Annotated in this window: 48 protein-coding genes (1 of these 48 running past the window's edge); 19 read left to right on the top strand and 29 right to left on the bottom strand. The window is 54.6% G+C overall.

The features are described 5' to 3' along the window. The 5 genes from ACR0NA_RS18795 to ACR0NA_RS18775 all read right to left on the bottom strand — a co-directional run. Positions 1-640: the 5' portion of an ABC-type transport auxiliary lipoprotein family protein gene (locus ACR0NA_RS18795; protein WP_480731592.1), read on the bottom strand. It extends 23 nt beyond the left edge of the window; only the first 640 of its 663 coding nucleotides appear in the window; it begins with the start codon at positions 638-640; the stop codon falls past the left edge of the window. After that, positions 637-1953 carry an MlaD family protein gene (locus ACR0NA_RS18790; protein ID WP_480731590.1) on the bottom strand — a complete coding sequence of 439 codons (1317 nt, stop codon included), beginning with the start codon at positions 1951-1953 and terminating at the stop codon, positions 637-639. The genes ACR0NA_RS18795 and ACR0NA_RS18790 overlap by 4 nt, the downstream gene beginning before the upstream one ends. Positions 1954-1961: 8 nt before the next feature. Then, positions 1962-2777: an ABC transporter ATP-binding protein gene (locus tag ACR0NA_RS18785; protein WP_480731588.1), complete on the bottom strand. Its 816-nt coding sequence runs from the start codon at positions 2775-2777 to the stop codon at positions 1962-1964. 1 nt (position 2778) lies between these two features. Further along, positions 2779-3903: an ABC transporter permease gene (locus tag ACR0NA_RS18780; protein WP_480731585.1), complete on the bottom strand. Its 1125-nt coding sequence runs from the start codon at positions 3901-3903 to the stop codon at positions 2779-2781. Positions 3904-4024: 121 nt separating this feature from the next. Next, on the bottom strand, positions 4025-5794 hold the full coding sequence (locus tag ACR0NA_RS18775) for a hypothetical protein (RefSeq protein WP_480731582.1): 1770 nt from the start codon (positions 5792-5794) through the stop codon (positions 4025-4027). A gap of 134 nt (positions 5795-5928) precedes the next feature. Here ACR0NA_RS18775 and ACR0NA_RS18770 point away from each other — a divergent pair, with 134 nt between their 5' ends. Both ACR0NA_RS18770 and gntH read left to right on the top strand, forming a co-directional pair. Next, a complete protein-coding gene (locus ACR0NA_RS18770; protein ID WP_480731580.1) occupies positions 5929-7233 on the top strand; it encodes a HupE/UreJ family protein in 1305 nt (434 codons plus the stop codon). A 298-nt stretch (positions 7234-7531) separates the two neighbouring features. Next, on the top strand, positions 7532-8701 hold the full coding sequence (gene gntH, locus ACR0NA_RS18765) for a guanitoxin biosynthesis MBL fold metallo-hydrolase GntH (protein WP_480731578.1): 1170 nt from the start codon (positions 7532-7534) through the stop codon (positions 8699-8701). Between the two features lie 11 nt (positions 8702-8712). On the opposite strand, the gene ACR0NA_RS18760 is transcribed toward gntH, so the two are convergent. Genes ACR0NA_RS18760 through ubiT form a run of 4 tightly spaced genes read right to left on the bottom strand, consistent with a single transcriptional unit; the run spans position 8713 to position 12402 of the window. Next, complete coding sequence (locus ACR0NA_RS18760) at positions 8713-9924, bottom strand: NnrS family protein (protein ID WP_480731576.1); 1212 nt, start codon at positions 9922-9924, stop codon at positions 8713-8715. 18 nt (positions 9925-9942) lie between these two features. Next, positions 9943-10848 (bottom strand): ubiquinone anaerobic biosynthesis protein UbiV, encoded by a 906-nt coding sequence (ubiV, locus tag ACR0NA_RS18755; RefSeq protein WP_480731574.1) that lies wholly within the window; start codon positions 10846-10848, stop codon positions 9943-9945. Between the two features lie 4 nt (positions 10849-10852). Next, a complete protein-coding gene (gene ubiU, locus ACR0NA_RS18750; protein WP_480731761.1) occupies positions 10853-11830 on the bottom strand; it encodes a ubiquinone anaerobic biosynthesis protein UbiU in 978 nt (325 codons plus the stop codon). After that, a complete protein-coding gene (ubiT, locus tag ACR0NA_RS18745) occupies positions 11830-12402 on the bottom strand; it encodes a ubiquinone anaerobic biosynthesis accessory factor UbiT (protein WP_480731572.1) in 573 nt (190 codons plus the stop codon). Before ubiT ends, ubiU begins: the two co-directional genes overlap by 1 nt. 129 nt (positions 12403-12531) lie before the next feature. Here ubiT and ACR0NA_RS18740 point away from each other — a divergent pair, with 129 nt between their 5' ends. Both ACR0NA_RS18740 and ACR0NA_RS18735 read left to right on the top strand, forming a co-directional pair. Next, positions 12532-14040 carry a UbiD family decarboxylase gene (locus ACR0NA_RS18740; RefSeq protein WP_480731759.1) on the top strand — a complete coding sequence of 503 codons (1509 nt, stop codon included), beginning with the start codon at positions 12532-12534 and terminating at the stop codon, positions 14038-14040. Further along, a complete protein-coding gene (locus ACR0NA_RS18735; protein WP_480731569.1) occupies positions 14037-14603 on the top strand; it encodes a UbiX family flavin prenyltransferase in 567 nt (188 codons plus the stop codon). Before ACR0NA_RS18740 ends, ACR0NA_RS18735 begins: the two co-directional genes overlap by 4 nt. A gap of 6 nt (positions 14604-14609) precedes the next feature. Here the strand turns inward: ACR0NA_RS18735 and ACR0NA_RS18730 are convergent, their stop codons facing one another. Then, positions 14610-15914 carry a UDP-glucose dehydrogenase family protein gene (locus ACR0NA_RS18730; protein ID WP_480731567.1) on the bottom strand — a complete coding sequence of 435 codons (1305 nt, stop codon included), beginning with the start codon at positions 15912-15914 and terminating at the stop codon, positions 14610-14612. A 158-nt stretch (positions 15915-16072) separates the two neighbouring features. On the opposite strand from ACR0NA_RS18730, the gene gmd reads away from it, so the two are divergent. Together gmd and fcl are read left to right on the top strand one after the other, a co-directional pair. Next, positions 16073-17197 (top strand): GDP-mannose 4,6-dehydratase, encoded by a 1125-nt coding sequence (gene gmd, locus ACR0NA_RS18725; RefSeq protein ID WP_480731565.1) that lies wholly within the window; start codon positions 16073-16075, stop codon positions 17195-17197. A gap of 11 nt (positions 17198-17208) precedes the next feature. Then, complete coding sequence (gene fcl, locus ACR0NA_RS18720; RefSeq protein WP_480731563.1) at positions 17209-18183, top strand: GDP-L-fucose synthase; 975 nt, start codon at positions 17209-17211, stop codon at positions 18181-18183. A 33-nt stretch (positions 18184-18216) separates the two neighbouring features. On the opposite strand, the gene ACR0NA_RS18715 is transcribed toward fcl, so the two are convergent. Continuing rightward, positions 18217-19296, bottom strand: coding sequence for a DUF2793 domain-containing protein (locus ACR0NA_RS18715; protein WP_480731561.1), 1080 nt, complete (start codon positions 19294-19296; stop codon positions 18217-18219). A gap of 224 nt (positions 19297-19520) precedes the next feature. Between ACR0NA_RS18715 and ACR0NA_RS18710 the strand changes: the two genes are divergently transcribed. Continuing rightward, on the top strand, positions 19521-22634 hold the full coding sequence (locus ACR0NA_RS18710; protein ID WP_480731559.1) for a M10 family metallopeptidase C-terminal domain-containing protein: 3114 nt from the start codon (positions 19521-19523) through the stop codon (positions 22632-22634). 87 nt (positions 22635-22721) lie between these two features. Here the strand turns inward: ACR0NA_RS18710 and ACR0NA_RS18705 are convergent, their stop codons facing one another. The 10 genes from ACR0NA_RS18705 to ACR0NA_RS18660 all read right to left on the bottom strand — a co-directional run bounded on the left by ACR0NA_RS18705 (position 22722) and on the right by ACR0NA_RS18660 (position 34826). Continuing rightward, a complete protein-coding gene (locus ACR0NA_RS18705) occupies positions 22722-24158 on the bottom strand; it encodes a mannose-1-phosphate guanylyltransferase/mannose-6-phosphate isomerase (protein WP_480731557.1) in 1437 nt (478 codons plus the stop codon). A 72-nt stretch (positions 24159-24230) separates the two neighbouring features. Continuing rightward, positions 24231-25124, bottom strand: a complete 894-nt coding sequence (gene galU / locus ACR0NA_RS18700) for a UTP--glucose-1-phosphate uridylyltransferase GalU (RefSeq protein WP_480450429.1) — start codon at positions 25122-25124, stop codon at positions 24231-24233. A gap of 408 nt (positions 25125-25532) precedes the next feature. Next, entirely contained in the window at positions 25533-26753 is a 1221-nt protein-coding gene (locus ACR0NA_RS18695) for an aminopeptidase P family protein (RefSeq protein WP_480731555.1), read from the bottom strand. Between the two features lie 162 nt (positions 26754-26915). Continuing rightward, positions 26916-28145, bottom strand: coding sequence for an ABC transporter permease (locus ACR0NA_RS18690; protein ID WP_170652825.1), 1230 nt, complete (start codon positions 28143-28145; stop codon positions 26916-26918). A 6-nt stretch (positions 28146-28151) separates the two neighbouring features. Continuing rightward, on the bottom strand, positions 28152-29423 hold the full coding sequence (locus ACR0NA_RS18685) for an ABC transporter permease (protein WP_480731552.1): 1272 nt from the start codon (positions 29421-29423) through the stop codon (positions 28152-28154). A gap of 98 nt (positions 29424-29521) precedes the next feature. Next, on the bottom strand, positions 29522-30613 hold the full coding sequence (locus tag ACR0NA_RS18680) for an extracellular solute-binding protein (protein ID WP_480731550.1): 1092 nt from the start codon (positions 30611-30613) through the stop codon (positions 29522-29524). 91 nt (positions 30614-30704) lie between these two features. Beyond that, positions 30705-31805, bottom strand: a complete 1101-nt coding sequence (locus ACR0NA_RS18675) for an ABC transporter ATP-binding protein (RefSeq protein WP_480731547.1) — start codon at positions 31803-31805, stop codon at positions 30705-30707. Between the two features lie 110 nt (positions 31806-31915). Beyond that, positions 31916-32602, bottom strand: a complete 687-nt coding sequence (locus ACR0NA_RS18670) for a maleate cis-trans isomerase family protein (RefSeq protein WP_480731545.1) — start codon at positions 32600-32602, stop codon at positions 31916-31918. A gap of 35 nt (positions 32603-32637) precedes the next feature. Next, on the bottom strand, positions 32638-33783 hold the full coding sequence (locus tag ACR0NA_RS18665) for a M24 family metallopeptidase (RefSeq protein WP_480731543.1): 1146 nt from the start codon (positions 33781-33783) through the stop codon (positions 32638-32640). After that, a complete protein-coding gene (locus tag ACR0NA_RS18660) occupies positions 33780-34826 on the bottom strand; it encodes a pyridoxal-phosphate dependent enzyme (protein WP_480731541.1) in 1047 nt (348 codons plus the stop codon). Before ACR0NA_RS18660 ends, ACR0NA_RS18665 begins: the two co-directional genes overlap by 4 nt. A 635-nt stretch (positions 34827-35461) precedes the next feature. Here ACR0NA_RS18660 and ACR0NA_RS18655 point away from each other — a divergent pair. After that, entirely contained in the window at positions 35462-36358 is an 897-nt protein-coding gene (locus tag ACR0NA_RS18655) for a sulfotransferase domain-containing protein (protein ID WP_480731539.1), read from the top strand. A 276-nt stretch (positions 36359-36634) separates the two neighbouring features. On the opposite strand, the gene ACR0NA_RS18650 is transcribed toward ACR0NA_RS18655, so the two are convergent. Next, positions 36635-38317 carry a tetratricopeptide repeat protein gene (locus ACR0NA_RS18650; protein WP_480731537.1) on the bottom strand — a complete coding sequence of 561 codons (1683 nt, stop codon included), beginning with the start codon at positions 38315-38317 and terminating at the stop codon, positions 36635-36637. Between the two features lie 278 nt (positions 38318-38595). Then, complete coding sequence (locus ACR0NA_RS18645) at positions 38596-38853, bottom strand: hypothetical protein (RefSeq protein WP_480731535.1); 258 nt, start codon at positions 38851-38853, stop codon at positions 38596-38598. 29 nt (positions 38854-38882) lie between these two features. On the opposite strand from ACR0NA_RS18645, the gene ACR0NA_RS18640 reads away from it, so the two are divergent. The 3 genes from ACR0NA_RS18640 (at position 38883) to ACR0NA_RS18630 (ending at position 41760) form a co-directional block, all read left to right on the top strand. After that, positions 38883-39950: a patatin-like phospholipase family protein gene (locus ACR0NA_RS18640; RefSeq protein WP_480731533.1), complete on the top strand. Its 1068-nt coding sequence runs from the start codon at positions 38883-38885 to the stop codon at positions 39948-39950. After that, entirely contained in the window at positions 39947-41401 is a 1455-nt protein-coding gene (locus ACR0NA_RS18635; protein ID WP_480731530.1) for a GntP family permease, read from the top strand. Before ACR0NA_RS18640 ends, ACR0NA_RS18635 begins: the two co-directional genes overlap by 4 nt. 140 nt (positions 41402-41541) lie before the next feature. Continuing rightward, positions 41542-41760 (top strand): DUF1622 domain-containing protein, encoded by a 219-nt coding sequence (locus ACR0NA_RS18630; RefSeq protein ID WP_480731757.1) that lies wholly within the window; start codon positions 41542-41544, stop codon positions 41758-41760. 193 nt (positions 41761-41953) lie between these two features. Here the strand turns inward: ACR0NA_RS18630 and ACR0NA_RS18625 are convergent, their stop codons facing one another. Together ACR0NA_RS18625 and ACR0NA_RS18620 are read right to left on the bottom strand one after the other, a co-directional pair. Beyond that, positions 41954-42595, bottom strand: a complete 642-nt coding sequence (locus ACR0NA_RS18625; protein ID WP_480731528.1) for an alpha/beta hydrolase family protein — start codon at positions 42593-42595, stop codon at positions 41954-41956. Positions 42596-42631: 36 nt separating this feature from the next. Beyond that, positions 42632-44191 (bottom strand): acetolactate synthase large subunit, encoded by a 1560-nt coding sequence (locus ACR0NA_RS18620; protein WP_480731526.1) that lies wholly within the window; start codon positions 44189-44191, stop codon positions 42632-42634. 371 nt (positions 44192-44562) lie between these two features. Between ACR0NA_RS18620 and ACR0NA_RS18615 the strand changes: the two genes are divergently transcribed. From ACR0NA_RS18615 to ACR0NA_RS18600, 4 genes are all read left to right on the top strand, one after another. Beyond that, positions 44563-45255 carry a hypothetical protein gene (locus ACR0NA_RS18615; protein WP_480731524.1) on the top strand — a complete coding sequence of 231 codons (693 nt, stop codon included), beginning with the start codon at positions 44563-44565 and terminating at the stop codon, positions 45253-45255. Positions 45256-45797: 542 nt separating this feature from the next. Further along, entirely contained in the window at positions 45798-47720 is a 1923-nt protein-coding gene (locus tag ACR0NA_RS18610) for a DUF3604 domain-containing protein (RefSeq protein WP_480731521.1), read from the top strand. A gap of 160 nt (positions 47721-47880) precedes the next feature. Then, positions 47881-48711 carry a peptidyl-prolyl cis-trans isomerase gene (locus ACR0NA_RS18605; RefSeq protein WP_480731519.1) on the top strand — a complete coding sequence of 277 codons (831 nt, stop codon included), beginning with the start codon at positions 47881-47883 and terminating at the stop codon, positions 48709-48711. Then, complete coding sequence (locus ACR0NA_RS18600; protein WP_480731517.1) at positions 48708-49697, top strand: HupE/UreJ family protein; 990 nt, start codon at positions 48708-48710, stop codon at positions 49695-49697. Before ACR0NA_RS18605 ends, ACR0NA_RS18600 begins: the two co-directional genes overlap by 4 nt. A 341-nt stretch (positions 49698-50038) precedes the next feature. Here ACR0NA_RS18600 and ACR0NA_RS18595 read toward each other — a convergent pair whose 3' ends face one another. Further along, positions 50039-50911 carry a DMT family transporter gene (locus ACR0NA_RS18595; protein ID WP_480731515.1) on the bottom strand — a complete coding sequence of 291 codons (873 nt, stop codon included), beginning with the start codon at positions 50909-50911 and terminating at the stop codon, positions 50039-50041. A 91-nt stretch (positions 50912-51002) separates the two neighbouring features. Here ACR0NA_RS18595 and ACR0NA_RS18590 point away from each other — a divergent pair, with 91 nt between their 5' ends. Further along, on the top strand, positions 51003-51884 hold the full coding sequence (locus ACR0NA_RS18590; RefSeq protein WP_480731513.1) for a LysR family transcriptional regulator: 882 nt from the start codon (positions 51003-51005) through the stop codon (positions 51882-51884). Positions 51885-52001: 117 nt separating this feature from the next. Here the strand turns inward: ACR0NA_RS18590 and ACR0NA_RS18585 are convergent, their stop codons facing one another. The 3 genes from ACR0NA_RS18585 to ACR0NA_RS18575 all read right to left on the bottom strand — a co-directional run bounded on the left by ACR0NA_RS18585 (position 52002) and on the right by ACR0NA_RS18575 (position 55136). Next, the gene (locus ACR0NA_RS18585) at positions 52002-52862 is read right to left on the bottom strand and encodes an ankyrin repeat domain-containing protein (protein ID WP_480731511.1); all 861 of its coding nucleotides are present in this window, start codon (positions 52860-52862) and stop codon (positions 52002-52004) included. Between the two features lie 404 nt (positions 52863-53266). After that, positions 53267-54733: a SpoIIE family protein phosphatase gene (locus tag ACR0NA_RS18580; RefSeq protein WP_480731509.1), complete on the bottom strand. Its 1467-nt coding sequence runs from the start codon at positions 54731-54733 to the stop codon at positions 53267-53269. A 25-nt stretch (positions 54734-54758) separates the two neighbouring features. Further along, positions 54759-55136, bottom strand: a complete 378-nt coding sequence (locus tag ACR0NA_RS18575) for a hypothetical protein (protein WP_480731507.1) — start codon at positions 55134-55136, stop codon at positions 54759-54761. A gap of 120 nt (positions 55137-55256) precedes the next feature. Here ACR0NA_RS18575 and ACR0NA_RS18570 point away from each other — a divergent pair, with 120 nt between their 5' ends. Genes ACR0NA_RS18570 through ACR0NA_RS18560 form a run of 3 tightly spaced genes read left to right on the top strand, consistent with a single transcriptional unit; the run spans position 55257 to position 57266 of the window. Continuing rightward, on the top strand, positions 55257-55811 hold the full coding sequence (locus ACR0NA_RS18570) for a SiaB family protein kinase (RefSeq protein WP_480731505.1): 555 nt from the start codon (positions 55257-55259) through the stop codon (positions 55809-55811). Positions 55812-55821: 10 nt separating this feature from the next. Next, the gene (locus tag ACR0NA_RS18565) at positions 55822-56211 is read left to right on the top strand and encodes a DUF1987 domain-containing protein (protein WP_480731502.1); all 390 of its coding nucleotides are present in this window, start codon (positions 55822-55824) and stop codon (positions 56209-56211) included. Next, positions 56208-57266: an adenylate/guanylate cyclase domain-containing protein gene (locus ACR0NA_RS18560; RefSeq protein WP_480731500.1), complete on the top strand. Its 1059-nt coding sequence runs from the start codon at positions 56208-56210 to the stop codon at positions 57264-57266. The genes ACR0NA_RS18565 and ACR0NA_RS18560 overlap by 4 nt, the downstream gene beginning before the upstream one ends. Positions 57267-57671 lie beyond the last annotated feature (405 nt).

Below are 57671 nucleotides of genomic sequence, written 5' to 3'. Positions count from 1 at the left end.
TGTTGGCGGCGTGGGCACTGATCTTGCGGATGCTCCATTCCACCGAGTCGCGCATGGCATCGCCCAAGGCTTCATCGAACGCCTTGACCAGATCCGGCGTCTGATCGCTGACCGATACCACTTTTTCCTCGAACGAACTGGACGCGATGATTTTATCTTCGAATTCGTCAATGATCTTTATGTTCAATCGCACCTTGATCTGAACTGTTTTCGAGTTTTCGGTTTCTCCGATCACGTGACCCTGAAATTCGCGCAGATCCGGAACGACCAGGTAATCTGCACGCAGCCCGACTGTGGAGCGCCCGACCGCAGCCACTTTTCTGGTATTTTCAAAGCTTTCGACCAGCAGAGACTGAACGAACAGGGGTGCCCGGTCCACCCACCTTGCGCGCGGCAGATATTGTACCTGCAACGGGGTCGGTTGAATGGCGATCTGATCGGTGTTCACAGCCGCAGTGGCTGTAGGCTCTTCGACAACGATCTGTTGTGCGAGACGCGGAAGAGAAGATGAAAAGGTGCTTTTGGGTGTCAGCGTATACAAATCGTTGGGCTTGGCCGCCTGCTTCAAAGTGCCTAACCCCGCGCAACCGCCAAGGATTGCTGCGACGACCAGTGCGAAGAATAAATTAAGCCGGTTCATTGACGAAACTCCGAAGCCTGGGTTCCCAGCAGAAAGCGGGCGGGGTCACGTTCCACCCTGTCCACAAGACGATCAACATTGACGACCAGCCGTTGGGCCTCTTCGATGAAGCGCACGAACTGAGGCAACCCTACGCGCAGAAAATCCGAGACCTGACGCTGGTTCGCCTGCACGATTTCATCGACCGTTCCCAGCAACTCGGATGCAGAGTTCGAGGCGCTCAGGATGTTGTCCGAAACCTTGTCGAGGCTGCCGGCAACCTTCGACGCGGTCGTCGCCACCTTTTCGGCCGCATTGCGGATATCGGCCACGACGGCAGAGATATCTGTGTCCAGGACCCTGTTGGCCGAGTCAAATGCCTGTTCGGCGGAAGAAAGTGCGCTCTTTGCGGTTTCCATCGCAGAGGTAATCGAAACCAGAGTTTCATTCGCGTTTTCCACCGTTCCGGTAATGGTGCCAAGGGTTACACTGCCCTGTTCGCTGAGAACAATAAGATGGTCGGCCAGTTCAGAGCCGCGTTCGATAAACGGCTTCACATCGTCTTTGATGATGGTTTCCGCCGTTTCAAGCGTCTGTTTGGCCGTATCAAGCGCCGATTTCGCGGAATCGCTGGCATCTTTGACGCTGTTCAGAGTGTCTGTCCCGGTTTTGAGCGTGGTTTCGGCTGTATCGGATAGCTCATCCAGCCGTTTTGTGAAGGCGCCGATATCGCGGGCCGCGCTGCCCAGATCGCCCGAAAGTGACTCGAAATCAGACAGGGTCTTATCCAGACGCCCCGAGGCCGAGGCAAGGTTGTCCAAAATCCGGGTGACTGCTTGTCGATTTTCCTCATCCACGACTGTGTTGAGGTTTTCCAGCAGTTCGATGGCCTTGTTCAAAAGCTCTGGCGCGCCCTCGAAAAGCGACTGTATCGCGCTGCGTTTGCTTTTGATGACACTGTTTTCAGGCAAGCGTTCTGCCGTAGGCGATCCGCCCGAAAGTTCAACATAGCTGACCCCAGTGACACCCAGAGATTGCAGTTGAGCAATTGTGTCGGTTTTGACCGGGATGTCGGCATTCACCTCAATCCGGACGCGCACCTTGGCGGGGTCGTCCTCGTCCAGATTCAGTGCGATGACCTGTCCCACCGGCAGGCCGTTAAAGCTGACACCGCCGGCTGTTGCCAGACCCGACACGTTGTCGAACAACACGTCATAATAGGCGTATTGGCGGTTGACCTCGAACTTGGCAAGCCAGAGGAAAAAGCCAAAGGTGCCCAGAATACCCGCCAGGGTAAATGCACCGATCAGAAGATAATTCGCTCGGGTCTCCATGGCTGCCTCTAACTGTTATACCCCTTATCTTGCGCTGCGCGCGCCCTGGGGCCGTTGAAATACTCCTTTACCCAAGGATGATTGACCTTGGCCATTTCTTCAATCGGACCTTCCACCAGTACACGTTTTTCGGCAAGTACGGCGATCCGGTCACAGATTGCATAAAGGCTGTCGAGGTCATGGGTTACCATGAATACCGTCAGCCCCAACGCCTGTTGCAGTTCCTGAATCAGTTCGTCGTATGCCGCCGCCCCGATTGGGTCCAGGCCGGCGGTCGGCTCATCCAGAAAGACGATCTCGGGGTCCATTGCCAAGGCACGGGCCAGCGCGGCGCGTTTGCGCATGCCGCCCGACAATTCCGAAGGGAACTTGTCGCAACTCAATTGTGGTAGGCCCACAAGGCTGATCTTGAGCGCGCCAAGCGAACGCATCAGGCTTTCGCTGATATTCACATGCTCGCGCAGCGGGGCCATCACGTTTTGCAATACCGTCAGCGACGAAAACAGCGCCCCGTCCTGAAACGCCACACCCCAGCGTCTTTCGATGCGGCGGCGTTCTTCTTCGGGTGCGTTCAGAACATCAACACCCAGAACTTCGATGCTGCCCGATGCAGGCGTGTTGAGGCCCACGATGGTACGGAGCAGCACCGATTTGCCCGTGCCGGAACCGCCGACAACGCCCAGAACCTCACCCCGCCAGACATCCAGGTTAAGGTTGTCATGGACAACCTGAGGCCCGAACCGATTGGTCAGGTTGCGGACGCGGATGACCGCCTCGCGCTGTGCGCCGGTTTTTGTGGCCTGCTGTACGGTTGAGCCGTCCATGTCAGACCCCCACTTCCGAAAAGAAGATCGAAAACAGAGCGTCGATGGCAATGACCATAAAGATGGACTGCACGACCGAAGCGGTTGTGCGCTGCCCGACACTCTCTGATGACCCCTTGACCTGCATGGCCTGCCAGCAGGCGATCACGCCAATAACCAATGCAAAGAAGGGGGCCTTGATCAACCCAACGGCAAGTTGCCAGACATCGGTGTTTTCCTTGAGGCGCGTCAGGAACATACCCGGGCTGACACCCAAGTCGATCCAGCTCATCAATGCGCCACCAAACAGGCCGGCGATGTCAGCGACAAAACCCAGGATTGGCAGGACGATGATCAATGCCAGAACACGCGGGACGACCAGAACCTCAATCGGGTCAAGACCCAGCGTGCGCATCGCATCGATCTCCTCCTGCACCTTCATCGATCCGATGGACGCGGTAAAGGCCGACCCGGATCGGCCAGCAACAATGATGGCGGTCAGTAGGATGCCCAGTTCGCGAAGGATCGAAATCGAAATCAGCTCGACCACAAAGATTTCTGCGCCAAATTGTTTCAACTGCGTTGCGCCCTGAAATGCCAGCACAACACCGATCAGAAACCCCATCAGGATAACGATGGGCATGGCCTTGAAACCTGTTTCGTCCATATGCGTGACAAGTGATGCCTTGCGCAGCCGCCAGGGCATCAGCAGACATCGGACAAGGCGATGCAGAGTCAGGCCGAGAAATTCCAGAATTGACATGGAATCCTTGAACGTACCGGCGGTTTTTTCACCTAGCCGTTCCAGCCACGGAACAAAGCCATGTGGTGGGGCTTCGGGACCGGTCTCGTCGGGCATGTTTTCGGAAACGGTTTCGATAAGCGCGGCATGGGCCGGCTTGGCCCCCGTAACCTGCGCATCGCAGCCTTCAGCCTCTAACCGGCGTTTCAGGTTGGCGATCAGCCACGCGCCACCGGTATCCAGCGCTTCGACCCCGGACAGGTCAAGCACAGCCTTGGAATTACTGCCTGTTACATCTTCAAATGGACGTTCAACCACGTTCAGCGACTGAGTCAGCATTCTACCTGCAACGCGAACAAGCAATCCGTCAGCCGTTTGTTCTGAAGAAAGCGAAGGCTGGGTCATGTTTGGAATGAGTAGCCGATAACCCCCCGACTGCAATGGAAATCTTTTGGTTGGGGTGATTTTGCCGGGCATGTTTGCCAAGAGGTTACAGTCTGGTCAGTGACCGGGGGATGTGGATTTGTTATTCGAGCTGCCTTGCGGACAGTATCGTCAGACCGGCGAGCTTCCATTCGCTCGCGGCGTTTTCAAGCTCAACCACAGCCTGATAGGCGACGTTGCGGCGATGATTATGCCCCCAATGGCCCGCGCCTGCACGTGCGGTCCAGGTAGCGACGGCCGAAAAGCCCGGCCCGTTTTGGCGTGGTCGGATTTCGGTGAGCGTCACATCGTCAATCCCGTCGGACCTGGCGTATCCACCGCCGACAACAGGAATGGCCAGGCCGCGTTCAATCTCGGCCAGAACCTCTTTTTTTGTTTGCTCGGCCAGCACCGGCTCCAGCATCGCGGCCTTCCTGTCCGCAAGAACCTCATAGCCCGCAATGTTTATGTTGTTCAGCATGGTTGCAAAGATCGCTGTCGCGGTTTCGGTATCCGGTGTTTTTTGAAGTGGGTTTGCAAAAGCCAGCTCGCCGCGCCCATAAAACAACCCGGCCAACATCAGACACGCAATGGAAAGGCCTGACAAAATCAGTCTGGTTCTTCCATTCTTTCGCATTGCAAAAACCAGAACGATTAAAGCCACAACCGCGAAGGCCAGAGTCAGAACAGGCAAGCGAATGCTATCTGCCCCGCTTGTGGTCAAGTGGGACATCACCGGCTCTTCATATGTCAAAAGATGATTGGTCCATTTGATCTCAGGTGCATCGGGGGTCGCACCGCTGAGAAAAGGACCTGCAGGATCAGTGAGCGTCGCGGGAACTTTCAAAATTCGATCATTGAACAGGTTCCAGGTTATGACCGCTTCTTGCGGAATGATATCAACCGGAAAGGACAGTATGACACCGAGCATGGTGGTGGATGGATCAACGAGTTCCGGATTATCCAGTACCTCCAGACCATTGGTCGTGATTTTCAGAAACTCTGCACGGCCGGAATGGGCCGATACCTGTTTCCCGTCCAATGTCAGCGTGTTGTCACTTGACAGAAAGTCGATTGCGGCGGTTTTGAATTTTTGCTGGTCGTCTTGGTTTAAGTCTTGGCTGTAATAAGATGTTTCACCAATAAAATCTGCCAGATCGCGTACTCTGATCAGACTTTCATGCCGGACTTCCCTCGGTTCCACATAAAGAAACGTCATTGCTGCAGATTCATGGTGTCTTCTGAGGTTCCTGTTGGCGAATTGCGAATACCATGGATCGTCCCAATTGATATTCAACCGGGCTGGACCTGACAGAAACTTAAAGCTTGTGACCGGCACATCCCGATCGAACAAAACCATCCCGATCGAGACATCGGGCTTTCCGTTGCCGCCCATGGGCGGGGTTAGCGTTATCGCATCCGGTTTTGACCCCTCAAAATCATAAAGCAGATCGGCATACAGAACGCGTTTATCTTCCGGTGGTTCCGGAAACCGCCGTCCCGAATACGGATCGACTTTACCGGACAACGGGGTAGTGCGATCAACCCGCATACGCGGCTCAACGGTCTTTACCTGAATAGGCAGCGGTGTCCCGTCATCCCGTTTCAGGCTCAGACCGCTCTGCGCAAATTTCTTAATCCGATCCTGAAAAACCGGGGCCTGACGTTCAGAGTCTGTAAGCCAATCATCCGGGATCAGCGCCGCGAACTCTGGAATATCGCCGTTATAGACCTCCAGCCGAAGATGCACGCCGTTTTCATCAATGTGAAACTCTGCGACGTTCGGCGCAACCTCTGCACCGCCAAACGGCATGTAATCCGCCCGTGCGGCGGTAGCCGCCAGAAGAAAGAAAAAGCAGAATAACTTTACCATTACACGCGCTGTTTCGGCCCAACATCGACGAAATGTTGAATTCTCTTCGCTGTTCATATTCAAAATTTCATATTGAGCCTGTGAAATCAAAAGGTTTCATGATTTTCTGTTCCGGATCGCACAGAGGTTCAGACATGATCACAATTATTGGTCAATCGAACTCAACCACCGGCAAGTCGCGCAAATTGGCAAGGGCGATTGCCTGTCTGGTATTGCTCGCAAGCCTTTGCGGCACCGCTGCGCTGGCGCATTTCAAGCTCAACCAGAATGTGCGGATACATCATGTGGTCCATAACGATGAAGGGGCTGATCTGTACCTGCGTCTTCCCTTGGCCTACCTTTTGGCGGGTCTTTTGGGCCCGGTACAGGATGACGGTTTACCTGAACCTGCTCCGTTTACCGTCAACCGGCTGGAAGATGGCACCGTTATGCACATCGTTGATCATCGGGCGTTGGCTGCCGATCCCATGGGTCTCGGCAGAATCGCGACAAGTGATATTCAGGTGCAAAGTGACGAAGGTGAGTTGCAGCTGGAGGTCGTGGCCGTAAGGGTGCATCCAATTGGAACAGAGCCCGGATTCGCGACACGGCACGAAGCAAAGGCCGCATTCGAAAGCGAAGCGGTTTTTCCCCCCGACGCGCCAGAGACATATGTCGGGGATGCTGTGGTCGACGTTCACCTGCGGTACGGTGGTGGGCCGATCCGATCTTATGCGATGTCGCATTCTTTTGATCCGGGACTGCCGGAACAGGAAAAGACAGCGAACCTGATATTGGACTATCGCGGGGACACCACTAGGACCTTCCGCGCCACCGGACTGATGGGCGAACCCATTCAGATTATGCAGTCGTCTGCCGCTGCCGTGTCCACCTTTGTTGTCGAGGGGATACGCCACATCCTTGAAGGTCCAGACCACGTTCTGTTTGTGCTTTGCATGATTATCGGCGCCAGTGGTCTTTGGTCGCTTGTGGAGAGGGTAACGGGATTTACCATCGGCCACACGGTTACATTGATCCTTGGCTTTTTTGGCATAGCACCCAGTGGCGCCTGGTTTATCCCGACAGTTGAGCTGGCGATTGCGCTGTCGATCATTTACGCGGCCTGGATGGCTGTGTCTAAGGACGACACAGCACCCGGTGGTAATCTGCGTGCATTTGCGGTGACTTCCGGCATCGGATTGCTGCACGGGTTCGGATTTTCGTTCATGCTGCACCAGATCCTGAAAGTTGATGCCCCGAATGTCTGGCAAAGCCTTCTGGCGTTCAACGTCGGCGTTGAAATCGGCCAGCTTGCCATCGTTGTGCTTGTCTGGCCGATCGTTGTCGTGTTGCGCAGAATTCCCGGGCGCGTTTGGTTGTTGTCGCGCGGAGTTGTTGCTGGCTGTGCGTCGATCATCGCAATGTTTTGGGTAGTCGAAAGAGCCGCATATTTTCTGTGAGCAGATCGTCACGCAAGCATTCATCATCGGGAAAAACACGTTTGAGTTTGCGCATGCAAAGACCAGCTAGATGCGAGTGCTTAACTCCAACTCCAAACACTGTGCCTATTGATTGGTCACAGCAGACAACGGTCAGAAAATATGCAAAAATTATTGACAGATAAGAATAATAGGGGACATCCGAAAAATTAGTGCCCTGTCCGAAGCTTCATCAAGAAAGGGGAGAGTTTTGATGACCGCAAAGGGAAAAACCCGAAATGTTGGGAAGATTTTGAGCGCTAGTTTTCTGGCGTTCAGCATGTCACTCATTCTTTCGCATGCAATATTCGCTGCTGGCGGAACTGTTTCAGACCCGAATGGCACTGCCCCTGATCGATACATCTATTATCCCGGCACCGAAGAGCTTGCGGATGACGAAATTCGCCTCATTGCGTGTGGAACTGGCATGCCGGCAGCGCGGCACAAACAGGCGGCGACCTGTTTTCTGGCCGAATTGGGTAATGGCGATAAGTTCTTTTTTGATATTGGCACGGGGTCGATGGCCAATGTCGCAGCATACATGATCCCCTATGACATGCTGGACAAGGTGTTCATCACACACCTGCACACCGATCACTGGGGTGATCTCGCCACTTTGTGGGCGGGTGGCTGGACCGCAGGCCGCACTGGTCCGTTGCGCATCTGGGGGCCATCCGGCGCAACCGATGACATGGGTACAAAATACGCGGTCGAACATTTTTTGAAGGCTTACAACTGGGATGCGCAAACGCGCAATTTTGCCCTCAGCCCAGAGCCCGGGAAAATTGAAGTGACCGAGTTTGATTTTCGTGGGGAAAACGAGGTCGTGTATGACGAAAACGGCGTTGTGATCCGGTCATGGCCAGCGATTCATTCGGGTGACGGCCCGGTCAGCTTTTCGCTGGAATGGAATGATCTGAAGATTGTGATTGGCGGCGATACCTATCCAAACAAGTGGTACATCGACTATGCCAAGGACGCGGATCTGGCGATTCATGAGACCTTTCTGACACCGGATCAGCTGGTCCAGTGGTACGGTCAGTCGCCCGAACAGGCCCTTGGCGTGGGCACTCAGGTCCACACGGCTCCGGCCGCCTTTGGTAAAGTGATGGCCGAGATCAAGCCGCGCCACGCTGTCGGGTACCACTTTTTCAACGAAGAAGGTACGCGGTTCGATATCTACGAACAGGTTCGAACGGTCTATGACGGGCCATTGTCATTGGCCACGGACAACATGGTTTGGAACATTACCAAAGACGCCATTTCAGAACGTATGGCGGTCATCACCGAAGAAGCCTGGTCGGTGCCCGGAGCGAAACCTCCGCCAAAACCCGATACGACCGGTCTGACGGATCCTCTGAGTGACGAGATGAAAGCAGGAGCCTGGGATGTGAGTGACGTGCTGACGGATCTGGTCAGTGAATTCAAAAAAGAGCACGGCATGCAGTGATCGCACCTGCCTCAATAGTCGCTGAGATTGTTGACCCGGTTCCCGCTTAATACGGGCCGGTTCGGCGGTCCGATCAATGCGGGTATGAATGTGATAGTGAAGGCAAGCCATCCCAGGCACCACATCAGGGCCGAGGCAGAAATTACTGGGCTATAGTGATCTGGGAGTAACGGCGCCGCCAGCCGACAGACCGAGGCCAGCCAGATCAAGGTTGCGCACAGCGCAAAGCCATGGCGGGCCTGCAGGACACCCTTTTCCCGCTTGGCTGCGGCGCGGGCGGTGATCGCCATGATCAGACAACCCATCGCGCCAACCGTGATGGCGTGCAGCGCAGTTGTGGTCGAATAGGAACTTGGGGCCATCACGGCAACTGCAACCAGCGACAACCCGAATGGCAGCCAAAGAAACGCAGCATTCAGCGCAGTCAAAAGCGGGTTCGACAGTATTTCCCACTGGAGCCATGTTTGCATCCTTCGAACCAAAATGCCGGCGGCCAACAAAATAGCCATTCCGCCGAGCATCCTCGCATTCACGAGATAAGAAACGGTCCCTATGGCGATACAAAATACTGCAACCCACGGAGTTGACTGTGTGCCATCCCCCTTTTGGTTATACACAGCCAGCATCCAGTTGCGACTAAAAGCCGGGATCGCCTTGGCGCCAATCACCGCTATCAACATCGAAAATATAAATATCGTGGTTCCGGCCACCTGACTGGCCTGAGCGTATGCACCGCTGACAGACGAAATAAGAAGCAGCGCATCACAGAAACCCAACGCCAGAACGACGGCAACAAACCCGGTCTTTCGACCCTCTTTCGCTGAAATGATCGCCCGTGCCAGAATTGCAGCGAGAAACAGAAAGTAGCCGAGGCCCGGCAACAGAACCGCCCAGATTGGCAGGTGGCCACCGTTGGCACAGACCAATCGGGACAGGCACCAGATGAGCATAAGCAGCTGCAGTGGCCTGCCCTGTAGCGGGCGGCTTCCGGTCCATGAGGGCAGTGCAGTCAGCATGTAACCACCCACGGCGGCCCCGCCAAAACCGAACAGCAGTTCGTGTGCGTGCCACAGCGCCGGTGTGCCAAGTGATGGGGCGTTCCAGCCGAATTCCGCCCCCAACGGCCAGATCAGGACGACAGTGGCGGCGCAGAGAAAGGCCGCAGGAAAAAGCGGCCTGTAGGGCATCGCCCAGAAAGACCTGAACCCACAGGCGAATTGCATCGCTATTTCCGCAGCAAATTACGCAGGTGCAGACCGGTCAGACCATTCAACGCCGCTGGTACCTAATAGAAAACCGTTGCTCAGCCGGACGCCGGGGGTTTGATCCTGAACAGCTTGGGACACTGCGCCAGGACCCACGGCCCCATTGACACGCTGACGGTAAACCTCGCAGAGGCTTCCAAACCCCGAGGATTGCGGTGACAAACGCAGTGCGGATACCCCTGCATCGCACAGTGCTTCAATCTGATAATCGACGCAGGCATAGCTGTCTGACAGGGTTTGCACCCCGTTCATCGAAAGAAATGGCTGGTCATCCATCGTGCGGACGTCGAGGCCATCGGGGTCCTCTTCGCAGGCAAACTGGCAGTTATCCTTGGTCCGCCCGTGCCTGCGTGCGTGATAGCACCGCCCGGAGATAGCCAATGGCACACGCCCGTGTCCCCAAACCTCGATTGCGACACCGTGTTCTTGCCCTGCACGCGCTAGGACACACACCGACGCAAGGGGAAGCTCTGGCGGCAGGCAGATACGGGTCGCGCCGCGCCCAGCAAGCCAACGCAGAGTGCTTTCATTATAAACATTGACCAAGGGGCCAACCGAAAAGGCGGTGCCTTCGGGCAGATAGGCGAGTGCCGTCAGGTCGTTAACCTCGATCTCCGCCCCCATTTCGGACAGTTCCGCAGTAATCTTGCGCTCACGTTTCAACGTAATTAGCGCAAGGCTGGTCAGGGCAACCTGTTTCCCGGCCGACAGCAGGGTCGAAATCGCGCCGGGAATACGGTCCTGAAAAAAAGGCAGGCGTTTTGAACACACCAATTCGCCCAGAACCACGCGATCGACGGGGGCTGTGGCAAGATCGTCGTAAAATCCTGCCCATTGGTCGGCTTTCCAGAAATACTGAACGGGGCCTGCGGTCAGTTCCATGCCGTCACCTCCAGGTTTTTCGATAAGCGCCCGTGGTTGTCGCCTGACCTTCGGACAGCGACGCCAGCAACCCCTCGGGCACGGGCTGGCCCTTGTCGAGCGCGTCCACGGCCGCGCGAAAATTGCGCACGACCTGCGCGACATAAGCTTTGGATCTTTGCCGCCCCTCGATCTTGAGTGCCGTGACACCTGCCTTTGACAACTGCGGGATCAGCCGTTCAGCATTCAGGCTCACTGGGTCCTCGAACAGGTGTCCAGTCTTGCCACCGGCGCTGAAACAGCCTTTGCAAAGGGTCGGGTAGGGAACCGGCTCGTCCTGCCCGACACGATGGATCGTAAAGCCGTTCAGCCGGGCATCCAGTTTTCCGGCGCTTTCGCGGTATTCCACATGGCTGGCCGGTGAACATACGCCGTTCATGTTTGGTGATTTACCTGTCGCATAAGAAGAAAGTGAACAGCGCCCTTCGGCCATCACGCAGAGGCCGCCAAAAACAAAGACTTCGGTTTCAACATCCGTTTCGGCATTGATCGCAGCGATTTCGGGCACGGACAGGACACGCGGCAGCACGACTCGTCGGATGCCAAACTCTGTGGCGCAGAAATTGATGATATCGGCATTTGCCGCTGCTGCCTGTACGGACATATGGCGCCTTAGGGCCGGATGGGTCCGTGCGGCGTAATCCAGCAGCCCCAGATCAGCCAGAATAACGGCATCTGCCCCTGCAGCAGCAGCATCACCGATTGCCTGATGCCAGATATGTTCGGCACCAGCTCGCGGAAAGGTGTTGATCGCCACCAGAACTTTGGCCCCATGCGCATGCGCAAATGCAACGCCGTCGCGCATTTCAGCCCGGTCAAAGTTCAGACCGGGAAAGTTGCGGGCGTTGGTTTCATCTGCAAAACCACAATAGACGGTATGAGCCCCGGCTTTGACTGCAGCGCGCAACGCCGCAGGTGTTCCCGCGGGGCAGACTATCTCCATTACCACGCCAACGCCTCCTCTGGCCGGGACAGGCACAGCCCGGCACGGCGTTCAGCCAACCCGACCAGTTGCCGCAAAGCGGGAGAGAACGGGCCAGACATGCGCGCCAGTTCATCGGACAAATCAATCTCGCTGTCGTCGATCGCATTGCGCAGGGCAAGTACGGCGGCGGTGTCGCCTTCGATCACCAGATCGCGAGAGAAAAACAGCGCATCACCGTCAACCGCGCCATGCAGCAGGCCCAGCAGCACGGACAACGCCCCCGCGATCCTTGCATCGCCTTGCCCATGCCCGCGCAACGCCCGAACGCTTGGGTGGCCACCCTGCGGTTCCAGACTGATGACAAAGGGCAGGTCGGTGGGATCCAGAATAAACCGCGCATGCGCGTGCTCGCCCAGACGTCGAAACAACGAAGGGTGTTTTACCGCGACGGCTCGGGAGAACTTTGTGAGTGTTATGGAAAGCGGCACAAGCGGGGCTACCCGCAAGGCGCGTTGCAGCGGCGCGGGGCACGTTGGAAACGCCGATGGGAAGTGATCCAAGGGTTGTTCCTTTTCTGCCTTGGCGGTCAACAGGTTCAGCGTGGTCTTTCTAGGAGTGTGAATCCAAACGCGAATTGACGAACGTCAATTTCGATCCACGAACCTGCTGTTAGGCGCGAACCAGAGGCCGCAATGACAAGGCCCTGCAGGAGAAGACCCATTCGCGACTACCCTCCCTTTCCCAGCCTGCGCCGCTTTCTCGACTGGTGCCGTGACTCCGGGCAGTTCAGCCCAATTCCGCAACCGGTGCCTGTCGCGCACAGAATGACAGCAGTTCACAAGGCTGTACTGGAAAGCGGGGGGCCGGTTCTGCAGTTTGACCGCCCGACCGGAGCAGATGGGGCCAGTTTCGAAATTCCGGTTGTGACCAATCTGTTCGGACACCCGGATCGCGTTGCTGCAGGATTGGGGGTGGCCCCGGAAAACCTTGGCGCGCTGGGTGACTTCCTGTCCGAGCTACGGGCGCCTACGCCGCCGGACGGAATGAGGGATGCACTGGCGCGCTGGCCATTGCTGCGGGCAGCGCTCAGTACGCGGCCAAAGGTTTGCCGCAGCGCCCCGGTTCAACAGATCACACATGAAGGCGAAGCCGCAGATCTGTCCGCACTGCCTGTTCAGACCCACTGGTCCGGCGATGCCGGTCCCCTGATCACATGGCCAGTTGTCCTGACGCGGCCATTTGGATCGGAACCGGATGAAACCTCGCACTACAATGCCGGGGTCTATCGTGCGCAGGTTCTGGATCGAAACCGCCTGATCATGCGGTGGCTGCCGCACCGCGGTGGCGCGGCGCATCATCGCAGCTGGTCTGCAAAGGGTCAGGCCGCGCCCGTTGCGGTTGTTCTTGGTGCTGATCCCGGAATGCTGTTGGCCGCGGCTCTGCCCCTGCCGGAAACCGTGTCCGAGCTAACTTTTTCCGGAGTGCTCAGCGGCACACGTCCACGACTGGTCAGGGCAAAGACAATACCTCTGATGGTCCCCGCCGAAGCCGAGATCGTTATCGAAGGCTGGGTGTCGGCGACGGAAACAGCCCCCGAAGGACCTTTTGGTGACCACACCGGCTATTACAACCCGGCCGAGCCGTTCCCGGTCATGAATGTCACCGCGGTAACGCATCGGGAAAACCCGTTGTACCTTTCGACATATACAGGACGCCCGCCGGATGAGCCGGCAATCATCGGTGAGGTTTTCAACCGGCTTGCACTGCCGACGATCCGTGCGCAGATTCCCGACATTCTGGATGTCTGGCTGCCTCCTGCAGCCTGTTCCTATCGTATGGCCGTTGTCAGCATCGACAAACGCTATCCCGGTCAGGCGCGGCGGGTCATGATGGCGCTTTGGGGGATGTTGCCGCAATTCAGTTACACCAAATCCATAATCGTTGTGGATGACGATATCGACGTCAGAAACTGGGATGACATCGCATGGGCGATCGCAACCCGCATGGACCCGGCGCGGGATGTGATGATGATGCAGAACACACCCATCGACTATCTCGACTTTGCGTCCGCGCAACCCGGGTTGACCGGAAAAATGGGGTTCGACGCGACACGCAAGATCGGTGCGGAAACAACCCGCGAGTGGGGGGAAGTCATGACAACGGATCCGGCAGACGCCGCATTTGCAGCTGAACTTCTACGTGATCATATGCCGGGTCTGGTCTCATGAACGGGAAACGTGTCGTACTGGGATTGTCCGGCGCATCGGGCGCAGCTCTGGGTATATCGGTTGCAAGGCAACTGCGTGATCTGGGTGCCGAGATTGATCTGGTCATCAGCACGGCGGCAGAGCGCACTATTGCAGCCGAATGTGGTCCGAACGGAATGGACAAGCTAAGCTCGTTCGCGACACGTTTGCATCCAACCGAAGACATAGGTGCCACTATCGCTTCGGGCTCGGTGCCAGTTGCAGGTATGATTGTGGCCCCCTGTTCAATGCGCAGTCTGGCCGCCATTGCCCATGGGCTGGATGACAATCTGCTGACCCGTGCCGCATCGGTTCAATTGAAAGAACGCCGCCGAGTGGTGTTGCTGGCGCGAGAGGCGCCTTTGACGCTGGCGCATCTTCGGAACATGACCGCCGCCACCGAACTGGGGGCAATCATTCTGCCACCGGTTCCGGCCTTTTATCTGCTCCCCCAATCTTTGCCTGAAATCATAGATCAGATTGCAGCACGGGCTATTGATCTGTTGGGCATTGGCCAACCCATGGCCCGTCAGTGGGATGGCTAGGTTCGATCAGCGCCCCACGCCCACATATTTTTCAAAGCCCGAGTTCATTGCCCGCTTTTCGGAATAAATGTTACGCAAATCCACCATGCGCGGGGTCTTCATTCCTTTGGCGATATCTTCAAGATTCAGGGCGCGGAATTCGTTCCATTCAGTCAGCAAAACAACTACATCGGCGCCTTCAGCAGCCTTGTAGGGGTCATCCACCCATTGAACACCGGGCAACAACGCCTCTCCTTCGGCACGGCCCTGCGGATCCACGACTCGAACCTGGGCGCCGCCTCCAATCAGTGCCGGTACGATTGTCACGGATGGGGCGTCGCGCATATCGTCGGTGTTCGGTTTGAAGGTGACACCCAGAACTGCAACAGTCTTGCCGTTGAAGTTGTCGTCGCAAGCGTCGCGAATTTTGTCGACCATCCGGCTCTTGACGCCGTCGTTCACTCTGATGACGGTTTCAGTGATCTGCATCGGATGGGCATGTTCCTGCCCGATACGTGCTAGCGCAGCGGTATCCTTGGGAAAGCAGGACCCGCCATAACCAGGCCCCGCATGCAGGAATTTATTGCCGATGCGGCCATCCAGACCGATGCCGCGCGCCACCTCCTTGACGTCGCCGCCAACACGTTCACACAGGCCCGCAATTTCATTGATGAATGTGATCTTGGTCGCAAGGAACGCATTGGCCGCGTATTTGATCATTTCAGCGGATTCCAGATCGGTCGTCAGAATCGGAAAATCACGCAGGTAAAGCGGGCGATAGATTTCTGCCATCACCTCGGCCGCGCGGTCCGACTCGACACCGACAACCACGCGGTCGGGACGCATGAAATCGTCTATTGCCGCTCCTTCCCGCAGAAATTCCGGGTTGGAGGCAACGTCGAATTCCGCGTCTGGATTAGCCTCGGCCACGACCTGCTGCACTTTACGGTTGGTGCCGACAGGGACCGTGGATTTCGTGATGATCACCGTGTAACCGGAAATGGCATGCGCAATCTCTTCGGCGGCGGCCATCACATAAGTCAGGTCCGCGTGACCGTCACCGCGGCGGGTCGGCGTGCCCACCGCAATAAAAACGGCATCAGCCCCGCGTACTGCGGAGGCCAGATCGGTGGTAAAATTCAGGCGCCCGGCAGCGACGTTCTTGGCCATCAATGTATCCAGGCCGGGCTCATAGATCGGAACCTTTCCGGCCTGCAACATCTCGATCTTGGCGACTGCTTTGTCGACGCAGGTCACGTCATGCCCGAAATCGGAAAAACACACCCCTGACACCAGGCCCACGTAGCCGGTGCCGATCATTGCAATTCGCATTATCCGAGACCCTTCATACTCAATTACCGCCGATGGCGGCCCTACATTTGAAGAATCCGCCGCCGGATTCAATGCCTGTAATCAGCGTCTGCTTGCATTCCCTTCGATCTTGAGGTTTTTGGGGCGACAAACAAGAACGTGAATTTGGTGGGGCTTTAATGACCAAAACAGCTTTGATTACCGGAATTACAGGTCAGGACGGATCGTATCTGGCCGAGTTTCTATTGGCCAAAGGCTACGAAGTGCATGGAATCAAACGCCGCGCCTCGTCTTTCAACACACAGCGGATCGATCACATTTATCAGGACCCGCACGAACCAAACCCGAAGTTGCGGCTGCATTATGGCGATCTAAGCGACACTTCGAACCTGACGCGAATCATTCAGGAGGTGCAGCCGGACGAGGTTTACAACCTCGGCGCGCAGTCTCACGTGGCGGTCAGCTTTGAATCGCCGGAATACACGGCGGACGTGGATGCCCTTGGCACCCTGCGCCTGCTAGAGGCGATCCGGTTCCTTGGGTTGGAAAAGAAGACGCGCTTTTACCAGGCATCGACTTCAGAGCTTTACGGTCTGGTTCAGGAAATCCCTCAACGCGAGACCACGCCGTTTTATCCGCGCAGCCCTTATGCGGTGGCCAAGCTCTATTCCTACTGGATCACCGTCAACTACCGTGAGGCCTATGGCATGTATGCCTGCAACGGCATCCTGTTCAATCACGAAAGCCCGCGCCGCGGCGAGACCTTTGTGACCCGCAAGATTACTCGGGGCCTGGCGAATATCGCGCAAGGTTTGGAAGACTGCCTGTACATGGGCAACATCGACAGCCTGCGTGACTGGGGCCATGCCAAGGACTATGTGCGGATGCAGTGGATGATGCTGCAGCAGGACAACCCCGAAGACTTCGTGATCGCGACCGGCAAACAATATTCTGTTCGCCAGTTCATAGCGTGGTCGGCGGCCGAGCTGGGCGTTACTCTGGAATTCTCGGGCGAAGGTGTGGATGAAATCGCAACTGTTTCCGCGATCGAGGGCGAAAATGCCCCGGCGCTGAAGGTCGGTGATGTCATCGTCCGTATCGACCCGCAGTATTTCCGCCCGGCCGAAGTGGAGACCCTGTTGGGCGATCCCACGAATGCAAAACAAAAACTGGGCTGGGAACCGGAACTGACCGTCCAGCAGATGTGCGAAGAAATGGTCTCCGAAGATCTGAAAACGGCCAAACGTCATGCACTGCTCAAAGAGCACGGGTATGAATTGCCGGTCAGCCTGGAAAACGGCTGAGGAGTAGGCTTATGCGTAAGATCTATGTTGCCGGTCACCGGGGTATGGTAGGCGGTGCGATCCTGCGCCGCCTTCAGGATCGCAAAGAGGCGGGCGAGTCGCTGGAACTTGTTACGCGAACCCATGCGGAACTTGATCTGACGGAACAGTCCGCCGTTCGAACCTTTATGGAAACCGAACGCCCCGATGTTGTGATACTTGCCGCCGCAAAAGTGGGCGGCATTCACGCCAACAACACATATCCAGCTGATTTTATTTATGAAAACCTGATGATCGAGTGCAATGTGATTCATCAGGCTTTTGCTTCGGGCGTAAGGCAACTGTTGCAGCTGGGCAGTTCCTGCATCTATCCCCGGGCGGTTCCGCAGCCAATGCGCGAAGATGCGCTGCTGACCGGAGTTCTGGAACCCACCAATGAGCCGTATGCCGTGGCGAAGATTGCAGGCATCAAGCTGTGCGAAAGCTACAATCGCCAGCACGGTGTCGACTATCGCTCGGTCATGCCCACGAACCTCTATGGGCCGGGTGACAATTTCCACCCTGAGAACTCGCATGTTCTGCCTGCGCTGATCCGCCGGTTCCACGAGGCGGCCCGGGACGGTCTGGATGAGGTTGTGATCTGGGGAACCGGAAAGCCGCGGCGCGAATTCCTGCACGTGGACGACATGGCCGAAGCCTCTCTGTTTGTGCTGGACCTGCCGCGAGAAGACTACGAGGCGAACACACAACCTATGTTGAGCCACATCAACGTCGGTTGTGGTTCAGACGTGTCGATTGCCGAATTGGCCGCGCTGGTGGCGAAGGTCACTGGTTTTTCGGGCAAGATAACCCAGGACACCAGCAAACCCGACGGCACGATGCGCAAGTTGATGGACGTTTCACGGCTTGCTGACATGGGCTGGACCGCGCGGATTGAACTGGAAGGCGGCATTCGCGAGACCTACGATTGGTTCCTCAAACAATCCGACACGGACATTCGGGTTTAAGTGCCGCCCGGCATCTTGCCGGACGGCCATCCATCAAAACCAGCGTCCGACAGCAATCATGGCGGGTGCCGGTGTGGATGTATCGGAGCTAGCCGACATCACCTGATATGTAACCTGAGTGGCCGATGCTGTGCCGCAGCCAACAAAACGCTGCGGCGCGCCGCCGTTTCCACTGACGGCGGGGATGCTGCCGGCGGCGAATGCGGCCGGGAAATCCCACGTCATAATTGCGCCGGTGTCGAACAGCGCGCCTTGCGCGTTCGTACAACTCACTCCGGCAAGCGTCGCCGAGCAAATCTGGGTTCCGTCGGCAAATCTTACGAATTCTCCGTTTGCGGTGCTGCCGCGTTCGATGACGGCGCCCGTGGGTGCACCGGCATTTTCCGAAACCGTGCCTACTAGATTACCAGGGCCATACCCGTAATCCGCCCGCATCAGCCTGCCGGGGGTGGTGTCGCCAGCACTGTTCTGCACGGCTGCGCCGCTGGCTGTTCCCGTGGCCGGATCGATGGCCAGCGCTTCGGTCCACGATCCGCCATCCGGCGAAACCTTGATGGAAAACCCTGTTCCCCCGGTCAGCCCCATTTCCGCGTGACCGGTCCAGTTTGACTGGAATAGCAGGGATGCGGTGTCTCCTGCGCTCGCCTTGTTGATTTTCAACTGATGCCCGGCCCCATCGTGAGACAAAAGCGTTGCCGGTGCACGTACCGACAAGCGGTTGTTCTGATCATGGCTGGTCGCGATGCCGACACCATCGAGGTTCTGAAGCTCAATAGGCGGCTCGACCCACGCTGAGCCGTCCCAGACCACAATCCGGCTTGCGGCAGCATCCCATGCCCGCCACCCCGCGCGGGCAGAGAAAAAGTGCCATGTGTCGTCCAGCCAAGCCGCAAGCTTACCCGCCTGACCAACCCAATCTCCAGTCGGGTTGGCCCCCAGGCTGTAAATATCCCCCTCGGCAGGAGAGACCGGCGGTGTCATCGCATTGGTAGACGCCAAACTCAATTGAACGACAAGGTCCAGTTTGCGCAGTGCCTCATTGTGGGTGACGTGTTTTTGCGCCTGTGAAGGTTGCAAAAAGGGCAGGGCCAAAAGCGGCGAGATCTGTGGCATCGGAATCTCCTGTCGATGTTGTCCGGCAATTCGAATTGCGCGCAACCCTGCGACCGAACCAGTAAATCTCATCCGAGCAGCCCGAGCTCTCAGTTGATTTTTTGTTTACCGTAATTTCTCGAATTGGAAACAAACGCCACAATTGGGCCCATTTGTAGACCCGGCCGCGACCTTCACCGCCTGCAACATGGTTTGTGGAGTGGAAACAAAATTGTGGTGGGGCCATGAAACCGGTGTTTCAGGGGCGTCTGACGGCAGGTCAGGCTGTTCTGGATTTAGATTTACGTGATCTTCAGATAATTGACGGGCCGTCGGGACCGGTCCTTTACGCGGCAACAGGTCAGAACGGGGGCATAAGTGCCTTTGACGTGAACGAGGGTGCTCTGGCATCGTCGCTTCCCGGAAAGGTGTTCTTTTCACCGGCGGATGTTGGGCTGGGCGTCGGTACGCTGGTCGACGCCGTTACAGGGACCGGGCCAAAGCTGTTGCTTGGATCGGGGCCGGGGCACAGTTTGATCGGATACGACCTGCATGCGAATGGCGGATTTGGAAGCAAGGCCGAAACCGGGCTGCCGAGCGGCTCGGGCGGAACAATCAGCGGAGTGGCAACGGCATATCTGACGGATGGTCGGATGGCTCATTACGTACTGGATGCGAATTCGGGAAAACTTGGCAGCTACGTAGAAAACGCCAACGGCGGATTGGATGCGATCGCAGATGCACAAATAGACGCGCTTGAAACGCAGAAGGGTGCAAGCTTTCACGACGTGCAATCGGGCGGTTCGCGCTACGTCGTGGTGGCAGGAAGTGGCTGGGCAGGCCCCGGTAGTGTCACCAGCTACCGTGTCGATCCGGCAACCGGCGCTTTGGAACAGCGTGACATCAGCGGGGCTGTTGACGGATTGGGAATAAACACGCCAACCACAATGGCAACCATCAGTGCGAATGGGACCGCGTGGGTCGTCGTCGGCGATGGCGCTGCTCAATCCCTCAGCGTCTTGCGTTTGGGTGCAGATGGCAGCCTGACACCGACCGACTACTTGTTGGACACGCAGGAAACGCGTTTTGGCAATGTTCAGTCTGTTGCGATGCTGGAAACAGATGGCAGGATTTTTGTTGTCGCCGGCGGAGGGGATGACGGATTTACCCTGTTCACCCTTCTACCCAACGGCCATTTGCTGCAGGTTGCGACGCTTGCACAAGCACCCGGGCGCGGCCTGCGGGACTTGACGGCATTGGAAATCGTCCGCGTCGGCGACGAATTGCAGATATTTGCTGCAGGCGAGGGAGCCCCCGGAATTTCCCAGTTCCGTGTATCGTTGAAGGATCTTGGGCAGGTAAAGCAGGATCAGGATCCTGAGGCCCAGACCGTTATCGGAACAGGCGGCGATGATTTGATCGTTGCAACTGGCGAAACTTCCTTTGCCGGGGCGCGTGACCGGCTGGAAGGCGGCGCTGGGAATGACATTCTGGTTTCCGGAGGCGACGGCAGCGACATGCATGGCGGCTCAGGGGCCGATGTATTCGTTGTGACCGAGGGCCAGCATCACATACTGGATTTCAATCCAGCCAAAGACGCGTTGGACGTTAGCGGATTGCCGTACCTCTACAGCCCCTTGCAACTGGATCACGATGTAATACCGGATGGGATTGTACTGCGCCATAACGGAACCGAGATCCGTATTACATCGGCCGATGCCAGCCCACTGACATTGGCCGATCTTTGGCCGGGTAACCGTTTTGACAGCGCAAACCATTTTCCTGTTGGTTCACAGGCTCCGGGTGCACCAATCAATGTATCCGGCAGCGACAACGCGGACACGATAGAAGGCACCTGGGCGAACGAGATTTTCACGCTGGGTGCTGGCTCGGACGCGTTTGTCCTGATGTCCAATTCGGGCGCGGACACGATCACCGACTTCAACCCTGCCGAAGATCGCCTGGATTTTTCGAAACTGGACACTGTTCAACAGGCCGCTCTGACGTCTGTTCAGGTCGGCTCCACACGGATCATAACATTTGGGGACAGCTCCACTCTGAAACTGACGGGTGTTGACGTGAACTCAGCTCCGCAAGGGACGGCTTCCGTGAGCGGGTGGCTTGGCACAGGCCAATCTCTCCAGGCAAAGACCGTGGGCATACAGGATGCAGATGGTATTGGAACCGCGTTTACCTATCAGTGGCTACGCAATGGGGTGGAGATTTCCGGAGCGACAGCAGCCAGCTATCGATTGAAGGACTCGGACGCGGGTGCTCAGTTTTCCGTCCGTGTAAATTACATGGACGGGTTGGGAACATGGGAATCCGTCCAGAGCCAGAAAACAGGCTCAGTTTCCGCCGCATGGCGGGGAAACAATTTGAACAACGTCATGCAAGGCAAATCCTCTGTTGATTTTATCGAAGCACTAGGTGGGAACGATGTGGTTTTTGGCAATAAGGGGAACGACGCGATCTTTGGCGGCTACGGAAATGACAAGCTGTATGGCCAGTGGGGCCAGGATTACATGGTAGGAGGTCGTGGCAATGACAGGCTTCTGGGCGGTCAGGGCGCTGATCGGCTTGATGGGGGTGACGATCACGATTTTCTTTCCGGTGAAGATGGCAACGATGAGTTGTTTGGAGGATCGGGGAACGACGTTCTTCATGGCGGCATCATGCACGATACTCTTGATGGTCAGCGCGGCAACGACAGTCTGAACGGTTGGTATGGATCAGACATACTCAGAGGGGGTGATGGGCTCGATAAGCTATATGGGTCGTTCGGTGTCGATCAGCTGTTTGGTGATGCAGGTAACGATTTGCTGCAGGGAGGTGGTGGAAACGACAAGCTTTGGGGTGGCAGAGGCGATGACATTCTGAAGGGCGGACCTGCGAATGACCTTTTGCATGGGGAACAAGACAACGACGAACTTCGGGGGGGAAACGGCGACGACTCGCTTTGGGGTGGTGAAGGCCGTGACAGATTGTTCGGACAGGGAGGGAACGACCAGTTATTTGGTGATCACGGTGATGATTTTCTTGCGGGAAAATCTGGGGTGGACACCCTGTGGGGCGGCAGCGGTAACGATATTCTTATTGGTGGGTTGGGTGATGACATTCTTCACGGAGGAAGTGGCGCAGACGAATTTCGCTTTGTCGGGAACCACATGAACGACACGATCAGCGATTTTGAGCCGGGGCAAGACACGATTTCGCTGGTAGGTCTGGCCAAATCATACGACGCCCAGACGATTGAAGCGCGTGAAGGCGACGCATTCATTATCCTCAGCACGGGGATCATTCATCTTGAGGGTGTAGCCCCCGATCAGTTGAGCGCCGAGGATTTCCTTTTTTTGTAGGCAAATAAAAAAACCCCGCAATGCCATACGGCAATTCGGGGTTTTGAGTGCGCTATTACAATCGCCTGCCTCTATTTAGGCCGTGCATCAGCTACGGGCGTAAACGTCTTCGTAGCGGATAATGTCATCCTCACCCAGATACGAACCGGTCTGAACCTCGATCAGCACCATAGGAACCTTGCCCGGGTTTTCCATCCGGTGAACTGCGCCGAGCGGAATATAGACCGACTGATTTTCCGAGATGAGGGTAACTTTATCGTCCACGGTAACCTTGGCAGTTCCTTCAACGACGATCCAATGCTCGGAACGGTGATGGTGCGATTGCAGGCTCAGTGACGCGCCGGGGTGAACATGGATGCGCTTGACCTGAAAACGGTCGCCAATCACCAGACTTTCAAACCAACCCCAGGGCCGGTGATCGACAGGCAACGCTTCGGCCTGTTTCGCCCCTTTGGCTTTCAACGCGGCCACCGCCTGTTTGACGTCTTGTGCCTTGTCCATGCTGGCTACAAGAACCGCATCGGGCATCGCCACAGTAATAACGTTTTCCAGCCCCATCGCGACAACCTCTTGTGCGGGCGTCTCAGAGCGCACAAGAACGTTTTTGCAGTCAATGGCAGTCACTTCACCGGTTGTTGCGACACCGTTCTCATCGGGTTCGCTCAGTTCCTGAACTGCTTGCCAGTTGCCCAGATCAGACCACCCGGCAGAGTATGGGACAACGCTGAGGTTGCTGGCTTTTTCCATAACCGCGTAGTCGATCGAGATGTCTTCGACCTCGTCCCAGGCTTTTGGGTCCAGTCGCAGGAAACCCAGATCAATCTGGGCATCTTCGACAGCCTTCTGAACGGGCGCTAGCAGCTGTGGGGCGTGCTTTTCGAAGGCGGCCAGAATATCGCGTACTGAAAACAGGAAAATCCCCGAATTCCACAGGTAGCTGCCATCTTTCAGCATGGACTTTGCGGTTTCCAGATCCGGTTTTTCCACAAACCGGCTCAGTGGAACCGTCGCACCTGAGCCATCTGGCTTTTGTGCAAGATTCAGATAACCGTAACCCGTTTCAGGGCTGGTCGGTGTAATGCCAAACGTGATGAGATCACCATTGGCCTGAATCGCACGAACGCCTTCTGCGATGGCCTCGTGGAAAGCACCTGTGTCCGGGACCACATGGTCTGACGGTGCCACCAGCATGATGGCTTCAGGGTCTTTCTTTGCCAGATGCAACGCGGCGGCCAGAACCGCCGGTGCGGTGTTGCGGCCATCTGGTTCAATCATTATCGGGCCGGGGTCCATCCCGATCGAGCCCAGTTGTTCGGTGACGATGAACCGAAAAGCCTGATTGGTCAGCACCATGGGGGCGGCATAGGGCGAACCCGCCGGGCCTCGCATCCGCTCGGCACAAGCCTGTAACAGCGTCTCGTTTCCTACCAACGGAACAAATTGCTTGGGATAGCTTTTTCTGGACAACGGCCACAGCCGTGTGCCGGAGCCGCCACAGAGAATGATAGGATGAACAGTTGTCATAATGCCCGTGCTTCTAGACCAATTGAGGAGGAGGGGCCGCTGAGAGGCCCATAAGACTGGATCGCAGTTTTGTCACTGCGCGGCATGTTCGGCAAGGGTCAGATCCTGCAAATAACTGGACAAGTCAGCGCGCAGGTCGTCACGCGCCAGCGCAAACGCCACGGTTGCCTGCAAAAACCCTGCCTTTGACCCGCAGTCAAATCGTTGCCCGTTAAACCGGTAGCCATACACCGGAACACCACCTGCGATGTCATCCGCAATGGCATCGGTCAACTGAATCTCTCCACCGCTTCCTGTTTTCATCTGGTTGAGATTGTTCAAAACCGTCGGGCTCAGAACGTATCGTCCGATAACGGCAAGATTCGAAGGTGCTTTGTCAGCTTCGGGTTTTTCAACCATGCCCCGGGCAGACACAACCGCGCCCATGTCTTCGGCAACGTCCAGAACGCCATACGCGCTTGTTTTTTCGGCGGAAACCTCCATGGCGGCAACCATGTTGCCACCGGTTTCAGCGTATGCTTCGATCATTTGCTGCAAGCAAGGCTTTTCGGCAGCGATCACATCGTCCGGCAGAATAACTGCAAATGGTTCATCACCGATCAGGCGGCGCGCGCACCAAACTGCATGCCCAAGCCCCAGCGCCTTATGCTGGCGGATATAGGCGATAGCACCGCTTTCCATGTTGGTCGCTTCAAGAACTTCCAGAAGGTCGTCCTTGCCTTTTTTCTTGAGCTCCTGCTCAAGAGTCAGGTTGTGATCAAAATAGTCCTCCAGCGCGGACTTTCCGCGTGAGGTTACAAAAATAAACTCCTTGATCCCTGCCGCGCGGGCTTCGTCAATGGCGTATTGTACCAGAGGACGGTCAACGAGGGTCATGATCTCTTTGGGAACAGATTTTGTTGCTGGCAAAAATCGGGTGCCTAACCCAGCAACCGGGAAAATTGCTTTGGTCACCTTACGCGTCATAATACCTCACAGAATCTTAGCAAACCGGAGCAGCCGGGTGTCCCTCATATGCGGAACGCTGCGATCTATCAATGTTAACTGCACTTTACACATCAACTTCGCCGAATTCTGCCACTCAGCCACATTGAGAGCAAGTTGATAGGTTTCAATGACTGTGGCTGCCAGTTCCGAAGACCACCCGCATCATCTTGAAATCGTGTAGAAAGGCGACAATGAAGGTGCCAAACTTACTGTTTCTGATACAGGTGGAATTACCTCCACGGCGACCGATTGTCCTTGCGCGATGTTGACCGATGTCGCCTGTGGCGCGTCAAGCACGTTTCATCACGCGGAATCGTGATCGACTTGTAAATACAAATGCGCCGGAGCCAGTTTGGGCCCCGACACTTCAGTCTCGAATGCTTTGTGTTATGCGCTGATGATGTTGTGGGTAGGCCCGTAAGGAAAGCCCGTGATATTTTCAGCGCCATCTTCCCCTACGACCAGAATATCGTGCTCGCGGTAGCCACCGGCGCCGGGTTGACCTTCGGGGACCCAAAGCATGGGTTCAATCGAAACCACCATCCCCGGTTCCAGAACCGTGTCGATATCCTCACGCAACTCCAGACCTGCTTCGCGCCCATAATAGTGGCTCAGTACGCCAAACGAATGACCGTATCCGAACGACCGGTATTGCAGCAGCCCCTCATCGGCAAAGAACCTGTTGATTTCGGCGGTGATGCCCGAGCAGGTCGCGCCGGGCCGGATCAGGCTGAGGCCAAGTTCATGCGCCGCGACGTTCGCCTCCCACAGCTTCAGGGATGCCGCGTCAGGTTCGCCCAGAAACAGGGTCCGTTCGAGCGCGGTGTAATAGCCAGAGATCATCGGGAATGTGTTGAGAGACAGGATGTCACCCTTTTGCAGGGCCCTGCTAGTCACCGGGTTATGTGCACCGTCTGTGTTGATCCCGGATTGGAACCAAACCCAGGTATCCCGATACTCGGCACCCGGATGCGCGCGGGCAATCTCGGCCTCCATCGCGTCACGACCGGCCATCGCAACTTCGATCTCGGTCACGCCTTCGCGGATTGCGGCATGAATTGCGGCTCCGCCAACGTCTGCAGTATGTGCGCCGCTTTTGATCAGAGTGATCTCTTCGTCGGACTTAACCAGTCGGGCGGACATTGTGTCTGCTGCGATATCGACCAGCTCCGGGCCACCAAGCATATCCAGTGCCACATCGCGTGACGCCAGCGTCATGTGATCGCCTTCGATACCGACACGCTTTGCACCCCCGATCAACGAGGCAACGGCCCGCCAGTAGTTGTTCCGCTTCCAGTCGGTATAGATCACGTTCTCACCCACCGAGCGCCGCCAGGGCTGACCGGCGTCAATATTTGCCGAAACAGTCGTAACCGCGTCCTGAGTAACGACGCAGCCATAGGGCCGGCCGAATGCGCAATACAGAAAGCCGGTGTAATACGCGATGTTGTGCATCGACGTCAGCAAGACAGCGGGAATGTCGCGCGCCGCCATGATACAGCGCAGCATGCTCAGGCGGCGATTGTATTCAGCTTCGCTGAACTGCAGTGGCGCTTTTGACCCGTTGTGGCAGGTGAAAAATTCGGGGCGATTGGAAAGGTCAGTCATTTCGGTCTCCGTTCAATGCCGAACGGATTCCGCCCGGCCACGAAGTCCCGGCGTTCAGGACAATGCGGCCTCGGCACTCGAGGACCGTGCAAGCCGGAATTTCCGCGACGCCATCGCGGCCGGTCCGCACGGTGAAATGGCTAGATCAAGAAAAGCGACACGTCAAGACGGAGACATGCCCCGCAATCGCTCCGAACGCCTGCGCAACAGTTCAACAGTCGTCAAAAGCGCGATCGAGATCACGACAAGGATCGTCGCGACGGCCAGGATCGTCGGGCTGATTTGTTCGCGCAAGCCGGTAAACATCTGCCATGGCAGGGTTTTCTGGCTGGCCGAGCCTACGAACAGGACCACCACCACTTCGTCAAATGAAGTGATGAAGGCAAACAGTCCGCCTGAGATTACGCCCGGCAAGATCAGCGGCATCTGCACCCGGAAAAAGGTTGTTACCGGATCAGCGCCCATATTCGCCGCCGCGCGGGTCAACGAGCGGTCAAACCCAACAAGGGTGGCCGTAACTGTGATGATCACAAAGGGAATGCCCAGAACGGCGTGGGCCAGAACAACTTTGATATAGCCGACAAAGTTCTTGGGCAGGCCAAGTGTCCCTTCCAGCCAGTTGCCGATGGAGGAGTAGAAAAAGAACATGCCCGTGGCCGAGATGATCAATGGCACGATCATTGGTGAAATCAGAATCGCCATGATCGCGCGGCGGCCCGGCACGTGGCTTTGACTAAGCCCGATGGCTGCCAGTGTTCCAAGTGACACTGAGATTATCGTGGCAATTGGTGCGATGATCAGCGAATTCTTGAAACTGCGTTGCCATTCGTTGTTGGTGAAGAAATCGCGGTAATGCTTGAGCGAATACCCTTCGGGATCAAAACGCAGCATTTCCGGGGTAAAGGTAAAGAAGTCCTGGGCGTTGAAGCTGAGAGGCAGAACAACAAGAATCGGCGTGATCAGGAAGATGAAGATTGCGCCGCAGATCGCCCGGAAACCGTAATGCCACAGCACCTGATTTGACGTAAGATACGGTGGCAGCCCGTGACGGTAGTGGCGATAGTGCACCCAGAATACCAGTTGCGCGGCAATGACGCCGCCAATAATTCCGAACAGCGCACCGCCCAAGCTGCCCACTGCCAAACCGATCAGCGCACCCAAGAGGGCGCTGACGATCTTGGCGGGTCTGGCTGAGTCGAACAGTGCGATGACCGAATAGGCGTAGCCAATCGCCAGTGCAGCACCGGCTGCCACGGTCAGCAGGAACTCTGAAAAATCGGATGCGGTCGAGACACCGGCCACAAAGCTGACCGCCGCAACGACAAGGCCTACCAGTGACAGCGTGAAGGACAGCGAAACCGGAACTTTGATATCAGAAAGATCGTTTGCCATATTCACTTAACCCAGCTTCACGTTGTCGATGCCGACGATCTTGTCGTAGGCCCAGTAAAGGATCAGAACCACCGCAAGAAGGATCGTTCCAAGCGCAGCCGCCAGTCCCCAGTTAAGCGAGGACGAGATGTGATAGGCGATCCGGTTCGAGATGAAGACGCCTTTGGTGCCGCCGACGATTTCGGGCGTGATGTAGTAACCGATGGCAAGAATGAATACGAGGATCGAGCCCGCGCCGATACCGGGCACAGTCTGCGGGAAGTAAATCCGCCAGAACGCGGTCCAGTTCGTGGCCCCCAGCGATTTCGCGGCTCGCAGATAAGTGGGCGGAATAGTCTGCATCACGGAATACATCGGCAGGATCATGAAGGGCAGCAGGATATGCGTCATCGCGATGATTGTGCCCAACTGGTTGTTGATCATCACCAGACGCGCATCATCAGCTACCAGCCCCAGCCAAACCAGCACATCATTGATGACGCCCTGTTGTTGCAGCATCACCTTCCAGGCTGACGTCCGAACCAGTAGCGAAGTCCAGAATGGCAGCAGTACAAGGATCATCAGAACGTTTGCCTTACGTGCCGGCAGGTTCGCAAGTATCCACGCCACGGGATACCCCAGGATGACACATGACAGCGTAATCACCAGTGACATGATCAACGTCCGCCCAAAGAGCTTTACGAGGATCTGTTTGCTTTCCGGTTGCGCTTGCGCCCCTTCGGGCGTACGGCGCATGTCGACGGCGTTAAGGAAGTAGCCGTTGGTCAATGGGACGGAATGTGTCTTGATCGTTCGCCATGTATCCGGATCACCCCAGTCTTTGTCGATATCGATCAGCGTTTCCTTGAACGGTCCGTCAGTTGCAGGATCCAGCCGTTTGATCTTGCGCCCCGATTTACGGAACAGCGACGACATCCCCGTCTGCTCATAGTTCAAGCGGGTTCCCAGTCGGGTATGCTCTTTGGCTTCGATCGCCACCACCATGTCGTTGACGAACGCGTCAAAGACCTGTTCATCCGGCAACTCTCCGCTATTGGCGTCCCATTCCTGCAATGCTTCGACGGTCAGGGGCAGTGTGTCGGAGACGATGTTGTTTTCAACCGAACGGAACAACATCGACGCAATCGGGATAATGAAGGACAAAAGCACAAACAGCAAAAGCGGCGCGATCAAAGCCAGAGCCCTTAACCTTTGGTTCCGCAAAGATCGTTGCAGGCTTCGCTTTAGCGGTGTGCCATCAGCTGCCAGCACCGGGCCGGATTGTATCTCGTCGCTCATCTTCGTCCCCGTCTGTGACGTGTTTATTGGTCAAAAATTGACTAACGAATGCCTGTAGAGAAGAGGGCCAGACGGCCCCCTTCGGTAATGCGTTCCGCTTATTGCGCCAGCCACGCCTGGAATTTGGCGTCGATGTCGTCGCGGTAATCCGCCCAGAACTCGTAGTTATAAAGGAACGTGTTCTTTGCGTTTTCCGGATCGGTCGGCATATGCGGTGCCATGTCGATACCAAGATCGGCATGCTGGCCAACCAGCGGTGCCGACGAGGCGCGTGCCGGGCCGTACGAGATGTACTTGGCCTGATCCGCCAGACGCTGGGTGTCGGTCGCGAACATGATGTAATCCAGCGCACGTTGCTTACGCTCATCGCTCAGGCCCGCCGGGATGATCCAGCCGTCAAGGTCGAACACCTGCGCGTCCCACAGCATGGCCACGGGCTGGTTCTGTTCTTCGATGACCGAGAACAGACGTCCGTTATAGGTCGAACCCATCACGACCTCGCCGTCAGCCAAAAGCTGTGGTGTGTCGGCACCGGCATTCCACCAGACGACGTTGTCCTTGATGGTGCCCAGCTTGGCAAGCGCCTGATCCTGACCTTCTTCGGTGGCAAGCACGTCATAGACGTCTTCCTTGGCAACGCCGTCACACAGCAACGCCCATTCCATGTTGTTGATCGGACGCTTTTCCAGCGAGCGCTTGCCGGGATAGTTTTCCAGATCGAAGACATCGCAAATGTTGGACGGCGGAGTGTCGCCAACCAGATCAGTGCGATAGCCGAATGTGGTCGAATAGACGATTTGTGGAATGAAGCATTCCGAAACCAGCAGGTCACCAAAATCGTCTGCAGCAGATGTACCGTCAGGCGCCGGAGCCAACATCGTGTCGGGATCGATTTCCATGGCCAGACCTTCGTCGCACAGGCGAATGGCGTCAGCCGCCACAACATCGACCACATCCCAGGTGATGTTGTTGGCTTCGTTCATCGCGCGCAGTTTGGCAACGGCTTCGGCCGAGCTGTCGTCGTTGATGATCGTGACGCCGGTCTTCTCTGAATAGGGCTCGTGATACGCCTTAAGCTGCGACTTGGAATACGCGCCACCCCATGACACGATGGTCATTTCCTGAGCGGCCACCGACCCGGCTGCTGTCGTAGCGGCCAGAACGGCGAGAATCTTTGTCGTTGATTTCATTTTTTTCTCCCAGTTGGTTTACCCGAGTTTTTTTTATGCGAGACCGGAGCGGGTTTTGGTCACCGGTCTCGTATTGTTGTTTGCTGATTCGTCAGGCGTCCAGCGCCCGACAATCCTGCGGCAGCCAGCCAATTTCGATGATCTGGCCTTCTTTGAGTCTAACCGCATCCGGTGCATTTCGTGTCTTCACGATGAAGTCATCATTTCCGGCCACAGAAAGACGGAAACGGAAGATATCACCCATATAGATGAATTCCTTGACCTCGGCCTTCAGCATGTGCGCGTCGGCGTGCAGCCTGTCCTTGTTGAATTCCACACGCTCCGGGCGGATCGAAACCTTGGTTCGTTCGCCGACCGACGACACGTTGACCGGTTTGGCATCGATCTCTTCGCCATCATCCAGCTGGATGACGCACCTGTCCCCATCAATGGAACTGACGGTTCCGGTCAGCGTGTTGTTCTCGCCGATGAACTGCGCGACGAAACTGTTTTCGGGCTCTTCATACAGCTGGTCAGGTGGGGCGATCTGCTGAATGCGCCCATCGTCGAACACGGCAACCCTGTCTGACATGGTAAGGGCTTCGGTCTGGTCGTGCGTCACATAAACAGTCGTGATGCCCAGGTTATGCGCCAGACGCGTAATCTCGAACTGCATATGCTCGCGCAACTGCTTGTCCAGAGCGCCCAAAGGCTCGTCCATCAGCACGAGCTCGGGTTCAAAAACCAACGCACGAGCCAAGGCAATCCGCTGTTGCTGGCCACCTGAAAGCTGCGCCGGGCGTCTTCCGCCGAACTCACCCATCTGAACCATATCCAATGCGCGTTTGACCTTGTCTTCACGATCGGACTTGCCGATTTTCCGAACCTCCAGCGGAAACGAGAGGTTCTCGGCAACTGTCATATGCGGGAACAGTGCATAGTTCTGGAACACCATCCCGATGCCACGTTTGTGTGGCGGGATGTTGTTGATCGGTTGCCCGTCCAGCAGAATTTCCCCGTGAGTGGCGGTTTCGAAACCCGCAAGCATCATCAGACAGGTTGTTTTTCCGGACCCCGAAGGGCCAAGCATTGTCAGAAACTCTCCTCTTGGTAAGGACAGGTTCAGGTCCTTCACCACCAGAGTTTCACCATCGTATGATTTCTGTACGCGTTCGAATCTAACGAACGCATTGTCGTTTGCCGTATCGGCCACGTGATCTCCCCGTCTAATGTTCCTGTGGCAGGTTGATCCCGCCATCGCATTTGACATCGCCCATTAGAGAACAATGAGAACGCATTAGGCAACTCAAAAATAAATAATTATTACAAAAGGTTGTGAGAATGTTCTGCGGCAAGCTTTTTCATGTGCCAACCAAGCGATTGATTGCTGGACAGAACCGGTTTGCCAATCAGGTCCTGAACTTTTGGAATCGCATCAAGTGTTCGCAAGTTCGTGCAACTGATGAAAACCCCTTCAACTTTTGGGTCTTCTCCAAGTTTCTGGGCCGCGGTGATCACGGAACTCAGGGATATCCGAACGACCTTGGCCTCTTCCGATTCGCCGAAACTGCCGAACACTTCGGTTGACAGGCCGCCTTTGGCGAAGGCTTGCCTCAAAGGCTCATTGACTTCCTCGATATACGGCGACAGCAACGCCAGCCGGGAGATACCCAGATCAGCGGCGCAGGCGAGTGCGGCGCGCAGCGGATTCGTTACGACCTTCGCGTTGCAGCCTTTTTGAACCAACGCCTCAATTCTTTCAGACCCAATGACCGAGCTTGCGGAGGTGCAGCCATATCCAACCACAGGGTAGGGGGCTGCATCCGGCAACAGCGATGCGGCGGCCGTCAGGTCATCTTCCATTGCGGCAAGAGTGCTGTGTGTGACCTCGGCAGAGCTTGGAATGCGCGACACGTGAAGCGGTGCGGGATGATCCGAGAATACTCGCCGAAACTCGGGTTCGATCGTCTGATCGGCCTGCAGGACGATTAACCCCATTGGCGGTGGCATGGCGTTTGCCGGTTCGAGTGTATGAGGGAATATTTTCATATTTCGATGATCTCCGGCCGTGCTTTCGGGCTTAGGAATCGTGGCGAACCCTGGGTAATTATGATGTTTTCCTCATGTACCATGATCTTGTCACCAACAGTGATCCCGGGCTCAAGTGTCAGCACCATACCCGGCTCAAGAACCGTATTGTCCGAAGGGATAAGAGATGGCCATTCAGTCAGGGACATCCCCAGCCCATGCCCAAGGCGACCTGCATCTGTATCACCGCCGCCGTCAGCCAGAACCTTGTTCATGGCATGAAAAAGGTCTGCTGCGGTTGCGCCCGGCCGCGCAATATCAAAGGCAGCATCAGATGCTTCGATAAGTCGTTGATGCGCTGACCGAACCGCTGAGTTCGGCGGCCCGACGGACCAGTTGCGGTCGTAATCGCAAAAGTACCCATCCCAGACCAGACCTGTATCCAGCATCAGCACATCACCGGGCGCCAGCGGAGTTTCTGTAGCCGGAGAAATCACATCGCCATATCCGGACTGGCCAGCTCCTCCAGCAAGGTAGGAAACCCAATCTGCGCCTTCGTCGAGGCAGAGCATTTGGAAGCGGCGATAAACTTCATCCAGCGGCGCGCCTGCACGGGCAATTTCAGGTACCCGGGCAAATGCCCGGCCGGAGATTTCACAAGCCTTCTCGATCTTTGCGATCTCGGCTGCGGATTTAACCATACGGAGCCTACGCAGAATACCGTGATCACCGGATATCTGACGGCTGCCAATCAGCCCCTTCAAACGTCCGAGGTCAGCCAGAGGCATCCGCAAATGAGTTTCGTGACCATCAGGAATGCCGATTCTTGCGGAAAGGGGCGTGAGTTCGACAAGCGTGTCGGCAAGCAGGGTAACACCATCATCCTGCAGGTCCGGCGACGTCCAGGTTCGGACATCTTCAATCCACGTTTGCCCCATCAGAGCTGCGCCGATGGAGGGGATCACCGCAACTGGCGGGCCATCAACGGGCAGGATCAGAAACCAGGGCCGTGTCGGGCTTTCCCAAAAGCGGGTCAGGTAGCCGGTGAAATACCGCAGTTCCGGCTCGGTCGTCAGCAAAAGCGCCGACAATCCGTTTTCAGCCATCAGTTCCTGCGCCCGCGCACAACGGGCGGTAAACTCCGACGTATCAAATCCCCTCATTCAGGAGCCTCGGACAGGAAACACAAAACACGGGATGTGCTGTCGATACCAACTGCGGTGCGTGTATCTGGTGTCAACACCGCAGCCACGCCTGCTCCACCTGATGCGGTCGTGGCCAACCCCGCCGAGGCAAGCGCGGGCAGGCAGGCCGCAACCGCCTCGTCCCCGATCGTCAGAAACAGGTCGGCATCCCGCGCCAATCCGTTCAATGCGATCAGCGAAGGTTCCTTGCAGTCCAGACGCCCCATGTTGCTGACCGGTCCGTCGGCAAAAACGCACTTCCCTGCCTTGATGCTGGCCTGAAGGGCAGGGGCCGCCTCGGGTTCGACGACGACAATCGTCGGACCATCGCCCCAAGCCTCCCGAACATGGGCCGCGACTGCACCGGCCAGCCCTCCTACACCCGCCTGAAGCATGACATGAGTCGGAACCTCGGGGCATTGGCGAACAGCCTCGGCCGCCATCTGCAGATACCCTTCCATCAGAATATGAGGCAGTTCCGTATACCCGACCCATGAACTGTCCGACAAAAGTATCCATCCGTTCTGTTCGGCCGCATTCTGTGCTGCTTCCATCGATGCGGCATAATCCTTGCCCTGCCGCTCTACCTGCGCACCCTGTTCCCGAAGCCGCGCGGCAAAGCTTTCGGGTACGGTTTCGGCTATGAAAACCACTGCATCGGCACCAAAAGCCCGCGCGCCTGCCGCGACGCTCATTCCGTGGTTGCCCGCGCTAGCCGTCACATATGTCTTGCCCCTTAGCGCGTTCTGCCCCGGCGTGTCGCCTTGTGCCTGGACCGCGTGCCGCGCGATCACATAAGCCGCACCCAGAGCCTTGAATGACCCCAGGTTCATGCGGCCCCGTTCGTCCTTGACATAAAGCGCAGCCACAGATCCTAAATCGGAAACCTCGACCAATGGTGTCTCCTGAGCTGCAGGACACTGCGCCAAAAGCGCAGCCACACGTTCGGCAGCCACCGAAGGAAACGGGGCATCGGCCACCAATTTGGCGCCCCCACGATATGGGTTCTTGATAACTGGCACGGCTCGCCAACCTCCGGGTTTTGCCTGACCTTAGCTGGGCAGGGATCGCTTCATGATGGCAAAGCCTGTCATTTTCGACTGCCGATTGAAAGACCCGTGTTTGCAGGTGGAGAAGTCGCATGTTTGACTGGCGATTTGTGCGGAAAGTAGGGGCACGCACCACCTGAGTCAGCTTGGCCAGCCGGAGTAGAAAAGGGCGGCAGACGCATTGCGAACATTTGATAATGGCGGAGGCGAAGCCAGTATAACTAAGCCCGCAAGATCTTGTTGAATATGCAATAATTTTAATTGTAGGTAAATTATACCACTGTTCATACCACACTAAGCTCGATTTCAAGCGAGGTATGGCTCACGGTGTCATATGAGAGAATGTTGGTAAAAAACACTATAGCAGACACTCACGCAGAGTGCAGTATACGACTGCTTTGAGCCCAACTTGACCGATGCCGCATATTGCATGAACGGCGGCTTCTGGACCTCAGCAGCACCAACCACCAAAGTCTGCAGCCCGGATATTGCTACCAACGGTTCGCGCGTCTGAATTTGGATATCTGTCCCGGTCTCGACAAATAGCTATCATACGTTGCGCCCTATATGGTTAGCTACTCTGCGACACTATAGCTTAAGAGGCCAGGATGACAGCGGTGCCGACAGAAAAACTTCGCGATTATCTCGGACCTGTAACCAACACGGATATTTGGGATGATTTCAGTTTACGTCCGAATGATATCATCGTGAATACACCACCCAAGTGTGGCACTACATGGACGCTGAACATAGTGATGATGCTAATTCATGGCCGTGTGGTTCCAGAAGCTGGCAACAGAGAGGACGCCCCATGGTTGGATGCCGCGTTCCGCGACCGGAAGGCGATTGCTGCTTCCCAGTCCAATCTTGAACGCCGCCGCTGTATCAAGACTCATACGCCAATGGACGGGATCGCCTATGGAGCCGAACCCACCTATTTAGTCGTCTATCGACACCCAGTGGATGTGCATTTTTCATTTCGTAGCCACGTTGAAAACATGAAGGACAACAGTGGCTTGATTGGAATGTTCCCTCCGGACGTTCGAGCGGGGTATGATCGTTTCCTAGATAGTCCACTTACCGATACGGGCACTGACGATTTGACTGTCTCGTCGATTGTTCATCACTATATGCAAGCCAAGGCGCGCCGACCAAAAGGGAATGTGCATTTCTTTCACTACGCTGATCTTAGCCGCGATCTGCACGGACAGATTGCGCGTCTGGCAGACATTCTAGAAATCTCTGTGTCACCGCAGACCTTAGATGAATTGGCAGAGGCCAATACATTCGCCAGCATGCGCAAGGCCGTTGAAGCCAGTGAAATGCGGTTTCATGAAAGCTCACCCTTTCACGACCAAGCAAGCTTCTTCGCATCAGGTACGTCAAACAAGTGGGAAGGCCGTCTGACGCGCGAGGATATTGATCGCTACACGAGCCTCTGTGCTTCGCTCCTGTCGCCGGAGGATGCAGCGTGGCTGAACTGGGGTGATCGACGCAAGCCTTAGTGTCATTTTGGTTCCCAGCCGCCATTCGCTATTCTGCCTGCGATGGTTAGCACAGCGGACTTTGCAGCTATCCGCATTATTGCTCCAAAGGACCGGATTCAGCCCAAAGCGGATGTTCAAAACCTAGTTTTGCAAAGCCGCGGTGAAGCAAGCAACCGCAGGTGAGTTGGCGCTGATGTCAGGCACTGGCTATATTGTTGTGATCAAGTTTCCGGATTTGAACGCAAGGTTGGTAGCAAAACACAACATAGCGAATATCCATGCTCCAATCGCCATTCACAGGCCCGCCCGCATCAAAGCGGATCGAATGCGGTCAAGACGGTTTTCGTGTTTTAGCCCCAATGACTTGGCAAAGACTTCACTAGAGAATTTACTATCTCGTGCCTTGATTTCTTTAGCAACACTTCGCGCCGCTTCCATCGCTTCGCTTTCAACATGGCAAACAACCAGGAGTGGCCTGCCTGGGTAGAAGTCAGGCTGTTTTTGGACAATATATTCGGCTTCTGCGCGAGCAGATTGGACATCTCCAATGAAGAAATAGCTCAGGATTTTGATCGACGAAAACCAACCGGGGTAATTCTTGATTTCAGAGGTACTCTTGAGAATTTCTTCTAGCGCCTCCTCATGTCGCCCTGCCATTAGCAATGCGTAAGCCAATGTTGCTCGGGTTGCAGCGTTTCCAGGCTCTCGCAAGAACCCCTGCCGAGCTGCTTCAACTGCGCCCTCGTGATCGCCACGTGCGATCCGAATGGCGCGTAAAAGGGAATTGGGTCGGCTATCTGTCTCATCGGTCAAATTTCGCGCGGTTTCAAAGTCTTCTTCTGCCGCGTGAAGTAACTCCTGCGCCTCTTCCGGAGTAGACCACAATGCCTTTCGAGCGCGGCAATAGGATCGGGCAATCCTAGGCGTCGGGAATTCGGGGTCGTGCTGGAATGCTTCATTCCAAATTTCAATGCACTGATCCATGGCATCTGGCGAATACCTTTGGAAAATGTTGAAAGCCTGGGCGCTCAATCGCCAAGCTTCGAAATTGTTTGTGCCGAGTTGCCATCTGTTGGTATAGCTGCCCGCCCCCAATTTGGTGTGGACGCTGATAACAATGGTCTGCGCCAGTTCATCCTGTAGATCGAAATATTTCTCTGCTTTTCTGTCGAATCTTTGCGCCCAAACCTGAATGCCGGAAAATTGATCCACGAGTTTTGCTTGAATCCGTAGTCGTTCCGCCAGAATTCGAACATTTCCGCTCAGCCGGTATCTTGGTGGTTCCACCGCTTTGGTCTCGTCGACAACAACGAGTTGCTCGACAGTCCCTATTGCAACTGCGATATCTTCTACGAGACCCGCGGCAAATCCGTGTATTGCATCGTCATTTGGCGGTGAACTGAACGGGGCAATTGAAATCGTCGGTTTTATGTCCCCTCGACGTTCGCCTTCCGAATTGTTCAGCGATGAACGCCATCTGTAGACACGAACGGGATTCTTAATGTTTTTAACCTCGTAAGGTCCACTGTCTACGAATTCGTGTGCCCATTTTGCACCCAGCCCCTGGAAAGCGAAACCGGAGATGCACAACCCATCCGGGTCTGCAAGTGCTTCTAACCGTGATGCGACATTCACGCCATCGCCGAAGATGTCTCCTTCTTCGGCGATAATATCACCAAGATTTATGCCAATCCGTAGCCGGATGCGGCGCTCCTCTGGCTGATCTCGCTCTCGGGATTTGTTGTTTTCGAGTATGTCAGTTGCGGCTTGGACGGCATTTACTACAGATGGAAATTCTGCAAGTACTCCATCACCCATGTACTTCACGACACGCCCGTCTTGCGACGAGATCTCCGGCTCGATCACCTCCCTTTGCAGTCGGCGAATTCTCTGTAGGCTACCCTCTTCGTCCTCGCTCATGAGCCTGGTCGAGGCGACCACGTCAGCCGATAAAATCGCAGCTAGTTGGCGCTTCAAAACGGTTCTCCTTAGTGGTGTAAGCCAATTCAGGCGCGTGCTCAAACGCCAGGACCATCAACCTATCTTTACCATCGGCGACCAAAGAACTCACGGATAGTCTGGCGTGCACGCAGCCTTCGGCTTTAGTTCACTTCTACCTCGCTCCGGTTTAACTTGATTTGCTAGTCGAAGCCCATTTCTGAAAATGGTGGGACATCATGGAAGGACTGCCTCTCGGCCGAGAACAACAAAAGCTGATTGAGCGTAGCAATCTGAGACAGTATTACAGGGCAACCTCAAGCGCCATGTGTTTCAGGTCGCATAAGGGCCGATCGATGAACTTTGCAAAGTCCGCTTTCTGTGCGTTTCGGACATTCCACAGCCGGGATGCTGCTCGGCAGTGAATTGTCGCTTTCGTCCGCAAAGCAGTTATTCCGGCCATCTTCAGCGAATGACCGCAAAAAGCCTAAAGCGGGCACTGAAATGCGACAAAAAAAGCAATCCGTTTCTTTTGCTTTAAGCAATTGCTGCAATGCGGCATAGTTATGTTGCATCTGCGAAAAAGTCTCATGGAGCTTCGGTTGTGCCTAAGAAAAAAATTGATATCGCTCTTCAGGGCGGTGGATCGCATGGCGCGTTCACTTGGGGTGTCCTGGATCGATTACTACAGCTTGAAGATATTGAAATAGTGGGCATTTCTGGCACCAGTGCCGGGGCAATGAATGCCGTCGCCCTAGCGCAGGGCCTAACACAAGCTGGGCCTGAGGGTGCTCGCAACTTGCTTAGGCACTATTGGACACAGGTGAGTCGGGCCAGCAGGGCGAGTCCATACAAACGAACTCTGTGGAACAGGTTGCGAGGCGATTGGAGCCTGGAGCATTCTCCCGGCTTCATCATTTCGCAGTTTACACGTCAAATGGCGTCACCGTATCAGTTCAATCCGCTTAACATTAATCCCTTACGGGACCTTGTGCGCGACTGTTTTGATTTTGAAGCCATTAATTCAGCAGAAGGGCCGCGCATCTTTCTGTCCGCAACAAATGTGCGGACCGGGCGCCCCAAAGTCTTTCGCCAACCCGATCTGAGTGCAGATGCGGTCATGGCGTCGGCCTGCCTTCCACATGTCTTCAAAGCTGTGGAAATCGACGGAGAAGCGTACTGGGATGGCGGCTACATGGGTAATCCACCGCTCTTCCCCTTGGTGGACGAGACCGAGGCGCGAGACATTGTCATTGTTCAAATTAATCCGTTCGAACGCGCGGAAATTCCCAAAACGCCCTATGAGATCGAAAATCGCCTTAACGAAATTACATTCAACGCCAGCTTGATGAAAGAAATACGCTCTCTTGGGTTCCTCTGGGAGATTATAGAACACGACAATCTGGATCGCGCGGCATACCGCGATGGGCGATTGCACAGGATCCATGCATCTGGGGCCATGTGTAACCTCGGCGTGTCCAGCAAGATGAACGCCGAGATGGCCTTTCTGGACCATCTTTTTGAAATCGGGCGTAAAACTGCTGACGAGTGGGTGAACTCAGAGTGGCCAGACGTTGGAAAGACTGCAACATGGCGGCCTAGAGAGATTTTTGAAGAAAGCCTCCAGCCGGCGCATCTGGCTGAAGGCACCAATCGGGAGCCAAAGAAATGATGGATATTGTTTCCGTTCTGCTCGCGCTCTTGTTGCTCATGTACTTTGCGTTCCGCGGTGTCACGCTGCTGATATTGGCACCGCTTCTCGCTTTACTGGCAGCTGCTTTGACGGGCGCACTGCCGCTGCTGGCCAGCTTTACGCAGATTTTTATGGCGAATACAGGCGACTTTATCATTTCTTTTTTTCCGCTTTTCTTTCTTGGCGCGATCTTCGGCAAACTTATGGATGACAGCGGCTCGGCGCGTTCGATCGCACATTGGGTGATTGCAAAGCTTGGCGCTGACAAAGCCATTCTGGCGGTCGTCTTGTGCTGTGGCGTACTAACCTACGGCGGGGTCTCGCTCTTCGTGGTGGCATTCGCGATCTATCCGATCGCAGCCGCTCTCTTCCGTGACGCGGATATTCCCAAACGGCTCATTCCCGGAGCGCTCGCGCTTGGTGCGTTCACTTTCACTATGTCGGCTCTACCTGGAACCCCTGCGATCCAGAACGCCATCCCGATGCCATTCTTCGGAACCACAGCCTTCGCCGCACCGGGCCTCGGGATCATCGCAGCCGCCATCATGGCTGGCCTAGGAATGGCGTGGCTCAACCGCCGCGCGTCCCGTGCAGAAGCTGCCGGTGAAGGATATGGACAACACGATGAGGTGCCTCCCGAACTGGACAGTGAGATGCGCGCGCGATCCCAGGGCGAAGGCTTTGACTTGAACGAAATTGAACCAAGCAATATGCGTCAAACGAGTGAACCAAGCTTCGCGCTGGCCATCACTCCGGTAGTGCTTGTGGTCCTGGTTAACTTTCTCTTCATCCAGGTGGCCGTTCCGCGTTTTGATACCAGTTACCTTGCCGAACCGTTGTTTGGTCAGACAACCATTGAGGCCGTACGTGGCGTTTGGTCAATCATTGTCGCACTTACCACTTCGATCGTGTTCCTGCTCGCAACAAATTGGACCCGTCTGGCAAACGTTAAAACAAGCCTCAACAAGGGGGCTGATGCGGCCGTATTGCCGATCTTCAACACAGCCAGTCTCGTGGGTTTTGGCGCCGTTATAGCGGCACTTCCGGTTTTTCAGGCGATCACAAATGCCATGCTCGGGTTGAGTGAGGGCAATCCACTTGTTGCCGTGGCAGTTTCTGTTACGACGCTCTCAGCGATCACGGGTTCTGCCTCTGGCGGTATGAGTATCGCTCTTGACGCACTAGGTTCACAATTTGTCGAACTTGCCGCCGCAACCAATACCTCGTTGGAAGCCATGCATCGCGTCACATCTGTCGCTTCGGGCGCTCTCGACGCCTTGCCCCACAACGGTGCGGTAATCACCGTGCTCGGCATTTGTGGACTGACTCATCGAGAAGCATATGGTGATATATTCGTAGTCGCTGTTCTGATACCGATGGTTGCATTGATCGCGATCATCCTGCTTGGGACTTTCCTCGGTGGGTTTTGAAGCCTCACAAGGTGATTGTCGCAATCATGACAATGATCGAAAATACAGCAAAGCTAGTCGCTGGCACTTTCGACGCAGGCGTTATCGTCCTCCTAGTAGGCGGTCTTAGCTTCCTGCTCGCCCAATGCGTCAAATCATGAATCGATGATGCTGAGCGAAAGGCCATTTTCTTAAAATTAGGGGCCAACCTCGGCCAACTGATTTTGCTTGCGCTTAAGTTTGTCTCGGACCTATTGCACAGCATCGCCCATCGGTCTCTCCAAGATCTTGGTGTATTTGGCGCGATCGTTCTTATAAGGATTCTGCTCGCATATTTTCCCGATCGGGAAACCAGTCGCCTTTCGTCAAGCGGCAATTAGCCAAACAAAATAACTAAATGACAGCTTTGTCCGCACACCGGACCTAGACACGCCGCGGATGCAGTGTTCGCAATGCCGAGGAATGCTGCATGCGCTTTTGCGCCCTTGTACTAAATTCGCGTTGCTGTCTGCAGGGCCGTTTTAAACCCTGTAAACACGGCAATCCCGGAGCAGGTGGCGCCAAACAGCAGCCCTACAAGTTTATCCTGTCAATCCAAGCCGAAACCGCTGCGCCCATCGCGTTCATGTGATCAGCGTGGGAATACCCTGAAACCCGTTTGCGTGGCTTTAGGTCATGATCTCCATCTTCGAGCCATTCAATTTGGATTGCAGACGATAGATTGTACGACCCGACTTCAGCCTTCGTGCCAAACTGGTCCCGGGTTCCCTGACAAATCAGGGTTGGCGTTCGTAGGTTTTGCAGATGCTCGGTGCGCAGCTTCTCGGGTTTGCCGATCGGGTGGAACGGATAGCCCACACATAGCAAACCAGTGGCGCGTTCCGCTTCAAATAGCTCATCCGCAATCATACTGGCCACGCGCCCACCCATTGACTTTCCACCAATGATCAGCCGGCCATCAACTTTGAGCTCTTCGATTGCAGAGAGATATTCAGAATTCAGTTTGTCTGCGCGGGGAGGGGGTTTTCGGCTGCCTTCGGTTCGGCGCTGCGCCATGTAGGCGAATTCAAATCGAACGATCCTGAGGTTTTGCGCAGCCAGCGCTTCTGCAATCATCGTCATGCCAGGGGCATCCATCGGGGCACCTGCGCCATGGGCAAGCAGAATAGTTGCACTTGCTGTTTTGGGGCCGAGTTCAATGAAGTCGGTGGGCATAGTTTCATCTGCTCTTCAGGTTCTGCGTCAGAATACTCATGCTGGCGGGGGACACACAACTTCGATCAGAGATGGCCCGTCGCTGAAGAGACCGGCGGAAAGCGCCTTTGCAAAGCTGTCCATGTCATTTGCACGTGTCCCAGGAACACCGTGGCCTTTCGCCAGAGATACCCAGTCTAGTGTCGGGTTCTCCACGTCAAACATAGCCTGAGCATTCTGACCATAGCTCGCTACGCCGACGTTTGTAAGTTCATCGCGCAGAATCTGATAACCGCGGTTTGCAAATACGATCACCGTGACGTCGAGATCTTCCCGCGCCATGGTCCACAGTGATTGTAGCGTGTACATGGCCGAACCATCCCCAGTCAGGGCGATGACTTTTCGGTCCGGGCAGGCGGTGGCCGCACCTGTTGCGCAAGGCAAACACAGCCCAATCGCGCCGCCGGTGCCAGCGAGCAGATCATGCGGGCGAGCGGTGGCTGTCGGAGGAATGACGTGAAGCCCGGACGTCACGGATTCATTGCAGATGATCGCGTTTTCCGGGATCAGCGCGGCCAACGCCAAACCAACTTTTTTGAGGGTTAACTGCCCGCTGGGAATGTCCGGCAGATCGAGCGGATGGGTTTCTGCCACCGTTTTGCTTGTGACCCCGACAGCGTCGGCGAGCGCTTGCAGCGTCCACTCGATATCATCTGTGGGCGTACATAAGTCCCTAATGGGGCAATACGAAGGTTCGGGCACGCTCGGTTTCCCGGGATAGGCAAAAAAGGCGACTGGCCTATCTGTGCCGAGCAGAGTTATCGAAGATGTTGCTTCAAGCTGAGCGATCTTGGGTGATATTGGATAGACCAGTTGGTCTAGCTTTGCTGTTCCTGCGCCTTTGGAAATGCGCGGTATCAGAGTATCGGCCAACAATCGGCACCCCGTCGCGGCGGAGATTTTTCCAGCCATTTCACGCTGCGGTCCAAACAGGGCTGACCCGCCAATCATCAGCGCGGCATTCGGCGTCACAAGACGGGCTGCAGCGGCCTCTATGTCGCCTATTGAAGGTCGATGGAGGTTTTCTTTGGTGTCCAAACGGCTTGCCGTTGCGTTCGCTTCATTCCAAGCTGTGTCGGCAGGTAGGACAAGGGTCGCGATTTGGCCGTTTTGCGCGCGGGCTGCTTGGACCCCTGCTGCTCCATCCGTAGCTACGTCGGTGGCATTGGTTGATACGCGCGTCCAATGACTGACCGCTTGGCTGATACCGAGGATGTCTCCCTTCAAGGGGCTTTCGTAGCGCAGATGGTGCGTTGCATGATCGCCCACGATGTTAACGATCCCGGACCCTGCTTTTCGGGCATTGTGCAGATTGGCAAATGCGTTGCCAAAGCCTGGTGCAAGATGCAGCAGCGTGCCCGCAACATCACGTTTCATGCGAAAATACCCATCCGCCGCACCCGTCGTTCCTCCTTCGAACAGGCAAAGAATGCAATTCATCTCCGGGTGTTCATCCAAGGCAGCGACAAAGTGCATTTCTGAGGTGCCCGGATTTGCGAAGACTGTATCCACGCCATTGTTCAAAAGGGTTTTTACGAGTGATTGAGCGCCGTTCATTTTTTCCATAACCTGATTTCAAGCGGTCATTTGATTACAATGCTCGCACGAAAAGGCTTTCTTTCTAAACATTTTTATCCTCTCAATCTCGGCCTTGTGGCACGCAATGGATCGTACGGCCGAAGTCGGGCTGCAAGAAACCATGGGCGAGTCTTGTCAGCAGAACTTGGGTTGAGGCGGGCAGGGGGCTTTCTAAGCTTCTACTCATGAAAAGACGATCGCCATTGAAGTATTTCAAAATCAGCCCCGAAATCATTCGCAGAGCGGGTGCCTACAAAGCCAACGCGGCAGGAGATTTGCCGAAACCACCTAACTGCCATACTTCGAGCGACTGACGTATCCTTTCAAATCCTCGTGCTCCGCCCGTGTGAGTGATGATCATTGACCCCAAGCTACAAATTCTTCTTTGTAGGAGCCATTATGCTAAAGGGGTTATCATGGCGGTTGAAATAAGCTTGCTCGACGCAGCCCGTCTGGATGACGCATTCAACCTAGCGACACAAGTTTTTACCGAAGCTAGCACTCTCCATCGCGCTTTGAAGATTGGTTTGAATGAGTACCGGGAACACCTTCGCCACCCCTTCGAAATGATGGTGAGTGAAGGCCTGTCTATCGCAGCGATAGACAATCACTCATGTGAACTTGTTGGTTGCCTTATCGTAACGGACTTTTCTAACCAACTTGTCGAAAAAGCTAACCCATCTCCAAGGTTCGCACCTTTGTCTGCCCTAACCAGAGATCTATGCCGCCAATACCAGCGTAAGCGGCTGATCTCTGTCACGGATGCCATTCTAGTTGATATGGCAGCAGTCTCGAAAGAAGCAGGCGGTGGAGGCATCTACAAGCAGATGCGGACCGCAGCCCATGGTTTAGCCCGAAGTAGAGGGTTTAAGCTGGTAATTGGAGAACTGTCATCCGCCGCAACTCAGCACGTTGTACTGGAACGGCTTGGACACAGAAAAATGGCAGAAACCAATTTTGCAGAATTTCGATACGGTAATGAGCGCCCCTTTCACACAATCCAAAAACCGCCAAGCATCATTCTGTCTGAAGGAGACCTTTAAAGGTCTAGGAAAAGGCGTACTGCGCTTATCCTTTGAAAGACAGAAGGGCTAGGCCTAAGCGCGAATCTATAGGCCTAATCTTCGCGTATTAGTTGCTTGATGGGGTAATTGGTTCGAACTGCACATGGCGTCTCCTTTGTCCGCAAAACAGACATTCGTCGCGATTTAGAGAGCGACGGGATCGAGCCCAAAGTGACCGATACCGCGATAGCCGTAGATGACGTTGTTCGCAGCTAGCTAACTTTCCGAGGATGCATACACGACCCGCGCGGGACATTCCTAAATTCATACAATGCTGCATCGCAGTTTATCCAAAGCCTCCGTTCTCGATCTTGATTCCGGTAATCGAAGTTATGAATTTTTAAGCCATTGTCGGAAGGGCTTCTTCAATCGAATTTCCTACTTGCGACGTCAGTACAAAGCCATGAGCTGAATATTTCCACAAAATGGAAACTTGATATGATATAGAGAAATGCGAATGTAAAATTTTTAGCGATGTAAATTGCCAGCGCCACTGAGCAGTCTTGATTTGGAGGTCAAAAATGCTTCGTACTCTTGTATACTTTATTTCACTGGTACTGGCATCAACAGCTGTTTTTGCCGACGCTGTTCCTAGCGAAGAAGCGGCCGAAGGCTTATTCTCAGATCAACCGTATTCCCCGTATGCCGAGCGCACTTTCCCTGAGCGTCCGCTATGGGGGGACTCGCATCTTCACACCGGGCTTTCGCTGGACGCGGGTGCTTTTGGGAATACTTTGTTGCCGGACGAAGCTTGGCGCTTCGCAAAAGGTGAGCAGGTCATTTCATCAACGGGTCAACCTGTGAGGCTGGCCCGACCTCTGGACTGGATGGTTCTCACGGATCACACCGATCTGATGGGATTTGCACCGGACCTTCAAGCTGGCAACCCAGGCATTCTTGCTGATCCGAAAGGTTTGGAATGGTACGAAGGGTACAAAGCAGGCGGCGAAGAGGCCGGCAAAGCGGCGTTCGATATCATTACCAATTTTTCGCAAATGACCCTCCCAGAAATCCTTCTGGAGTCTTACAGCCCAGGTGCCGACGCTTTTGCCTTTACATGGGAGCAAATCGTTTTGGCTGCGGAAGAACATAACGACCCTGGCAATTTCACAGCGTTCATCGGGTTCGAGTGGACCTCTGTGCCGAAGGGATTCAATCTGCATCGGAACGTTATGTTGCGGGATGGGCCAATCAGGGCGCTTCAGATGGTGCCTCCGGTCACGCAACCACCCTTTGGTGATACCGATCCAAAGGCGCTCTATGCATGGCTTGAAGAATATCAAGAGAAAACGGGTGGGCGCGCGGTTGCCTTTGCTCATAACGGGAACCTGTCGAACGGATGGATGTTCCCAACCGAAGACACCTATCACGGCGGCAAGGTCGACGAGGAATACGTGGCTGCCCGCGCGAAATGGGAGCCCCACTACGAAGTTACCCAGATCAAGGGCGACGGAGAAGCGCACCCATTCTTAAGCCCGGATGATGAGTTTGCCGATTACGAAAACTGGGACGTTGGCAATCTCGACATAACCGAGCTGAAGACCGATGACATGTTGGCTGGTGAATACGCCCGAGAAGCCTTGAAGCGTGGCTTGTTGTTGGAAGAAAAGTTCGGCGTAAATCCATATAAGTTTGGCATGGGCGGCGCGACGGATAGCCATACGTCTCTGGCAACTGCCGAAGAAGACAACTTCTTTGGAAAATCCGTCAGTGTTGAGCCTTCAGCCACGAGGATAAAGCATCCTTTCATCGCCAATGATCTTGGCGAAATTCCGGGCGATCTTCTTGTCGCGTCGGGATACACGGCTGTTTGGGCGACCGACAATACACGCGCTGCAATCTTCGATGCTTTCAAGCGGCGCGAAACCTATGCAACCACCGGACCTCGGATCGGTCTGCGGTTCTTTGGCGGTTGGGATTTCAGTGACGAGGATGTTGAAACGCGCTTCCTTGCTGATGTGGGCTATACCAAAGGTGTTCCAATGGGTTCGGATCTGCGACCTCGCGAAGGTGAAGGTGCGCCCGCATTCCTGATCGCTGCACTACGCGACCCGGTTGGTGCCAATCTGGATCGCGTGCAAGTGGTAAAGGGATGGCTGGATTCTGAAGGTGCCTTGCAGGAAAAGGTTTACGATGTGGCGTGGTCGGACAACCGTGTTGCTGACCAAAACGGCAAGATCCCCGCCGTTGGAAACACTGTAGATGGTGAAACCGCGAGCTGGACCAACACGATTGGTACTGCCGAACTTGTAACCGTTTGGTCTGATCCTGAATTCGATCCAGATGCGCGCGCATTTTACTATGTACGTGCAATCGAGATTCCAACACCGCGTTGGATTCTTTACGACAAACTGAGATTTGGTGCCGAATTGCCCGAAGACGCGGTACTTACACATCAGGAACGCGCGTATTCTTCCCCGATCTGGTACACACCGGCTGAATAACTCTGCAGTGTGCGGCATTAATGACCGAGGTAGATGCCAATACCTCGGTCCATTCACCAAACTTCTGAATCATGCAAAGCATTGATCTTCTTGCAATGCGCAACCGACTGATGACAGCATCGATGTGTAAAACCGGAACGCGTTTCACGCAGGAGCCATCATGCGACTACTGAAAGAACCCCTGTTCCATTTCTTCCTGATTGGAGCAGCTATTTTCATTTACTTCCAAATCGTTGCGCCAAAAACCGAGACTGTCGAAGAGTTCGGGACGATTAAAATCGACGAAAACGATGTCACGCTTTTGTCCGATCAGTTTGAGGCACGCTGGAAACGTCGACCTAGCGATGCCGAGCTACAATCTTTGATCGATGCAACCATTCGCGAAGAGGTTCTGGTCAGAGAGGCAAGAAAGCTTGGCCTCGATCGCGGAGACACCATAATCCGGTCTCGTCTCAGTCAAAAAATGGATTTCCTTACCGAGGCGATCGCCACTTCAGTTGTTCCGGAAGACGAAGACCTGGAGGCGTTTCTTCAACAAAACTCGGAACGCTACGCAACGCCCAGCAAACTGGCCTTCATTCAGGTCTTTGCTGGTGAAGAGCCAAGCAAGGCTGAAGTCGAGAGGGTATTGGCCATGCTGCGCTCGGGAGAAGATGTTTCCGATCTGGGCGGCTCGACACTGCTGCCCGCATCTATGCCTTTGAGCGCGACCAGAGTAATAGACTCGGTCTTTGGAGCTGGATTTTCCAATGGTCTTACAACGCTGGAAACAGGTCAGTGGGCCGGCCCGATCCAGTCGGGTTATGGGATCCATCTTGTTCAGGTGCTGGCCACCGAACCTAGTCAAATACCTCCGCTGTCAGAAATTCATGATGCGGTGCTGCGGGATTGGCGTCGCACGATGAGTGAGGATTTGGCGCAAGCGCAATATGAAATTCTTGCCGACAATTATGAGTTCATATTGCCTGATCTCTCAGGTCAAACCCAATGAAAGCTGTATTCGGCCTTCTGTGTGCGCTGTTGATTGTGTGGGTCGCAGGAAACGCCTCAGCGCATGCGCTTGATCCGGGATATCTGGAAATTCGCCAAATCACTTCAGAAACCTGGAGCGTTCATTGGCGAAAACCCGATGTGAATGGTCAACCGATGGCGATTGACGTGGTGTCGCCGAATGGCTGCACCCCAACGCGGGGCCCTGATCCCATCTCCGATGGCAGAGCGTGGGTTTCTACATGGGTTGTCGAGTGCAGCGCAGATATTGCGGGACAACCCATCGAAATTGAAGGTCTGGAGGTCCAAAAAAACGATGTATTGGTTCGTGTGCAGCCCCTGCAGGCTGAGCCCACGACTCTTCGGTTCACGCCAGAGACAGCTGTCCAGAACATACCTTCTAATCAGACAACTTGGTCTGTCTTTGTCACTTATTTTCAGTTGGGATTTGAACACATACTGGAAGGTTGGGACCACCTGCTGTTTGTCTTCGCGCTGTTTATTCTGGTGCGCGATCCCTGGAGGCTGGTGGGAGCAGTTACAGCATTCACGCTTGCGCATTCGATAACACTGGCATTGGCTACGCTCGGCGTTCTGAATGTTCCCGGTCCACCTGTCGAGGCCGTCATCGCGCTTTCTATCGTTTTTCTGGCGATGGAGATTGTAAAGAGCGGTGAAGGGCGTTTCCGACTTTCAAAACAGAAACCCTGGATCGTCTGTTTCGGGTTTGGGCTTCTGCATGGCCTTGGTTTTGCAGGTGCTTTGGCAGACATTGGACTGCCATCAAACGATATTCCTGCGGCCCTGCTTGCCTTCAACCTTGGCGTCGAGGCCGGACAACTGAGTTTTGTCGGGTCATTGGCTCTGCTGCTAGCAATCTGGCGAATGATTGCACTTCCCATTAGTCAAGCAACAACAGTGGTCACGGCCTATGGTATCGGATCGGTATCGATGTACTGGCTGATGGAACGCATAAGTGGATTTTGAAACGCTATGACTCTGTGTCGGTTGAGATGGCGGGCAGCCCAAAGGGCAACTTGCTTGCAAAGGGCGAAATTCAACCGCGTGCAGATGAATCTGCGTTGAACACGCCCGCGCACGAAAGCCCAATTCGTAGCATTCTCAATGTTTGTCTGCATGCGCAGTCTTCGGCGTTTCCTGCCCAACCTGCGAAACGGTCATGTCCGCTTTGGGTTGCGAGCAATTATTGAAACCAAACAGACGACGGGCCGGTTAGTCCGCATAGCGGACGTCCCTCCCTATTGCGAACTTTCGAATGTTTGCTTTTTCACGGCCCTCACAGGAGAAAAAGCTCTGAGCATCTAATTTCATTGCTGTGCGCGAGTATTGGACAGCAATAAGCCGCCTGAGATGATCAGAATGCCACCTGCGATAGCCCCGATACTGGGATGCTCACCAAAAACTACGAAACCCAAGATCAATGCAAAAATCAGCCATGAATAATCAACCGGTCCCACAACCGATAGCGGTGCGATCCGGTATCCCCTGATTGTACAATACTGCGCAGCGACTGACAGTGGCCCGAGCGCAACGCAACCGACGACGAGCGTTGCACTGATGTTGCGCCACTCCAGCATAGCCGGGACAGATAGGAGAAGGATGCCAAAGCCGGAGACATAGAGCATCATAGACAGTGCGCTTTCGGTCTGGCTCAGGGTTCGGATCAACAACCCTTCAGAGGCCATAAACAATGCACTGAGAAGAGCAACAAAGGCTGGGAGACCTGCGATGTGGCTTTGGAATGCGCCTTGTACGGCCATGATTAGCCCTGCTCCGGCAAGTGAAATTACTATGGCCAGCCAGTGGCGCATTCCAACATGTTCTTTAAGGAACAGGACACCAAGCACCACGGTTATGACGCCGTAGAGGATACCGATGGCCGATGCGTCTGCCACGGGCATATGAGCGGTTGCCCAAGTGATGGCTGCCGCAGCCGAACATCCAAAAACCGTGCGCAAGAAATGCTGGAACGGCACATTGCTTTTGTACTGATTGAATGAACCTGAGCGCACCACGAGCCAGGACACGGTCACAAAACTGCCAATGTATCTCAAAAACAGGATCTGAAACGTTCCAATTGCCCCGTCGGCAAACTTAGCTGCCGCGAAAATCACTGTGAACAAAGCGGTGCTGAGAAGAACCCAGAGGATCGCTTCGGCATACTTATTGGGCGACGACATGTAGAACCTTTTTGGAAGAGATTAGTTACTTCTAAAGACAGTTTCACATTGGACTCAAACTAGTTATTCTATATCTGAATGAGAGATTTTGATGCAGCTTCCAAGTTCAATTTCCTTGAACGCTCTGCGCGTTTTCCTGATCACATCCCGGCATATGAGTATCAAGCTAGCTGCTGAAGAGCTTTTGGTGACACCGGGGGCAGTCAGTCATCAGATAAAGTCGCTTGAGCAGTCTTTGGGAACTCAGCTTTTTGTCCGGAGCAATAATGCTATCGAGTTGACGGATGCTGGTACCCGTTTGGCGCAGAAAGCCATGCCGGGATTGCAATTGATCCATGCCTCTCTTGCTGATGTCATCCACAACAAAAACGTGCTCCGTGTCCGGGCGTCCATGTCATTCGCGGTTAGATGGCTGATACCGAAACTCTATCTTTTCAAAGCGAAGAACCCCGACGCTAATGTGGAAGTCGAGACCTTTTTTGATGGTGCTCGCCAACTGCCCGGCAGTGCAGATATCACAATCGGATATTACCGTGAGAGCGAACGCCCGGTCGGAGTAAGCGACCTATTCGATGATGTGTGCCGTCCGTATCTTTCACCGGTCTTGCTATCAAAACTCGCAGACCCACGCGATTTGTCTACCATTCCGGCGATTCAATGCGCAAAAGGGAATTGGGATTGGCATCTGTGGATGGAAAAATCGGGGGTACACGATGTACATCTCAAGTTCGCGGATCGCTTTGACACGGACGATGCAGCCTTGCGTGCGGCTTGCGCCGGGCTGGGGATGATACTCTCTTCCACTTTCATGGTTGAGACTGAACTGTCCGATGGGCGGCTTGTACCATTACCTGAATGCTCCGAGTTCAGTGCTGGATGCTACACCTTGCAAGTCGGAGAGCACGAAACAAACCTAACCCGCAGATTTGTTCGCTGGTTGCAAGAAATTGCCAAAAGCCGCCATGAGCTTTAGTGCGGCGAAAGCCCGCTTTGTCCGCATAGCGGTCGTTCGTTGCAACTTGCTCCAACGTCTGCCTCACGGACAGACCGGACCACAGCCAGATAGCCTTCATTGGTCATTTACATTGGCTCACTGCACTCGAAGCCCACTAAGGAACGCAATCAAAGCGACCCTTTCGGCTTCCGATAGTTCCGGCATTAAAGCCATCTCTGTCCCAGGAACACGTCCTGCGGGATCGGCGATGAATTGATTGAGCTCTGAGACGCTCCAAACACCGGATAGCGAAGCCATTGCGTTGGAGTAGTTGTAGCCTTCAACTCCGGCTTTGGCGCGTCCTACCACACCAATGAGTGACGGCCCGTGATTGTGCGCTCCGCTTGGAGCGGTTCCTTCTTCGATAATGTGGCATTGTGTGCAACCAATCGCGGAAATCCGCCCGAGTTCCAAGTCGGCGTTCGCTAACTCAGTTTCCGAAATGGGCGGCGGTTCGATTGGTCGTGCACCGCTGTCTGAGAGAAACGAAACCATCTCTGCTTTATCTTTCTTTTTGGCCAGATGGATTGGCGGCACACCCCAAAACTCTCGGGCATTAACGTTTGCACCATAAGCCACAAGAATTTTGGCGGCGTCCAATGCGCCCCTCTCGGCGGCATCATGAAGCGGCGTATAGTCCTTGTCGCCCGCCTGTGCGCTTGGGTCCGCTCCCGCTTTCAGTAAAAGTTCAACTATCTTTTCATAGTTACCACGGGCAGCCTTTTGCAAAGGGCTACCAAAGTCGAGCGTCGTGTTGGCATCTGCGCCATGTTCGAGAAGGATTGCGACAACGTCGGTGTGGCCGGACTGAGCAGCGAAGAACAAAGGCCGCTCCAAACTGGCTGGATCAACGCCTCCTTCGGCTGCGAGCGAAGCCTTCAAAGCCTCAACGTCTCCTTTTCTGGCTGCCTGCAATATGTCGTCAGCTCGAGCAATCTGCGAAGGCAGCAAAACCATAAGAAGGGGACAGAATAGCCAATTGAATAATCTGAATCGAAGCATCGTACGGTCCTCGAACAGTAGGTTCTCCGTCGATCTTACCATATTTCACCGCAGAGCGCTGATTGGGGTCATATCTTAGTTATAACAACGAGATCTGCTTACGCTATTGACCCGATGCTAGGTCCGCTTTGGGCTCACCGCAGACATTCGAAAGTTCACAATAGGGAGGGACGTCCGCTATTCGGACAAATCCGCTGTAAGCTGCACCTCAGCGGCCCGAAGTTTATTGCACGTCTACTCAGCGGCCAAATCCCCTTATTCCTTACCCGTCCCAAAACCAAACAACCCGATTGTTGGAAATGTTCCCGCTTGTTGTGACGGTAATCTTGCGGCCGTCGGTGTGTCGCAAGAAAAACGACTCAGTCCATTTGACGAAAAGGGCGAAAAGCAATCACCGTCAAATCGTCCATGCGTTCTTCATTCTTCATATAGTCATTGAAGGCAGCGTCGATCGCCTGCAAAAGCTCATCCGAGTTTGACCAATTATCTTGCTCAACTACCGCCGCTAGTCTTTGAATGCCGAAGGCTAAACGCTTTTTGCCACCCAATTGGTCGATCAGACCATCAGTGGAGACAACCAAGTCCGTGGCTTTATCCAACTGGATTTTGTGCTCCACGAACTCTGGTTCTTCTGGGGTGTCCACATACCCAATGCTCAGTCTGTCACCCCGGATTCGATCGACACCGGCCGCCGATTTAACCAACAAAGACATACGTGCTCCTGCAAACTTAGCTATCCCTTTGCTTGAATCGATTTGGCAAATAGCGGCATCCATGCCGTCATTAGAAGTCGCGTATTTACTGTCCTGATTTAGGAGTGCGCGGGTTAAGTCGCTCAGCTTCGATAATGCGGAGGCGGGGCTGAGCGCGTGGTTTTCAAAGTAAAGCCGCTCGAGAGTTGCGATTGCCAGCATGGTCATGAAGCCTCCGGGAACGCCGTGTCCAGTACAGTCAATTACGGCGAGCGTCGAAATTCGGTCTTCTGATCTGACCCAGTAAATGTCCCCACCAACTAGATCGCGAGGCTCCCATTTAACCGCGAAATCTGCAAAGGCCGCCTTGCACAGACTTGTCGTAGGTAACAAACCGTGCTGAATTCGCGTGGCATAGTTTACACTATCGACGATCTGGTCGTGAGCTTCACGAATTGCATTTACGCGTTCGACCTCCCTGTCCAGCATAGAGTTATAGCTTTGAACAACCTTACCAATCTCATCTTCCGACTGGTACGGGACCATCTGCGGGTCATCGTATAGCTCGAACCTTTCAATGGCTTTCAACATTTGGCTGAGAGGTCTGTTGATAAGCCATAAGAATGCAGCAGCGCCTGCTAAGATCAGCGCGAATCCTCCGAGAATTCCCAGAAGGACCACAACTCCCACTTCTGTCTGTAACTCATTGTTCAGTATCTCCTGATCAATTCGCGCCAACATCGTAGTCGGCCCAGCAGCCGTCGGAACGGAAACGACGATATCCAAACCCGATTTTTTTATCCTGTCGCATCCTAAGGCGGGCCAGGAAGCCAATGTTTTAGAGCTTTGTTCTAACTTCTGCTCGGCGCAGATCACGTAAGGAAAACCCGAATAGACAGCCAGCAGGCTCTTCGCTTGGGTGAGATTCCCTGCTTCAACCAATTCAGCCAACGGGCGCGCGATACGACTGGCAATTGTTGCCATTTCCGCGGCAACCTGATCCGTTTGAGCTTGCCTTTTGAATTCATAGTAAAAAAGAAGCACAATAGCATTCAAAACGCCCCCAATCAGGAGGGTCGCCAGAATATGCTTTAGAAAAATTCGGCGCTTTAAGAAGTTCCTGAGTTTACGCACTAAACGCCTCTACAGTGTTTGGCATCTAGTTCCCGATGTTCTTCATCGCGGCCTGAAGAGCACCTCGATTGTTTACAATCATCTGTACAACCTTGTAGTCCCCGGAAACTTCACGCACCAGGAAGTCTGCGGTCACCGTGTCGCCGCCTTCAGTTATCATTTCAGAGCAGACGAAATAGTCATTTCCCGCAGGAATAACCATTGGATGAACGTTTGCAGGGTAAACGGTTTCAAACGCGTTGGTGGTTGTGTCCAGATAGGTGTAAGCACCGTCGACCATGACGCCATCGACATGCGCAATCATGGCGGACTGAAGCTTTGCCTTAACCTCAGTCGGAATGTCGGCTGCTGTAGCCGGACCGGACAATAGTATCACGGCGACCACACAAAATAGCCTAATCATGCTAACCTCCCCACTAATAAATCTGCACAATTGATACACTAAAAATGCATAAATGTGTATCTTATGATATTAGGGTCTGGATTTAACTTGGTGCTACCCAAGCATGATCAAGGGGAACAAATGCTTGCAAGTGAAGTCTACGAACTACGCGCCAACTTGCGCAGACAAGGCGTTGTTTTTGCCTACAGCGGGTATGTAACCGAGGGTATTCTCAGTGGTGTTGGCGATGCATTGAAGCAGAAGTTGGTGTCAGAAGATGCGGACACCAAAACTCTTCGCAGCGTATTCGCAGTGTTTGTAGAGCAAATGCAGAATATCATCAGATATTCGGTTGAACGGTTGCCTGCTGACGGTGAGGCTAAGGTGCTGGACATAAGCTACGGCATCCTGACCATCGGAAACGAAGCTGGCAACTATGTCGTTCATGCTGGGAATCTGATCCTTTTAAACGACGTCGACAACATGCGAAGCCGACTTTCAGAACTGCGTGATATGAGCCGAGATGAACTCAAGGCCGCGTACAAGGACCAACTTCGATCCGAAGCTGACGCTGTCGGCAACAGCGCAGGCATCGGCTTAATCGAAATAGCGCGCCGAGCGTCAAAACCAATCGAGTTCGACTTTATGCGAGTTGACGATAACCACGCATTCTTCGCACTCAAAGCCACGGTTTAAGAGGGGACCAATGCAAAATATTGAAATCCCGGCAACAAATCGTACTCCGACGGTGGCGTTTGATTTTGATGCCGGTCACCTTAGGCTGATTGGAGAGTCTTATCCAGAGGACGTTACGACCTTCTTCAACCCGTTGTTTGATGCTCTGAAACAGTGGTTGTCAGATGACCCAAGTCGTAACTGTCGCTTTGATTTCGAACTCATTTATTTCAACTCCTCCAGTGCTAAGGCGATCATGATGCTTATGGAGCTTTTGGATTCCGCCGCAGAGGCTGGAAAAAACGTAGAAGTTTGTTGGTTTCATGATCCCGAAGACGAGACCATGGAAGAGCTTGGCGAAGAGTTTGGTGAAGATCTGAAGCACGCAAAATTCACGCTGAAGAAGTTGTCGGTTCGATGACCATCGACGATCTTTTTGTCCGGGAGAAGAAGGCTTTAGAAGTCGCGGAAGCAACTTTGAGCAGCGGGCAATTCCCGAATGAAGAGACGCGCAACTCAATTAGAAACCTCATTGAAGAATACAGAAAACTGCTTCGAACCACGCGCCGAATGATGCGATTGAGCGATCGTAACGAGCGGGAACTGAATGCGCTGGCCGACAATCAACGCATCGCTACCGAGGAAGTTACCCGCAAGAACCAAGAACTTGAGGCGTTGTCAGGAAAGCTCTCAAAGTACCTGTCGCCACAAGTCTACAATTCGATCTTTTCCGGTCGGCAGGAAGTTAAGCTCGACAGTCAGCGGAAGAAACTGACAGTGTTTTTCTCGGACGTAGCTGGGTTCACAGAGCTTACAGATCAGATGGAATCGGAGGACTTAACGCAACTTCTGAACAGTTACCTGACCGAAATGGCACAGGTAGCTCTGGTCCACGGCGCGACGATAGATAAATTCATCGGTGACGCGATCCTCGTCTTCTTTGGCGATCCAGAAACCAATGGGGTGCGGGAAGATGCCTTAGCGTGCGTGAGAATGGCAATTGCAATGCGAGACAGGCTGGCCGAACTGCGAGCTGAGTGGAGGCAGCAAGGAATACGGCAACAGTTGCAATGTCGGATTGGTATCAACACAGGCTTCTGTACGGTGGGAAACTTTGGAAGTGAAGACCGTATGGACTACACCATTATTGGTGGGGCTGTGAACATCGCCTCAAGGCTCGAGCACCATGCCAACGAAGGAGAGATTTATATCTCTTACGAGACCTGGGCTCACGTCAACGAGGAAATAGAAACCGAGGAGGTCGGATCTATCCGGGTTAAGGGGGTAACTCAACCTGTCATTGCGTATCGTGTCCTGGGTCAAATGGGAGCGAAATCACGCCCTGATAGGTTTACGTTCCAGAAGCCGAACTTTCAGTTGGTTTTCGATCCAAACTCCATGACGTCTGACGAGCGCGCCGAGAGCGCGGAAATACTAAAATCAGCGCTAGCATCAATCCGAAACTACGATACCTGAGATTTGAGTGCGATGTGAGTCGATAGGCTTAAACGTTGCACCGGTGACAACGCTTCGAACCCCACGTACACAGAATATTTTTTGCCGCTGTACGTTAGCCTTTTGAGAGCTTTCTCAAAAAAAACTTCTAATCAGCCATTTGGTAGTACGGAAACTCCCGAGTGCTTGGCTTCAACTCGGGGAAGTGCGCGGCACGGATAATCTAAAATCGCTGATTGAACTCAGTTTGGTCGTTCGCCGCAGAGTAACAGGCTAAAGTCAATTTAGTGTTTGCTTCGGGCTCACCGCTGACATTCGACAGTTCACAATAGGGAGTGATCAGCCCCACTTGTGTGGTCCAATTTGATTGTTAGTGTATGACTGGCCTTTGGTCCATTTGAACGATGGTTTCCGGGGCCGGCGGTT

The sequence above is a fragment of the Ruegeria sp. C11 genome, from assembly GCF_056537725.1.
The sequence above is the reverse complement of the archived record's forward strand: the minus strand, read 5'-3'. Positions and strand labels throughout refer to the sequence as shown.

Excerpts from the sequence above, each read along its gene's own strand:
- ACR0NA_RS18635 (WP_480731530.1), top strand. The coding sequence starts at position 39,947 with ATGATGGATATTGTTTCCGTTCTGCTCGCGCTCTTGTTGCTCATGTAC.
- ACR0NA_RS18730 (WP_480731567.1), bottom strand. The coding sequence starts at position 15,914 with ATGCGAATTGCAATGATCGGCACCGGCTACGTGGGCCTGGTGTCAGGG.
- ACR0NA_RS18625 (WP_480731528.1), bottom strand. The coding sequence starts at position 42,595 with ATGCCCACCGACTTCATTGAACTCGGCCCCAAAACAGCAAGTGCAACT.
- ACR0NA_RS18705 (WP_480731557.1), bottom strand. The coding sequence starts at position 24,158 with ATGACAACTGTTCATCCTATCATTCTCTGTGGCGGCTCCGGCACACGG.
- ACR0NA_RS18785 (WP_480731588.1), bottom strand. The coding sequence starts at position 2,777 with ATGGACGGCTCAACCGTACAGCAGGCCACAAAAACCGGCGCACAGCGC.
- ACR0NA_RS18620 (WP_480731526.1), bottom strand. The coding sequence starts at position 44,191 with ATGAACGGCGCTCAATCACTCGTAAAAACCCTTTTGAACAATGGCGTG.
- gntH (WP_480731578.1), top strand. The coding sequence starts at position 7,532 with ATGTCACTCATTCTTTCGCATGCAATATTCGCTGCTGGCGGAACTGTT.
- ACR0NA_RS18760 (WP_480731576.1), bottom strand. The coding sequence starts at position 9,924 with ATGCAATTCGCCTGTGGGTTCAGGTCTTTCTGGGCGATGCCCTACAGG.
- ACR0NA_RS18670 (WP_480731545.1), bottom strand. The coding sequence starts at position 32,602 with ATGCCACCGCCAATGGGGTTAATCGTCCTGCAGGCCGATCAGACGATC.
- ACR0NA_RS18610 (WP_480731521.1), top strand. The coding sequence starts at position 45,798 with ATGCTTCGTACTCTTGTATACTTTATTTCACTGGTACTGGCATCAACA.
- fcl (WP_480731563.1), top strand. The coding sequence starts at position 17,209 with ATGCGTAAGATCTATGTTGCCGGTCACCGGGGTATGGTAGGCGGTGCG.
- ACR0NA_RS18560 (WP_480731500.1), top strand. The coding sequence starts at position 56,208 with ATGACCATCGACGATCTTTTTGTCCGGGAGAAGAAGGCTTTAGAAGTC.
- ACR0NA_RS18680 (WP_480731550.1), bottom strand. The coding sequence starts at position 30,613 with ATGAAATCAACGACAAAGATTCTCGCCGTTCTGGCCGCTACGACAGCA.
- ACR0NA_RS18770 (WP_480731580.1), top strand. The coding sequence starts at position 5,929 with ATGATCACAATTATTGGTCAATCGAACTCAACCACCGGCAAGTCGCGC.
- ACR0NA_RS18695 (WP_480731555.1), bottom strand. The coding sequence starts at position 26,753 with ATGACTGACCTTTCCAATCGCCCCGAATTTTTCACCTGCCACAACGGG.
- ACR0NA_RS18590 (WP_480731513.1), top strand. The coding sequence starts at position 51,003 with ATGCAGCTTCCAAGTTCAATTTCCTTGAACGCTCTGCGCGTTTTCCTG.
- ACR0NA_RS18575 (WP_480731507.1), bottom strand. The coding sequence starts at position 55,136 with ATGATTAGGCTATTTTGTGTGGTCGCCGTGATACTATTGTCCGGTCCG.
- ACR0NA_RS18600 (WP_480731517.1), top strand. The coding sequence starts at position 48,708 with ATGAAAGCTGTATTCGGCCTTCTGTGTGCGCTGTTGATTGTGTGGGTC.
- ACR0NA_RS18605 (WP_480731519.1), top strand. The coding sequence starts at position 47,881 with ATGCGACTACTGAAAGAACCCCTGTTCCATTTCTTCCTGATTGGAGCA.
- ACR0NA_RS18570 (WP_480731505.1), top strand. The coding sequence starts at position 55,257 with ATGCTTGCAAGTGAAGTCTACGAACTACGCGCCAACTTGCGCAGACAA.
- ACR0NA_RS18685 (WP_480731552.1), bottom strand. The coding sequence starts at position 29,423 with ATGAGCGACGAGATACAATCCGGCCCGGTGCTGGCAGCTGATGGCACA.
- ACR0NA_RS18710 (WP_480731559.1), top strand. The coding sequence starts at position 19,521 with ATGAAACCGGTGTTTCAGGGGCGTCTGACGGCAGGTCAGGCTGTTCTG.
- galU (WP_480450429.1), bottom strand. The coding sequence starts at position 25,124 with ATGACGCGTAAGGTGACCAAAGCAATTTTCCCGGTTGCTGGGTTAGGC.
- ACR0NA_RS18665 (WP_480731543.1), bottom strand. The coding sequence starts at position 33,783 with ATGAGGGGATTTGATACGTCGGAGTTTACCGCCCGTTGTGCGCGGGCG.
- ubiU (WP_480731761.1), bottom strand. The coding sequence starts at position 11,830 with ATGGAGATAGTCTGCCCCGCGGGAACACCTGCGGCGTTGCGCGCTGCA.
- ubiV (WP_480731574.1), bottom strand. The coding sequence starts at position 10,848 with ATGGAACTGACCGCAGGCCCCGTTCAGTATTTCTGGAAAGCCGACCAA.
- ACR0NA_RS18655 (WP_480731539.1), top strand. The coding sequence starts at position 35,462 with ATGACAGCGGTGCCGACAGAAAAACTTCGCGATTATCTCGGACCTGTA.
- gmd (WP_480731565.1), top strand. The coding sequence starts at position 16,073 with ATGACCAAAACAGCTTTGATTACCGGAATTACAGGTCAGGACGGATCG.
- ACR0NA_RS18690 (WP_170652825.1), bottom strand. The coding sequence starts at position 28,145 with ATGGCAAACGATCTTTCTGATATCAAAGTTCCGGTTTCGCTGTCCTTC.
- ACR0NA_RS18565 (WP_480731502.1), top strand. The coding sequence starts at position 55,822 with ATGCAAAATATTGAAATCCCGGCAACAAATCGTACTCCGACGGTGGCG.
- ACR0NA_RS18735 (WP_480731569.1), top strand. The coding sequence starts at position 14,037 with ATGAACGGGAAACGTGTCGTACTGGGATTGTCCGGCGCATCGGGCGCA.
- ACR0NA_RS18715 (WP_480731561.1), bottom strand. The coding sequence starts at position 19,296 with ATGCCACAGATCTCGCCGCTTTTGGCCCTGCCCTTTTTGCAACCTTCA.
- ACR0NA_RS18790 (WP_480731590.1), bottom strand. The coding sequence starts at position 1,953 with ATGGAGACCCGAGCGAATTATCTTCTGATCGGTGCATTTACCCTGGCG.
- ACR0NA_RS18585 (WP_480731511.1), bottom strand. The coding sequence starts at position 52,862 with ATGGTTTTGCTGCCTTCGCAGATTGCTCGAGCTGACGACATATTGCAG.
- ACR0NA_RS18645 (WP_480731535.1), bottom strand. The coding sequence starts at position 38,853 with ATGCAACATAACTATGCCGCATTGCAGCAATTGCTTAAAGCAAAAGAA.
- ACR0NA_RS18595 (WP_480731515.1), bottom strand. The coding sequence starts at position 50,911 with ATGTCGTCGCCCAATAAGTATGCCGAAGCGATCCTCTGGGTTCTTCTC.
- ACR0NA_RS18775 (WP_480731582.1), bottom strand. The coding sequence starts at position 5,794 with ATGGTAAAGTTATTCTGCTTTTTCTTTCTTCTGGCGGCTACCGCCGCA.
- ACR0NA_RS18780 (WP_480731585.1), bottom strand. The coding sequence starts at position 3,903 with ATGACCCAGCCTTCGCTTTCTTCAGAACAAACGGCTGACGGATTGCTT.